Here is a 57671-nt window from a genome sequence, read left to right as displayed (position 1 = left end):
GTGCGAGGCGGGTCGCCAGGTACTCGGCGCCGCCGACCGGGGTGGACTTCGGGTCCAGCTTGGAGCCGAGGGTGGCGTCGCGGCCCGTGGGCGGCTCGAGGTTGCCGTGGAAGTCGTTGAAGGAGAGCAGTTGGACGTCGACGGTGTCGGGCTGCTTCGGGGTGGCGGGGACGCCGTCGGTCAGGGCGCCGGGGCGGACCGACAGCAGATGGAACTTGGTGACGCTGCCGTTGAAGCCGAAGTTGTCGTCGGCGACGAGGACGAGGGTGCGGGAGCCGTCGGGGAGGGTCGGGCCCCAGGTGACGCCCTCGACGTTGTCGGCGTCGGTGCCGGAGAGGGTGAAGTCGTAGAGCAACTTCTTCGGCATGGGCCGCTCCGTGCCGGACAGCTTCGGCTCGCCGCGTACGTCCGTCGCGCCGCGGGTGGTCGTCCAGTACAGGCGGATCGCGAAGCCCACGCCGGAGGCGAAGGAGCGTTCGACGGTGAGGTAGTCGGTCTTGTTGATCGCGAGGATCTCGGAGACACCCCGGTCGGCCGCGTACGTGCCGACCGGGGCCGGCAGCGGGGCGGTGGGGGCGGCGGATATCGGGTCGACCTCGTAGACGTGCTCGGCCTCGGGCCTGCCGGTGCGGCGGTCCATGACCAGCAGGCGGGAGGGGCTCTTCGCGGTCAGTCCGGCCGCCGGGCCGTCCTGGACGAGCGCGTTCTCGGTGATCGTGACGGCCTTGCGGCCGTCCGGGGAGAGCGTCAGCCCTTCCAGGGCCTGGTTGTTGCGGACACCGGCGGTGAGGGTGCCCGACTCCGAGCGGACGGGGGCGTAGGCCTTCGGCAGCGGCAGGTCGCGGACGTACGCGCCGGCCGTGGACGTCTCGCGGACGAACGCCGGCTGGCCGGAGGCGGAGGCGCCCTCGCTCGTCCACAGCAGGCCCTTGCCGCCGGGGTTCCAGCGGATCGCCTCCGGGTCGACGGCCTTGGCGGCGAAGGGTTCGCCGGTGGTGTCGTCGAGGACGGTGAGCGCGTCGAGGGTGGGCTTGTCGGTGGCGAACTTCTCTCCCTTCAGGGGGAGTTGGAGGGAGTAGAAGCGGGCCTTGCCGTTCTCGGAGCGGTCGTCGCTGAGGGCGGCGTACGTGTGCGACTTCGGGTCGTAGTCGATGCCGGAGAGGCCCCCGAAGGGCATGCCGAGCTCGGTGGTTCCGGCGGGGACGGTGAGGGTGTCGAGGAGGGTGATGCCGTTCTGGGTCTTCTTGGGGGTGCCGTCCGCTTCGGGGGCGGCGTCGGCGGCGAGACCGTTGGTGAGGGCGAGGCCGCCGAGGAGGGCGGAGGTGGTGAGGGCGGCGAGGGCGGCGCGTCTGCGTCTGCCGACGAGCCGTCTGTGTCTGGGCATGGGTGTTCCCTTCCGGGGAGGGTGGGGGTTCGATGTGTTGCGTCGCGGGGTGCGGGTCCGGTGGGGGCTGGTCGCGCGGTTCCCCGCGCCCCTGAAAGGCCTACGGCCGTTTCGGGGCGAAAAAGCAGGGGCGCAGCCCCGCTTTTCCAGGGGCGCGGGGAACCGCGCGACCAGCCACCCACTTGGCAGCAGACGGCATCAGAGGGATGCCGGGGCCACCTGCCCCGCGCCTCGGCGCTTCCTGCGCCAGGCGTACACGGCCAGCGCGACCAGCGTCATGGCGTACGGGATGGTCGACACCAGTTGCGGGGGGACGTCGAGGGTGCCGAGCTGGACCGCCAGGGCCTCGGCCGCGCCGAAGCCGAGGGCGGCGAGGAAGACGCCCCAGGGGCGCAGGCCACCGAGGAAGACCGCGGCGAGGGCGATGAAGCCGCGGCCGGCGGTCATGTCCCGGACGAAGAAGGACACGTACCCCATGCTGAGGAACACCCCGGCGAGGCCGGCCAGCGCGCCGCTGAGGGCGAGACCGGCGTACTGCACGCGCCGTACCGCGATGCCGACGGAGGCGGCGGCGTCCGGCATCTCGCCGACCGCGCGGAGGTGGAAGCCGAAGCGGGTGCGGTAGAAGAGCCAGGCGACGAAGGGTGCCGCGAGGAAGGCCAGCCAGGTCAGCATGTTCTGCCCGCTCAGTACGTCACCCACGACCGGGATGTCCTCGATGCCGGGCAGGGTGACCGTGGGCAGGGTGCCGCTCTTCAGGCCCGACGTGCCGCCCTTGTCGCCGAGGAGGGTGAAGACGGCGTAGGCGGTGCCGCCGGAGGCGAGCAGGTTGAGGCCGATGCCCGCGATGATCGCGTCGGCGCCCAGTTCGAGACGGAGCGCGGCGAGGAGGAGGCCGAGGAGGACGGCCACCGTCACGCCGGCCAGGGCGCCGGCCGCGACCGAGCCGCTGTAGCCGGCGACCAGCGCGCCCGTGCAGGCGGCGCTCAGCATCTGGCCCTCCAGGGCGATGTTGCTGATGCCGGCGCGTTCGGCGACGAGTCCGCCCATGGCGGCGAGCAGATAGGGGGTCGCCACGCGCAGCACGGCCGCGAGGAAGGCACTGCTGAGGACGACGTCGACGACGGAACTCATCGGGCGGCCCCCTCGCCGTGCGGAGCGTTCGCCGGTCGGCGGGCGAGACGGCGTTTGAGGAGGTTGGGCAGGGCCTGGGCGGTGACCAGGAGGACGATGACCGCCTGGATCACGACCACGATCTCCGTGCCCACGTCCGTCTGCTGTTCCATGATGTCTCCCCCGGCACGCAGGTAGGAGTAGAAGAGGCCGGCGACCACGACGACCAGCGGGTTGTTCCGGGCGAGCAGCGCCACCACGATCCCCTCGAAGGCGAGGCTCCCGGCGAGCCCGGGTTCGAGGCGCCCGTACACGCCCTGCACGAGGTGCGCTCCGGCCAGGCCCGCGACGGCCCCGCCGATCACGAAGCTCCACTCGATGGCGCGAGGGACGCGGATACCGCCGTACTCGGCGAAGTGCGGATTGGACCCGGTCATCCGGATGCGGTAGCCGAGCGGGGTACGGGTGACGAGCAGCCACAGGGCGACGGCGGTGAGCAGCATCAGGAGGAAGCCGACGTTGGCGCGGCCGAAGGGGACGCCGAGCCATTCGGTGAGCGGGGTGAGCGCGGAGTCCGGCTGGATGCGCTCCGAGTGGACGGCGCTGCTGCCGGGCTCCTTCAACGGGCCGTTCACCAGGTAGTCGTAGACGCGGACGACGATGGCGTTGAGCATCAGCGTCGCGACGATCTCGTTGGCGCCGAGCCGTGCCTTCATCGAGCCGGGTACGAAGCCCATGCCGGCCCCGGCCGCCGCGGCGGCGACCAGCGGGACGATCACCGCGGCGACGGGCGGCAGCGGCAGGAGGATCGCGACCATGGCCGCCGCGAGCGCGCCCGCGTACAGCTGGCTCTCGGCGCCCAGACTGATCTGGCGGGCCCGGAAGGGAATGGCCACCGACAGACCCAGCAGGGTGAGCGTGGTGGCGTCCTCCAGCCAGCGGCCGACGCGGAAGGAGCGCTCCAACGGGCCGGTGAGCAGAGCCTCGTAGGCGGCGACCGGGTCCTTGCCGGTGGCGAGCATCACGAGGAAGCCGATGACGAGGGCGGCCAGAATCGTCGCCAGGGTCATGCTGAGGTCGACGGCGAGGCCGCGGCGCCGGGTGGCCCGGTACTCCCGGCGGTCCTCGCTCTCGATGAGTGTGCCGGTCACGAGGCCGCCGCCTTTCCGGAGCGGCCGGAGCCGGAGTCGTCGGAGCCTGGGCCTGGGGCTGGGCCTGGGCCTGGGCCTGGGCCTGGGCCTGGGTCGGAGTCGGGGCCGTTGTCGTCCAGTCCGGCTTTCAGCCGTTCCGGCGCGTGGTGTTCGACGCCGAGCATGTACAGGCCGACCCGCTTCTCCGTGAGGCCCGTCGTGTCGTCGAAGCGGCCGACGAGCCGGCCGTCCTTGAGGACGAGCAACCGGTCGGAGAGGGCGAGGAGTTCGGTGAGGTCGGCGGAGATGAGGAGGACCGCGGCGCCCTCGTCGCGGGCGGCGACGAGACGTTCGTACATGAAGCGCATCGCGCCGATGTCCACGCCCCGGGTGACCTGGGCGGCGATCAACAGCCGTGGCCCGGCGGAGAGTTCGCGGGCGACGACGACCTTCTGCAGATTGCCGCCCGACAGCGCGCGCACGGGGACGGACGGGTCGGGGGTACGGATGGCGTAGTCCGCGACCAGGCGTTCGGCGTGGGCGCGTACGCCGGCCGGGCTGAGGACGCCCCGGCGGGCGAGGGGCGGGCGGTCGTGCCGGTCGACGACGAGGTTGTCGGCGATGGACTCGTCCAGCGCGGCCCCGTCGTGGAGGCGATCCTCGGGGACGTATCCGATGCCGGCCCGGCGGTGTCCCGCGACGTCCAGCCCGGCGGTGTCGGTGTCGCCGACCCGTACCGTCCCCGTGCTCGGTCGCCGCAACCCGGCGAGGATCTCGGCGAGTTCGGTCTGGCCGTTGCCCTCGATCCCGGCCACGCCGACGATCTCACCGGCGGCGACGTCGAAGTCGAGGCCGTGCAGGGACTGCCCGGTCGGCGCGGAGTAACCCAGGTCCCGCACCCGCAGCGTGGTCCCGGCGCGCCGGGCGGGGGCCCGGTCCACGTCGAGGGACATCTCGCGGCCGACCATCATCGCGGCGAGTTCACGCTCGGAGGTGTCGGCCGTGGCGACGGTCCCGACGAGGGCGCCGGCCCGCATCACGCTCACCCGGTCGCTGATCTCCCGCACCTCGCGCAGCTTGTGGGAGATGAACAGCACGGTCATCCCGCCGTCGCGCAGGCGTCGCACGGCGGCGAAGAGGTCCTCCGACTCCTGCGGGGTGAGGACGGCGGTCGGCTCGTCCAGGATCAGGATCCGGGCGCGGCGGTGGAGGGCCTTGAGGATCTCGGCGCGCTGGCGCATGCCGACCGAGACCTCGTCGATACGGGCCAGCGGATCGACGGCGAGACCGGCCTCCTCGGCGAGCCGGGCGGTGGCCTCGACGGCCGCCCCGGCGTCGACCAGGCCCCGCCGGCCCGGCTCGACGCCGAGGACGACGTTCTGGGCGACGGTGAAGGACGGCACCAGCATCAGGTTCTGGTGGACCATGCCCACGCCGAGCGCGATCGCGGCCGCCGGACCGCGCAGCACGCGGGGCCGGCCACCGATCAGGATCTCGCCGGAGGTGGGCTGCTCCAGGCCGTAGAGCAGCTTCATCAGCGTGGACTTGCCAGCGCCGTTCTCGCCGACGACCGCGCGGATCTCACCGGCCGGTACGTCGAGGTCGACGCCCCGGACCGCGCGGACGCCGTTGGCGTAGGTCTTGGTGACCGCGCGGGTGGCGACGGCGGGCCCGGCCGGGTCCCATGACTCGTTCATCTCAAGGCCGTTCGGGGTGGGTACGGGGGTCAGAAGGCGCTGGGGACCGTGAGGGAACCGGACTTCACGCGGTCGGCCGCCTCCTGGAGCTCGGTGCGGATCTTCTCCGGCACGATCTCCTGGAAGTGGGCGTCGTCGACGTAGCCGACCGCGTCCTCGGCGAGACCGACGCTCTGCACGGCGCCGTACTTTACGGCGTCCTTCTTGTCGTCCTCGGCGGCCTGGTAGAGGGCGTTGCCGACGTTCTTGAGGATCGACGTGACGACGGTGTTCTTCTGGGCGTTGTCCGTGAGGGTCTGGTACTGGTCGGAGTCGACGCCGAAGGTGTAGCGGCCGGCGCTCGCGGCCGACTCGAAGGTGCCGAGTCCGGAGAGGCCGGCGACCGGCCAGACGAGGGCGGCGCCCTGCCCGTACATCGCGGTGGAGATCTCCTTGCCCTTCGCCGGGTCACCGAAGGGCTTGTCGCCGCCGACGTACTGGGTGAGGACGTCGGAGTTCTTGCCGCCGGCCGCCTTGAATCCGGCCTTGAATCCGACGATGAAGTCCTCGATGACGGGGATCTTCACGCCGCCGACGACTCCGACCTTGTTCAGGGATTCGGCGCCCTTGAGGGCTTTCTCGGCGACGAGCTTCTCGGCGAGGAATCCGGCCAGATATCCGCCCTCGTTCTGCTTGAAGGTCACCGAGTAGACGTTCTCGCACTTGTTGGAACAGCCGTTCTTGCCGGTGTAGTCGACAGCGGAGTCGAACACCCAGAACTTCTTGTCCGGGTACTGCGGGGCGAGTTCACCGATGTAGTCGGTGACGTCGAAGGTGCCGGCCGCGAGGATGTCGTAGTCGTCGGCGGCCGCCGCGTCCTCGAATCCCGGCTCCCACTTGGTGCGGTCCGAGCCGAGCTCCACCACCTTCAGCTCGTAGCCGAGCTTGCTCTCGGCCCGCTTCAGGCCCTCGTAGGCGGAGTCGAAGAACGACTTGTCGCCGAGGCCGCCATTGACCACCAATTTGATCCTGGGCTTTCCGGAGGAGGCCGCCCCGGAATCGTCCGACCCCGTTCCGCCGCACGCGCTCAGCACGAGCATTCCCGCCACCGCGACGGCGGCTCCCGGTCCGTAACTTCTCATCGTCGTCGACCTCCTGATCATTTTCCCTGCTTTCCCGGTCTTCTGACTTCGGCGCTCTGCCGGCTGCTCCTCAGTCCTCTGTCCTCGTTGACAGCGACAGTAGGAAGTGCAAAACGTTTTGGCTACGCCGAACGGTTTCTGTTTGATTTCTTCCAGGGGAATTTCAGCCGTCGGCCGACAGTGCGGCCGCGGCGATGCGGACGGCCCGGTCGAACCCGGTTTCCCGGTCCGCGGCGGACAGGGCCTCACCGGTGCGGACGTGGTCCGACACGGTCAGCACGGCGAGCGCCTCACGGCCCTCCGCCGCGGCCACGGCGTACAGCCCGGCCGCCTCCATCTCTACGGCGAGGGTGCCCCGGCGTTCGAGGGCGTCGAGGACCGCGGGACGGTCGAGGTAGAAATGGTCGCTGGAGAACACCGGCCCGATGTGCACGGCCGGGCGCCGAGGGCCGCTCGGTGCGCCCGGTGCCTCGGCGTCGGCGGCGTCGACGGCCGCGCGCAGCGGCCGGTAGGACGCGGCGAGGGACAGGGTCACCCCGTCCACCAGGAGACGGCTGACGCTGGAGTCGGTGTGCGCGGCGGAGGCGATGACGACGTCCCGGAGGGCGACCGAGGTGGGCAGCGCGCCCGCCGTGCCGACCCGGACGATCCGGCGGACCCCGTAGTGCCGGAACAGCTCCGTCGCGTAGATCGACATCGACGGGATGCCCATGCCGGAGGCGAGCACCGACATCGGCACGCCCCGGTACGTGCCGGTGTACCCGAGGATGCCGCGCACCTCGGTGACCAGCCGCGCGTCGTCCAACACGGTCTCGGCGATCCGCCGGGCCCGCCGCGGGTCCCCGGGCATCAGCACGAGGGGGGCGAAGTCGCCGGGGGCGGCGGAGATGTGGGGCGTACCGGCGGACACGGGAGCGTCGGCGGCGGAGGCGGCTGCGGCCGCCGGCCCGGGCGCGGACTTCGCGGTGTCTTCCGTGGTGCCCTCGGCGGCGTCGGCCGTGGCCGTCACAGGTCCTCCCCCGCGAGCCAGTGGACGAGGTGGTCCCACAGGTCGGCGTATCCGTCCCAGGCCAGGAACGGGGGTGGGGCCCAGTGCGGGGCGACGTCGGAGGTGAACGCGGCCGAGCGGCCCCTGCCGTGGTCGCCGACGGCCAGCAGCGGATGCCCGGCGCATTCGGCGAGCAGCGCGGCGTCCTGTCGTACGGCCACCTCGTTGAGGCCGAGCAGGGCCGGCCAGGTCCGGTCGAGTCCGGCGACCACCGGGTGTCGGCCCACCACCTCGGGGACGGCCCCGGCCGGCAGCTCCACCCGGTCGTCGCGGTCGAGCATCGTCACCGGCAGGGCGGCGGCCAGCGGCGTACGCCCCCAGCGCGCACGGGCGTCGATACCGCTGAAGGTCAGATAGCCGCCGATCATCAGCACACCTCCGCCCCGCTCGACGAAGTCCCGCACCAGCTCCGAGCGGTCGGGCGCGGGCTCGGACCGGTTGAACGTCTCCGGCGGCAGTTGGAAGCTGTTCGCGCCGACATCGCTGATGACCACCACGTCGAACGCGTCGAAGCCGTCGGCGGTGTCCGGGACCCGGGTCGGTATCTCGTGCGCGGGCACGTACGTCACCTCGTGGCCGCGTGAGCGCAGCGCGTCGAGGAAGACGCCGCCGCCCTCGGTGTACTCGGCGGTGTGGAAGGCGTCGAAGCCCTTCTGATGGACCGTGTACGTGAACCAGGACTCGCCGACGACGAGGACTCGGGGCATGGGCGAACCGCCTTTCTCTCAGGGGGGTTTCGGGGCGCGGGGACATGGCCGCGTGGCGCGGCGGTGCTGACGTGGGGCGTGGTTCAGCGGGCGGCGGGCGGCGCCGTGCTCGCCCGTACCTTCAGCTCCACGGGGAGGGTGTGCCGGGACGCGGGCGGGACCTCGCCCCGGGAGACGTACTGGAGGAGTTGCGCGGTGGCCGTGCGCCCGACGTCGTAGGCGGGCTGGTGGACGGTGGTCAGCGGCGGGTTGATCAACGAGGCGGCCCGGATGTCGTCGAAGCCGACGACGGAGAGGTCCTCCGGCACGGACAGCCCGGCCTCCCGCAGCGCGGCGAGCGCGCCGAACGCCATCAGGTCGTTGGCCGCGAACACGGCCGTGCGGTCCGCGAGCCCGCCGTCGTCGAGCAGTTCGGCGACCAGCCGGTAGCCGGACTCCTCCTTGAAGTCGCCCGTCCGCTCGACGACGTCGCCGTGGAAGGCCTGGCGGAAGCCGTGCGCGCGGGCCGCCCCGCTGCGCAGGTCGCGGGGGCCGGTCAGCATCAGCGCCCGGCGGTGGCCGAGCGCCCGCAGATGCTCACCGACCAGCCGCCCGCCCGCCTCGTGGTCGGCGCTGGCGATGAGCGCCCCGTGCAGGCCCTCCACCTCCTCGTCGGCGAGCGCGATCGGGAACTTGCCCATCAGCGCCTCCAGCCGCCTCCGGGACGGGGGCGACCCGGAGGCGTACACCATGCCGTCGATGAACCGGCTGCGGATCATGCCGAGGTAGCGGTCCTCGCGGTCGGCGTCGAACTCGGTGTTGCACAGGATCAGCCCGTACCCGAGGTCGTGGGCGGCGTCCTCGGCGCCCTTGGCCAGCTCGGCGAAGAAGGTGTTGCTGATGTCCGGGATCAGCAGGCCGATCACGGAGGTGGCGCCGGCCTGGAGGCTGCGGGCCAGCGACGCCGGCACGTACCCCAGCCGGTTCACGACGCTCCGCACCCGGGCGGCGGTCTGTTCGTTGACGGGCCGGTTCCCGCTCAGCACGTGCGAGACGGTGGTGGGGCTGACCCCAGCCGCCGCCGCCACGTCCTTGATGGAGGCCGCCCGGCGCACGGCGGAGCGCTCGTGGGCGGTGTCACGGGTCAGGTCACGGGTCATAGTGCTGCACCGCTCTCCCGTGGGAGGTGTCGAGGATCCGGGCCACGCGCGCGTCGACGTCCGCGAGCAGCGCGGGCTCGTCGACGGTGAGGAGCCGTCCGTCGCGCATCAGCACCCGCCCGTCGACGACCACCGTGCGGACGTCGGCGGCGCGGGCGCTGTAGACGAGGGCGGCCCGCGGGTCGTGCAGCGGCCGGCAGTGCGGGCCGGACAGATCGGTGAGGACGATGTCAGCGCGCATGCCCGGCTCCAGCGCGCCGATCCGGTCCTGGAGCCCCAGGGCCCTGGCTCCGCCGCGCACGGCCATGCGCAGGGTGTCGGACACCGTCATCCAGGTCGCGTCCCGCACCGCCTGCTTCTGCGTGAGCGCGACCAGCCGCAGCGCCTCCCACACGTCCAGGGTGTTGTGTCCGGCGGCCCCGTCCGTGCCGACGGCCACCGTGATCCCGGCGGCCGACAGGTCGCGGACCGGCGTCAGCGGGGACAGCGCGTGCTTCAGATACACCTTGGGGCAGCAGGCCACGGCGGTCCGGTCCGCGTACTCGGCGAGCAGCGGCAGGTCCTGCTCGACGATCCCGCAGCCGTGGGCGATCAGGGCGCCCGCGTCCAGGACCCCGGTGTCGTGCAGCACACGCACCGGGGTGATCCCACGCCGCTCCAGGCTGGACTCCGTCTGCTCCAGGTGCTCGGCGGCGTGGATGTGCGTCCGCACCCCGAGCCGCCGGGCGTGGTCGGCCAGGGTCCGCAGATCCCGGTCGTCGACGGTGTACGGGGCGTGCGGCCCGAGCGAGACGGTCACCCGACCGCCGGCCCCGCCGTGCCAGGTCTCGGCGAAGGCGACGCCTGCCTCCAGCGCCGACGGGCCGCCGCTGCTGAAGTAGGTGGGCGCGATGTCGGCGCGCAGCCCCGCCTCGGCCACCGCGCCGGCGATCTCCTCGGGGAAGAAGTAGTGGTCCGCGAAGGTGGTGACGCCCGACCGGATCATCTCCGCGCACGCCAGCAGGGCGCCGGCCCGCACGTCCTCGGGGGTCAGATTGGACTCCATCGGCCAGACGCGGTCGTTGAACCATCCCTCGACCGTGACGTCCTCGGCCGCGCCCCGCATCAGCACCATCGGGCTGTGCGTGTGCGCGTTCACCAGCCCGGGCAGGGCGAGCAGCCCCCGGCCGTCGACCACCTCCGTGCCCGGCTCCTCCGGCCCTTCCGCCCGCGTCGGCCGTACGTCCACGATGACGCCGTCCGCCACCACGATGTCCCGCCCGGGCAGGACGTCGCACTCCCCCTCCACCGGCACGCGCAGCACGTCACAGCCCCGCACCAGGAGGCGGTGGCGGGGGACGGAAGGGGACGTGTCGTCGTTCATGCGGCACAAGGTAGATATCCAAAACGTTTTGCACAACAAGGAGACGCTTCGGATATCGGAACGGCTTGGGGGTGGGCCGGGGGCATGGGAGCCGGGGGCGGGGAGCCGGGGAGGCCGGGGGCCTGGGCTGTCGGGGTCTGGGCTGCCGGGGGGGCCGGGCGGCTGGAGGGCGGGGCGCTGGATGGCACGGGCCTGGGGGCGGACAGCCGTGGGCCAGGGGGCCGGGGGGCGGAGACAGGGCGGAGTGCCGGAGGGCAGGGGGCGGAGGGCACGGGCCTGAGGGGGGAAGGCCGTGGGCCAGGGGCCGAGGTCCGGAGACTGGGCGGCCGGAGGGCCGGGGAATGCGGGCCGGGAGCCGGAGGGCCGGGGAATGCGGGCCGGGAACCAGAAGGCCACGGACTGCGGGGGGCCGGGGACTGGGGGCCGGGGGCCGGAGCCCGGAACTGCGGGCCAGGAGCCGGAGGGCCCGGAACTGCGGGCCAGGAGCCGGAGGGCCCGGAGCTGCGGGCCGGGGGCCGGAGGGGGCTGGGGGCGTCGTGGGCGGTGGCGTCCCGCGGCCCGGGTGGGGCGCGGGACGCCTCTCGGGTTACGGCAGTTGGGACTGCACCTGGGCGGAGATCAGCTCCAGGTGGTCCAGGTCGTCGAGGTCGAGGACCTGGAGGTAGACGCGCTGGGAGCCGATGGCCCCGTAGCGGCCGAGCTTGTCGACGACCTCGGCCGGGGAGCCGGCGAGGCCGTTGGCCTTGAGCTCGTCGACCTCACGGCCGATCGCGGCGGCGCGCCGGGCGACCTCGGCGTCGTCCTTGCCCACGCAGACGACCAGGGCGTTGGAGTACACGAGGTCGTCGCCCTTGCGGCCGGCCTCCTCGGCGGCCGCACGGACCCGGCCGAACTGGCGCTCGCTGTCCTCGATCGACGCGAACGGCATGTTGAACTCGTCGGCGTACCGCGCGGCGAGCCGCGGGGTACGGACCGCGCCGTGACCGCCGATGAGGACCGGCACCTTGGCCTGCGCGGGCTTGGGCAGCGCGGGCGAGTCGGTCAGCTGGTAGTGGGTGCCCTCGTACGAGAACGTCTTGCCGACCTCGGTGGCCCACAGACCGGTGACGATGGCCAGCTGCTCCTCCAGACGCCCGAACTTCTCCTTGGGGAACGGGATGCCGTACGCCTTGTGCTCCTCCTCGAACCAACCCGCGCCCAGCCCGAGTTCGACGCGACCGCCGGACATCTGGTCGATCTGCGCGACCTGGATGGCGAGCACACCCGGCAGGCGGAAGGTTCCTGCAGTCATCAGGGTGCCGAGGCGGATGCGCTTGGTCTCGCGGGCGAGTCCGGCCAGGGTGATCCACGCGTCGGTGGGGCCCGGCAGACCGTCCGACGAACCCATGCGCAGATAGTGGTCGGAGCGGAAGAACGCGTCGAAGCCGAGGTCCTCGGTGGCCTTGGCGACGGTGAGGAGGGTGTCGTAGGTCGCCCCCTGCTGGGGCTCGGTGAAGATGCGAAGATCCATGCCTCCATCCTGCACGCTCGACCCTCGGTCAACGGCATCGGTCCCACCGGTGCCTTGGGGCCACGGTCGGGTGAAAATCCGTCAACCCGGCGCCCGGGACGGGCGGGGTCAGTGACCGGCCGGAACGGTGATCGTTGCTCGGGAGGAGCCGGACCGCCCGGCACCCGTCGCCGGCGGCCGCTGCCGGGGCGCCCGCACCACGTGCCCCCTCGGGGGGCGAGGGCCGAGGAGGCCGTCACATGTCCCAGGAAGCCGTGCCGGAGCAGGCTGCCGTGCCTGCGCAGCCGAAGGGTCTGCTCCAGCAGATGGAGGAGCTGATGGCTGCCCTGAACGCGGACCTGTCCCAGCTCGACGCGGAGTTCTCCGCGCCGCGTGCCGCTGCCGCGGAGGAGAGCGAACCCGCCTGAGCCGGGGCTCTCCGAGCCACGAACCCCGACGCCCGGCCTCGCCTTCCCGGCCGGGCGTTCGCCCTGTCCGGGGGCCGCGCCCTCTTCGACTCCCCTTCGGCTTCCTGAGATGAGTAGTTGTTCGACTGCGGGTGGGTGGGGGCTGGTCGCGCAGTTCCCCGCGCCCCTTAAAAAACAGGGGGCGCCCCATCCTTCGTGCCTGTGGGAAGGCTCGCGAGCGACCACGAACCGTTCGCGGCCCAACGGCTCACCCCGCCGCCGCGTCTCTCTCCGACAGCACCTGGTCTCTCACCGCCAGGCGCCGCAGCATCTCCAGCACCCGGTCCCGCGCCTCGTCCGCCGCGTCGATCGCCTCCATGCACTGCCAGTACGTCGCCTCGTCGTCCGCCCCGCTCGCCAGGCCCACGAGCGCGATACCGACCTCGCCCAGCAGACCCCCGAGCCGCAGCAGCGACTCGTGGGCGTCGCCCAACTCGGTGAGCTGGGCGGCACGTAAATCGCCCACGCCGAGCGGCGGGGCGCCGAGTATGCCGCAGCCGCTGCCGGCCAGCTCGGTCAACCCCAGTGCCTCACCGCGCAGTTCGGGAGGTCCCGAGACCGCGAGGCGGCTCCCGATCGCCTGGGCGAGGGCATAGGACTGCCACGCCTCCGCCATGATCTGAGGTCCCTCGACGCTGCCCGCCAGAGCACGCCTGCTCGCGAAGATGAGCCGCACCGCATCCATGCGCTGCCCCCGACTTTTCTCCGACGCGCTCTCACACGTCCGCCCGAACTCCTGCCTGTTCATTACCCACAGTGAGGGTCGCTGAGACAGAAAGCCAGAGGAAGCCCGAAATCTGTGGATAACAAGTCGGCTGTGGACAACTTTTTAACTCCGGAGAGTGACAACCGGACGGAGGCGCTCAGCGTCGAGGGTGCTCAGGGCCGCCCCGGCGCCGGGAATCTCCGTTCGTTGCGGTCGATCTTCGCATCCAGCGCTGACAACGGGTCGATCCCCAACACCTCGCAGAGCTGGAGCAGATAGGCGAGCACGTCGGCCACCTCGTCCGTGACGCGGTGGGCGGTCTCCGGGTCCGACATCACGCGCGCCGACTCCTCCGGGGTCAACCACTGGAAGATCTCGACGAGTTCGGACGCCTCGACGCTCAGCGCGGAGACCAGGTTCTTGGGGGTGTGGTACGCCTGCCAGTCGCGGGCCGCGGCGAACTCGGCGAGCCGCCGCTGCAACGCCGCCACATCCGGCTTCCGCCCGGACCCAGGACCCGGCGCGGCTCCGGGGCCGGGGCCGGGCTCTTGCACGGCTTCGGATTCAGGCCCGCGCCCCGCTTCGGATTCAGGACCATGCCCCGCTTCGGATTCACGATCTTTCACGGTTCAGGTCTACCACCGTCACCCCCTCCACCCCGGCGGCCCAGGAGGCGTCGCTCACCGCGCCGACGAGCCGGATGTGGCCGCGCTCGCACATCCGGGCCGCCAGTCGCACCAACTCCCCCGCCTGCCGGGGGTCGAGGCCCCGGTCGAAGCCGTCGGCGAGGACCGTGAGCGTCTGGAGGGCCGCCGGCACCTCCGCGGCCTGGTCGACCTCCAGCACGCCGGGACCGGTGAACAGCACGAGCGCCAGCGCGAGGTACCGCAACTCGCCGTCCCCGAGCAGGCCCAGGGCCGTCCGCACCCCGTTCCCCCGGTCCAGCACGGCCCGTACCGCACCGTCCCCCAACGGCTCGGCGAGCAGATCGAGGACCGGTCCCGCGCAGCCGTCGCGTACGGCACCGACGAGCAGCGCGTGCCGCCGGCCGCACTCCGCCCGCGTACGCCACAGCACGTCGGCGAGGTTGTCGCAGCCCCGGAGCAGCCGTCCGGAGCCGAGCGGCACGGCGGCGCGCATGCGGCCGGGGCGGGGATCGCAGGCGTAGACCGAGCGGAGGGCCACGACCATCTGCTCGGCGGCGGCGAGGACCCGGCGCTGTCCGTCCGTCTTGCCTGCCACGCGGAGCGGGAGCAGCGCGGTGCCGAGGCGGTCGTCGGGCAGGGGCCCGCGGGTGACCGGCGAGGAGCCGGCCGTGTGCCAGGCGGCCTGGACCACGGGGCGGCTCGGGTCGACGAGCGCCGTCTCCAGCAGGGTGAGCCCACCGCAGGTCAACCGCTCGCCCACGACACGGAGTTCGGGCTCGGCCTGGATGGCGACGTCGAGGTGCACGGGTCCTTCGGGGCCGTCGGCCGTGCAGCCGATGCGGAAGCCCCGGCGCCGCTGGGCGTCGGGGCGGGCCCGTTCGGGGACGCAGCCCGGCGGGTCGGGGAAGGCCTCGTCGAGGCGGGCGCCGCCACCGAGTCCGGCCAGTGCCTCGTACGCCCTGAGCGCGGTGGTCTTGCCGCTGCCGCTGCGTCCGGCGAGGAGGGTCAGCGGGCCGAGCGGGAGGAAGACGTTCCGGTGCCCGGCGAAGGCGGAGAGCCGGAGTTCGGTGACGCTCGGCCGCTCCGGACGCGCCCCGGGGTCCGCTGCGGGCACCACCGGCGACAGGGATGACACGGTCATATGCGGACACTAGGGTCCCGCCCCGCAGACAAACCGTTCCGCCGAGTGGATCTTCCTACGATCGGGGGAGCGCCCCGCCCGGCACGAGGGCGCCCGGCCCGCACGAGGGCGCCCGGCCCGCAGGGGCGCGCCCTGCGCCCCAGGCGCGCCCCGCACCACCGAGCACGCCGTGCGTCACACCCCGGGAATCCCCGCGCCCTCCATCAGCCCCCGCACCTCGGTTCCCGGTGGCGTGAGAAGGAACACGTTCCGGTCGACCCGATGCATTCCGGAAGCCAGGCCGAAGACCACACCCGTACTGAAGTCGAGCACCCGCTTGGCGGTGTCGGTCTCCGCGCCCGACAGGTCCAATAGCACCGGAACGCCCGCCATCAGCGTCTCCGCCACCTCGCGGGCGTCCGCGAAGACGTTGACGCGCAGCACCACGAAGCGGCGCCGGGCCTCGGTCTCGGCTTCCGGTATGGTCCGGTGGCCGACCGCGGACGGCCAGGCGTCCCGGCCCCGCAGCGGCACGACCTGGGCGAGCCCCTCCCACTGTTCGTCGGTGACATCGTGGCTGTTCACCCTGTTCACCGGCCTTCCCCCTGGCTCGCACTGAATGACTGCATCAGCCAATTCTTACGCATGGTCACCCGTTCGGCCCAACAGCGACACGGACCGCGACACGTGCGGTCCGGAGGACGACCGGAACCCGCCCTCACAGCCCCTTGCGCGGGCCTGTGTGGCGGGCGTAACGCCTCATGATCGGATCATGTGACACAGGCGTAACGGGCAATTCGTACGATCGAGCCTGCCGGGCGGCGATCCGGAAGCTGAGCGGAAGCCGACCGGCTGCCGTATCGAAGGGTGACCGACTGCCGTATCGGACGGCAACCGGCTGCCGTATCGCGCGGCAACCGGCTGCCGCGCCGGGCAGCGCCGACCGCCGCACCGACAGCCACAGCGACAGTTACAGCGACAGCGGCCGCGCCCGGTGGACCGACCGGACGACCGCACGGACGACCGACCGGAGACCCCGGACGCCGACAGAGAGGGGCCGCCCGTGGCCGCGCAGGGCCCGCAGAGCACCACCACCCAGGTGCGGACCGTGTGCTCGTACTGCGGTGTCGGCTGCGGCATGCTCCTGGACGTCGGGATGGGGCCCGACGGCCGCCGCACGGTCCTGAAGGTGTCCGGCGACAAGTCCCACCCGGCGAACTTCGGCCGCCTCTGCACCAAGGGCGCGACCACCGCCGACCTGCTCGCCGCGCCCGGCCGCCTCACCACCGCCCTCGTCCGGGACGACCGGGGCGACGAACCGGTCCCCGCGCCCGTCTCCGACGCGATCAGCGAGACCGCCCGCCGGCTGCGCGCGATCATCGACGAGCACGGGCCCGACGCGTTCGCCTTCTACGTCTCCGGCCAGATGAGCCTGGAGGCCCAGTACCTCGCGAACAAGCTGGCCAAGGGCTTCATCCGGACCAACCAGATCGAGTCCAACTCCCGGCTGTGCATGGCGAGCGCCGGCACCGGCTACAAGCTGTCGCTGGGCGCCGACGGCCCGCCCGGCTCCTACGAGGACCTCGACAAGGCGGACGTCTTCCTCGTCATCGGCTCGAACATGGCGGACTGCCACCCGATCCTGTTCCTGCGGATGATGGACCGGGTCAAGGCGGGCGCGAAACTGATCGTCGTCGACCCGCGCCGCACGGCGACGGCGGAGAAGGCCGATCTGTTCCTGCGGATACGCCCGGGGACCGACCTCGCCCTCCTCAACGGCCTGCTGCACCTGCTGCACGCCGACGGGCACACCGACCCGGACTTCATCGCCGCCCACACCGAGGGCTGGGAGGCGATGCCCGACTTCCTCGCCGACTACGCGCCGGACGCCGTCGCCGAGATCACCGGCATCCCGGCGGACGACATCCGCGCGGCCGCCCGGCTGATCGGCGAGGCCGCCGAGTGGACGAGCTGCTGGACCATGGGGCTCAACCAGTCCACGCACGGCACCTGGAACACCAACGCGCTCGTCAATCTGCACCTGGCGACCGGCGCGATCTGCCGCCCCGGCAGCGGCCCGTTCTCGCTCACCGGCCAGCCCAACGCGATGGGCGGGCGCGAGATGGGCTACATGGGGCCGGGGCTGCCCGGTCAGCGGTCCGTGCTCGTGGCCGAGGAGCGGGCGTTCGTCGAGGAACTGTGGGAACTGGCGCCGGACTCCCTGCGCGCGGACGGCGTCGGCAAGGGCACCGTCGAGATGTTCCAGAAGATGGCCGACGGGGAGATCAAGGCCTGCTGGATCATCTGCACCAACCCGGTCGCCTCGGTCGCCAACCGCAGGACCGTCATCGAGGGGCTGGAGGCCGCGGAGTTCGTCGTCACCCAGGACGTCTTCGCGGACACCGAGACCAACGCGTACGCCGACGTCGTACTGCCCGGTGCGCTGTGGACCGAGTCCGAGGGCGTGCTCATCAACAGCGAGCGCAACCTCACGCTGGCCGCGGCCGCCGCCGACCCGCCCGGCGAGGCGATGGCCGACTGGCGGATCATCGCGGCCGTCGCCCGGGAGATGGGCTTCGAGAAGGGGTTCTCGTACGACAGCGCCGAGCAGGTCTTCGAGGAGATCAAGCGGGCGTGGAACCCGAAGACCGGGTGGGATCTGCGGGGCGTGACGTACGACCGGCTGCGGTCGGGGTCCGTGCAGTGGCCCGCGGCTGCGGAGGACGGGCCGGCACGCAACCCGATCCGCTACGTGGTGGCGAACGGGGACGCGAGCGCGACCGATGACGGGGGCGCGAGCGATGACGGCGCGGCGGGCGTCGACGCCGGGGCGGGCCGGGGGCTGCTCTTCCCGACGGCCAGTGGCCGGGCCGTGTTCCATGCCCGACCGCACCTGCCGCCGGCCGAGATGCCGGACGACGACTACCCGTTCGTGCTCAACACCGGGCGGTTGCAGCACCAGTGGCACACGCTGACGAAGACGGGCAGGGTCGCCAAGCTCAACAAGCTGAACCCCGGGCCGTTCGTGGAGGTGCATCCGGGGGACGCGCGCGAACTGGGCGTCCAGGACGGTGACTCGGTGGAGGTCGCCTCGCGGCGGGGGCGCGCCGTCCTCCCGGCGGTGGTCTCGGACCGGGTGATGCCCGGGTGCGTGTTCGCGCCGTTCCACTGGAACGACCTGTTCGGGGAGTACCTCAGCATCAACGCGGTGACGAGCGACGCGGTGGATCCGCTGTCGTTCCAGCCGGAGTTGAAGGTGTGCGCGGTCTCCCTGGCGAAGGTGGCGGCACCGGCGAGGGTCCCGGCGCCGGCCGGCATCGAACCAGCGGGGGCGTCCGTGCCGGCGCACACCCCGACAGCGGTTCCCGCACCGACGGCGGGCTCCCTACCGGCGGCGGTGACCGGGCCGGCGGGGGTGGCCGTGCCGGCTCCCGTCGCGCCGGGCGCCAACCCGTTCGGCCTCGAACCCTCCCCACCGCCCGTCCTCTCCGCCCAGGAGCGGCAGTACCTCACGGGGTTCCTCGCCGGGCTCGGGTCCGGTGTGCAGGGGGTGCCCGTGCTGCCGGCGGACGCGCCGTTCGCGCCCGAGCACGCGGTGTGGGTGAACGGCGTGCTCGCCGGGATGTACTCGCGGTCGGCGGCACCGGCCGCGCCGCCCGCCCCCGTCGCACCGGCGGGACGTGAGGTCGTCGTGCTGTGGGCCTCGCAGACCGGGACGGCGGAGGAGTTCGCCATGGCGGCCGCCGAGCATCTGGGGGCGGCGGGGCACCGGGCGACGCTCGTCGGGATGGACGAGGCCGCCCCGGACCGACTGCCGCGCGGCGCCGACCTGTTGCTGATCACCAGCACCTTCGGGGACGGCGACGCGCCCGACAACGGCTCCGGGTTCTGGGACGCGCTGTCCCGGCAGGAGGCCCCCCGCCTGGACGGGGTGCGCTACGCCGTGCTGGCCTTCGGGGACTCCTCGTACGACGACTTCTGCGGCCACGGCCGCCGACTGGACGCCCGGCTCGACGAGTTGGGCGCGGTACGGCTGGCCCCGCGTACGGACTGCGAGCCGGACTACGAACCGTCGGCGGACGCCTGGCTGGGCCAGGTCATCACCGCGCTCGGCACGGGCGCGGACGGGGGCGACCGCGAAGGCGGGCTCACGACCTCGGCCACGACGACACCGGGCTCCCCCACCCTCACCGCTCCCCCGGCCACCGCCGCGCCCCCGTCCGCACCCCTCGCCCCCCGCTCCGCGAGGCCCGCGACCGCCGCCGCCCGGCTGGTCGGCAACCGGCTGCTCAGCCTGCCCGGGGCAGGCAAGGAGGTGCGCCGGTTCACCTTCGACACCAGCGGGACGGGACTGTCCTACGAGGCGGGCGACGCGCTCGGCGTGCGGCCGGTCAACTCCCTCGACCTGGTCGCGGAGTGGCTGGCGGTGACCGGTCTGGACGGCTCGACCCCCGTGACCGTGGACGGACTGGGCGAGCTGCCCTTCGCCGAGGCGCTGCACCGGCACCTCGACATCACCCGGATCACATCGGACCTGCTCCGTTTCGTCGCCGAACGCACCCGGGACAACCGGGAGTTGAAAAAGCTCATGCGTCCGGACAACAAGGACGGGCTGGCCAAGTGGTCCTGGGGACGACAGGCCGTCGACGTGGTCACCGAGTTCGCCGTGCCGGCCTCCGCCCAGGAGTGGGCCGGCGTCTTCAGGAAGCTCCAGCCCCGCCTGTACTCGATCTCGTCGAGCCCGCTCGTCGACCCGCAGCACATTTCGCTGACGGTGTCGGTCGTGCGGTACGAGAACCTGCGCGGGCGCCCGCGCGGCGGGGTCTGCTCCCCCTTCCTCGCGGACGGCGAGGCGGACCTGGAGGTGCCGGTCTTCGTCCAGCGCTCGCCGCACTTCCGGCCGCCGGCCGACCCGGTCACCCCCATGATCATGGTCGGCCCCGGCACCGGCGTCGCGCCCTTCATCGGCTTCCTCCAGGAACGGCGGGCCCTCGGCCACCGGGCACCCAACTGGCTGTTCTTCGGGGAACAGCACCGGGCGACGGACTTCTACTACCAGGACGAGCTGACGGAGCTTCAGGAGTCGGGCGTGCTCAGCAGGTTGGACACCGCCTTCTCCCGTGACCAGCGCGCCAAGGTCTACGTCCAGGACCGGATGCGCGAGCACGGACCCGAGCTGTGGCACTGGCTGCGGGACGGCGCCCGTTTCTACGTGTGCGGCGACGCCTCCCGGATGGCGAAGGACGTCGACCGGGCCCTGCGGGACATCGCGGTCACCCACGGCGCGATGACCGAGGACGAGGCGGCCGCGTACGTGAAGCAGCTGGCCACGGAGAAGCGGTACGTGCGGGACGTGTACTGAGCGGGTGCCGGTTCGGCGCGCCGCCCGGCGGTACGGCGCGTCCTGGCGGCTCGGCGGAATCCTGTGCCCTGGCGCTCAGATCCAGCCCTGCTGCCACGCGTGGTGCGCCGCCGCGTGCCGGGTGGGGGCGCCCAGCTTGGACATCGCGGCCGAGAGGTAGTTGCGGACCGTGCCCTGGGCGAGGTGGACCTCGACGGCGATCTCGGCGACCGAGGCGCCGGTGCGGGCCGCGCGCAGCACCTGCAGTTCGCGGTCGCTGAGCGGGCAGTCGTCCTCGGTGAGGGCGGACGCGGCGATGTCGGGGTCGACGTAGCGGCGTCCGGCGGCCACATCGCGGATGATCTCCGCCAGCCGGGCGGCCGGGGTGGTCTTGGGCACGAAGCCGCGCACCCCGGCGGAGAGCGCCCGACGCAGCACCGCCGGGCGGGCGTGCCGGGTCACCAGCACGACGCGGGTGGGCAGTTCGGCCCCGATCTCCTCGGCGGCGCGCAGCCCGTCCGTCGGCGGCATCTCCAGGTCGAGCACCGCGATGTCCGGGCGGAACTCTCGGGCCAGCCGCACCGCCTCGGTGGACGTGGCGGCCTCGGCGACGACCGTCAGATCGTCCTCCAGCGCCAGCAGGGCGGCCAGGGCGCTCCTGAGAAGGTCCTCGTCATCGGCGATGAGCAGCCGGATCACCGCGCCGCTCCCTTCGTCCGGTCACACGAATCCCGGGCGCCCGGGTCACCCGTGGGGTCGTGTGCGTCCCGTACGCGCGGCCCGCTCGCGCCATCGCCCGCGTCCCGTACGCGCGGCTGGCTCGCGCCGTCGTCCGCGTCCCATGCACGCGACCCGCTCCGCTCGCTCCCGGGGCCGAGCGGCAGGGAGGCCGTCACCTCGAAGCGGTCGCCGTCGAGGTGCCACGTCAACTCGCCCTGGGCCGCCCGTAGTCGCTCGTCGAGCGCGGTGAGCCCCGTACCGTCCGTGTCGGCGGGTTGTCCGTCGGCGCCGTCGTTGGTCATGCGCAGCCGGACCCGGCCGTCGACGACACGGCAGTCGACCTCGGCGTACCGGGCCCGGCTGTGGCGCAGCACGTTGGTGGTGGCCTCCCGCATGACCAGCCCGAGGAGATGCCGTCCGGTGTCGGTCAGGCCGGCCGGGAGGGAGGCGGGTTCGAGGGCCGTGCGGGCGTCGATGCCGGCGGCGGCCAGCACCTTGCCGGCGTTGGCGATCTCGTCGTCGAGCGTCGTACGGCGGTAGCCCCGCACCACGGCCCGGGTGTCCCGCAGGGCGTCCGCCGACAGCTGCCGTACCTCGCGCATCTCGGCGGCGGCCCGCGCCGGGTCCCGCTCCACCAGCCTGGCGGCCAACTCGCTCTTCAACGCGATGACTTGGAGGTGGTGGCCCTGGATGTCGTGCAGCTCGGCGGCGAACCGGAGTCGTTCGTCCTTGACCGCCGACTCGGCCTCCAGCCGACGCGCCCGGTCCAGTCGTCCGGCGATGTTCCACGCCCACAGCGGGCCCAGCACCATCCACACGGTGAAGGCGACGAGCCCGGCCGGGAAGAGCGCGGCGTGCGCCAACTCCCCGTCCCCCGCGGCCAGACTGACCGCACCGCCCGGCACCAGGGCGAGCAGCACCGCGCCGACGATCAGCGTCCGGCGGTGACGCGGGCCGAGGTGGGCCGCGCAGATCGCCACGGTCACGGCGGGCGCGACCGCCCACAGCTCGTAGTCGCGCCGGGCCAGAGGCAGCACCGCGAGCACGACCATGGCGGCGACCGAGACCGCCGTCCAGGCCCTCGGCAGCCGTGCGGGAGGTGCGCCGTCGACGGCGGCCGGAGGCGTCAGCCGCCCTCCCAGCAGCACCGCGCTCGCCACCACGTCGACGACGAGGGCCACGGCGACGGGGACGCGGACCCGGACGGGCACATCCGGGTCCAGGAGCCATTCGCCGTAGAACAGCACCAGGAGACACACGCTGGTCCCCGGCACGGTCCACCAGGTGAAACGACGAAAGCTGGTCAGCCCCGCCCCGTGCTCGCCGCCCGCCCCCTCACGCATCCGGCCATTGTCGCAGCCAGGGCCCCCGGGACCAGGGCGATCGCACAAACAGTCGGACCGAACCGACCCCACGTCGTCGCACCGACCTCGCAGCGTCGAGCCGCTCCGCATGACAGATGTCATGCCGAGACGTGACACCCCCACACAAGCACGTGCGCATACGGCACTACTGACGCCCCCTCTCCCCCAGCAGGCTGGCAGCAGTACGCCACCGCGGCCTTCCTCCCCCCGTCCTCATTCCTCCTCACCCCTCGGGAGAACAGCCATGTCCGCCACGCCTTCCTCCAGCGCCTGCGCGGAGCGGAGCCCGGTCCGGGCGCTCTCGCGCCGCTGGCCCACGATGCTCGCTCTCGCGCTGACGGTCCCGGGCCTGATCCTGAGCGCGTCGGCCGAGCCGACGCCCGCCGAATCCGCCGCGACGGTCGACGCCTACGCCGAGTTCCTGCCGTTGCTGCCCCTGCTGTACGTGGTCGTCCACCAGATCGGAACGCCCCGGGTGACCTGGCCGGTGCTCGCGGCGGGCGCGTCGTTCGCGTTCGCCCTCCAGGCCCTGGACCTCGTCTCACCGGCCGGCGTCATGCTGGGCACCGCGCTGGCGGTGCTGCTGTGGGGCGCGGCCCGACACGCGATCCGGAACACGCCCCGTAGCGCCCCCCGAAGCACGGCCGGAGCGACTCCGCACAGCACACCGGTCTTCGCGGTCCAGGCCGCCGGGACGGTCGTGTTCGGGGCGCTTGCCGTCACCGGGCTGATCCTGGACGCGGACCTGGGGCGCTATCTGATCGCGGCCGGCTGGTTCTGCCACGGCGTATGGGACTTGGCCCATCTGCGGACGCGCCGACTCCGGGGCGTCGTGGCACCCACCTTCGCCGAATGGTGTGCCGTCGTGGACGTGGTGGTCGCCGTCGAGCTGCTGTTCCTCGCCTGACGGACGACTTTGCCATCTCTTTACAACGCGTTCCCTCGCTGTCTCGTCTCTCCGCTCGGTACGTGAAGCCGCCGCAGGCCGGGCAACCGGCCGGGCGGCGGCCCACGGAACCTCCACGCAGCCGTCCCCCCGCCTACCCCGGCCGGGAGGGCGGCCCGCCCGACCCGACCAGAGAGAGCGACCCATGCGCCGAACCGTCCTGAGTGCCACGGCACTCGCCTTCACCGCCGTGCTGGCGACCGCGCTGCCCGCGTTCGCCGACGACACGACTCCGACCGCCGTACCGAAGGAGGCCTCCCAGGCGCCGACCCCGGCCCCGTCCGCCCCCGCCACGGACCACCCGGCGGAGACCGAGCCCACCAAGGGCACGGACGCCACCGACGCGAGCCCGGTGCCGAGCCAGGTCTCCGTCGTCCCCAGCGGAGCTCCCGACACCGGTACGGCGCCGAAGTCCGAGGGGTCCGGCAGCGCGGTGCTGGCGGGCACGGGCGCCACCGCGCTGCTCCTCGGCGGCGGCGCGGCCGTCGTTCTCGTGCGCCGCAAGCGGGCGAACGAGGCGTGACACCGCTCTCCAGGCGCGCCTTCGCCGTAGCGGCGGCGGCCTCACTGCTGGTGGGCTGCGACGACAGCCGCACCGGCCGCGCCACGACCGCGCCTCCCGAGGACGACGCGACCCCGCCGTCCTCACCGTCCTCGCCCTCGAACGGTGGCGCCGTGCGCCCCCTGGCCCGCTCCGTCCCGGTGCGGCTGCTGATCCCTGCCATCGGGGTCGACACCCCGGTCATCCGACTGGGGCTCGCCCCGGACGGCACGGTGGAGGTGCCGCCGATCACGGAACACGACAGGGCGGGCTGGTACGAGCACTCGCCGACGCCCGGTCGCACGGGTCCGTCGGTGATCCTGGGTCATGTCACGGTCGGGCGCCACGGAGACGGCGTCTTCCGCGAACTCGCCCGGCTGCGGCGGGGCGAGCGGATCGAGGCGCGCCTGGAGAACGGCACGACGGCGGAGTTCACCGTCGACTCCGTACGAACGATCGCCAAGGCCGACTTCCCGGTGGACGAGGTCTACGGCAACGTGAACCGTCCCGCGCTGCGTCTCATCACCTGCGGCGGCCCACGCACGGGCGAGGAGTACCGGGACAACGTGATCGTCTTCGCGACGCTGAGCGCAGCGAGCGCACCGAGCACACCGAGTTCGACGGTTCGGTGACCCACACCCCGCCCGCCCCCGCCCCCCTGCCGCTTGTCGCACCATCACGACCATGGAGAGCGTTGAAACGGTCCCGTGAGAAGGCCGCGTCCGAGTTGTTCGCCGCCCTCTACCCACGCCTCGCCGGCTGGTGCCGTCGGCTGGTCGACGACGACGAGACGGCCCACGAGATCGCGTCGGAGGCGTTCACCCGGCTCTGGGCCCGGTGGACGTCCGTGGCGGAGCCGCACGGCTTCCTCTACGTGACCGCGGCCAACCTCGTGCGGGACCACTGGCGCAAGCTCGAACGCGAGCGCAAGGCGATGCACCGGGCCACCGCCGAGGTCGCGGTGCTCCCGCCGTACGACCACGCCGAGCAGTCCGACCCCTCGGTCCGGCTGCTCGTGCAGTCGCTGCCGGAACGGCTGCGTGTGCCGATCCTGCTGCACTACTACGCTGACATGCCGATCCGGGAGGTGTCCGTGCTGACCGGACGCAAGGAAGGAACCGTCAAGGCCGACCTCCACGCGGCCCGCGAACTGCTCCGCGCCCATCTGAGGAGAAGCCTTGATCACACGCCCTGACGAGGGCCCGGACTTCGAGCCCGACGACCCGCTCACCGTCCTTCTGCGTCCCCCGACCGACCGGCTCGGTCCACCGCCGGGCCGCTACGAGTCGATCCGCCGCGGCGCCGCCCGCCGCCGTTTGGTCCGGGCCGCGGCCGGTGCCGGTGCCGCCGCGACCTGCGCGGTCGTCGCCCTCCTCGTCCTCCCGGCGCACCTCGGTGGGGACCGGGCCCCCGCGCCCCCCTCGGTCCCTCTGGCCCCGGCCCCCGCGACCAGCACCTCCCCGACTCCGCAGCCGTCCCGCACTTCTGACAGCCCGTCACCCGCCGAGAACCCCGCGAGTCCGGTGCCCTCGGACCCGCCCACCGAGAGCGGCACCGACACCACCGCCCCCTCGGCGACCCCGACCCAGGCCGCCCAGCCCTCGGCCCTGGACGGCACCCCCGGCCCGCCCTGACACGTGACCTTCGCCACGAAACCCCTTAGTAGAACAGTAGAAAACGCCCCTTCGCCCGACACGACGAACGTTCCCTGGGTACGGTCGTGGCAGCAGATCCAGAACGGTCGGTGACGGAGTCCCCCATGCAGGTAAGTCGGCGCGTACGCGCGGGTGGCACGCTGGGCCGTCTGCTGCTCGTCGCCGTGCTCGCCCTCGGCGTCTTCGCGATGCACAGCACGGGGCACCCCGGCGAGTCCACGCACACCATGGGCACCGTCTCCCACACGACGGCGACCTCACACACGACGGCGACCTCACACACGAGGGCGACGCCGGACACGCGTACGACCGGTGCGGAACCGCGGTCCTCGCACGCGCCGGCCCCGACCATGGACACGCAGTCCCTCTGCGTGGCGATCCTGCTCGGCACGTGGGTGCTCACCGCCCTCCTCAAGTCGGCGTTCACCCGCCGCCACGAGGAGGGGGCGGACCTTCTCTTCCGGGCCGCCACGACCGCGCGCCCCCGCCCGCCACCACGCGGGCCCGATCTCACACGTCTGTCAGTTCTCCGGCTGTAGGCCGAACCGCCCACGCGGGCGCGCGTCCTGCGCGGACCCGCGGCTTCGCCTGCTCACGAACAGCCCGAGAACGCACACCACGAGGTGAATCGACACCATGACCGCACCCACGCGCACCCCGCGCCGGAAGCACCTCCGCCGCGCCACCGCCACCGCCGGCCTCGTCGCCGTCGGCGCCCTGCTCCTCACCGCCTGCGGCGACGACATGAACGGCATGGACCACGGCAGCGGCAAGAGCTCGGCGTCCGCGTCCGCAGACGCCGGAGCCGACGACTTCGTCGACGCGGACGTCACCTTCGCGCAGATGATGATCCCGCATCACGAACAGGCCCTGGAGATGGCCGAACTCGCCGACGGCCGGGCGTCCGACGCGGAACTCAAGGACATCGCCGAGCAGATCGAGAAGGCCCAGGACCCGGAGATCGAGACGATGAAGGGGTGGCTGCGGTCCTGGGACCGGCCGACCGCCGCCGAGTCCATGCCCGGCATGAGTCACGGAGGTGACGACGGCATGATGTCCGACACGGACATGCGGCGGCTCAAGGGCCTGAAGGGCACCGAGTTCGACAAGCTGTTCGCCCAGCTGATGATCGAGCACCACAACGGCGCCATCAGCATGGCCGAGGACGAGCGGAAGAACGGCAGGAACGGTGCCGCCGTGAAGATGGCAGGCGACATCGTGAAGAGCCAGACCGCCGAGGTCGAGCAGCTCGACGACATCCTCGACCGACTCTGAACACCCCCGGCGCGGGCCGACGGACGGCCCGCGCCGGGCCCACACGCGACCGGCCCCGCGGCTGCCGAGGAGTCGTGACCGGCGAGAAGTCGTGACCGGCGAGGAGTCGTCACCGGCGAGCCATCTACTATGCCCCTGCGTATACGCGTGCGCGTCGACAGCCGGAAGGAGCCAGGGCCATGCGACGGCTGGGGGAACTGGAAGCGGAGATCATGGACCGCCTCTGGACGTGGAACCGTCCGGCGACGGTGCGCGAGGTCGTCGACGATCTCAACAAGACCCGCCCGCTCGCCTACACCACGGTGATGACCGTCACCAACATCCTCTACAACAAAGGCTGGTTGCTCCGGGGCAAGCAGGGCCGCGCCTGGCTCTACACCCCCGTGCGCAGCCGTGAGGCGTACGCCGCCGCGCTGATGGAGGACGGGCTGGACGCGAGCAAGGACCGGCCGGCCGCACTGGTCCACTTCGTCGAGAACATGACGGAGGAGGAGCAGGCCGCGCTGCGCAAGGCCCTGCGCGCGGTGGGACGGCAGGCGAAGTCGTGAACGCGGCTCCTCTCCTGCTCGGTTACACGGTGACGGTGGGCTTCGCCGCCCCTCCCCTGCTGCTGCGTGCCGCCTGGCCGCACCGGGCGCCCGCCCTGGCCCTGGCCGTCTGGCACACCCTGACGCTCTCCTTCGCCCTCGGGGCCGCCCTGACCGCGTACCACCTGCTCATGCCCACCGAGCACACCCACGCGGGACTCCTCGGCCTGCTGCACTCCTGCGGACTGGACCTGGGCGCGAGCGGACCCGGCCACGACACCGCGGGCCGCCTCGCCGTCGCCGTTCCCACGGCCCTCGGGGCGGCCCTCGCGGGAAGCTTCGCCTTCCATGTCGTACGGGCCCGTCGCGCGCGGGCCCGGCACCGGGAGGCGGTGGATCTGGTCGGCCGCCGCTCCGCACGGCTGGGCGCCACCGTCCTGCCGTACGACGTGCCCGCCGCCTACTGCCTGCCCGGCCGCCGCCCGAGGATCGTGATCAGCGACGCGGCCGTACGGCAGCTGGCTCCTGAGCAACTCGCGGCGGTCCTGGCGCACGAACGGGCGCACATCGCGGGCCGCCACCATCTGGTGATCGCCGCCGCCGCGGCGTTCCTGTCGGTCTTCCCGCTGCTCCCCCTGGCCCGCCACGCCCGCGCCGAGACGGCGCTCCTGCTGGAGATGGTCGCCGACGACCGTGCCCTGCGCGTCCACTCCGACGGGGCGCTGGCGAGCGCGATGTACGAGATGGCGGCGGCCCGGACGCCGAGGGGCGCGTTCGCGGCGGGCGGCCCGGCGGTGCTGATCCGGATCCGGCGGGTGCTGGGGCCACGTCGTCCGCCGCACCGCGTGTTCTGGGGTTCCGTCGCCGCCGTGACCGCCACCGTTCCGCTGCTGCCGCTCCTCGTCGCCTGCCCGCTCGGCGCCGTCTGAGGTCGCCGCCGTCCGACACCGCCGGCCGACGCCGGCGTCAGACGGTCATCATCAGCAGCATCGTCGCCATCGAACCGCCCATGCCGATGTGACCGGCCAGGCGCGCGTTCGGCACGGACAGCACGGCCGGGGTACGGGTCGCTCGACGGTGGCGGGCCTGGGCGACCGACCCGGCGGACGATCCGCCCGTCTCCCGCATCCGGGCACGTACGGCCAGGGCGACGGACACCAGGAAGTAGGCGGCCAGGACCCAGAAGGCGACCCGCCACAGGAGCGCGGAGCCCGAGGTCGCGGCGGCCTCGGCGACACCGTGGGCAGCACCCATGGCCTCCGTCCCACCGGCGCCCCCGTGGCCGTGGCCGTGGCCACCGGCCAGGGCGAGCGTAGGTCCCGAGGCGGCGCCCGGCATGGCCAGGGTCATCACCACCATGGCGGCGCTGCCGATCACGAGGTGGGCGCCGTGCCGCGCCTGCCGCACACCGCCGCCTACGGCATGCCGTACGGACCGGGCCACGCCCCCGAGACAGAGCAGTCCGAACACGGCCGCCCACCAGACGCCGTACGTGCCGTACAGGGTCGCGGTCGGCGGCGCCGCCATGACGGCCATCCCCCCGCCCATGACCACCTCGGCCCCCGCCTCGAACCGGCTCCAGCCTCTGACCAGCGCCAGTCGCACGAGGTTCCCGACGGCCACCCCGGCTCCCAGCAGCACCAGCGTCCAGCCAAGAAGGTGTCCAGCCACGTCCGCCACCTCTCACGGCACCCGGAGATCCGGGCTCACCGATCGTCGACCACTACGTACCTGCTTAGTACGCAGAGGCGGCTCGTCCGACTCAGAAGGCTGAACGACGCCGCACAGAGAACCACCCCAGGCACTTGGCCACACCCCTCGCCATATACCCCCTAGGGGTATACTCTGGCCGAGCGCTCGACGACGGGCCACCATGGACGAGAAGGGATGAAAGAGTCATGGACCACAGAGGCCACACGGAGCACGGGGAACACACCGAGCACAAAGACCACGCCGACCACACGGCGAACGGGGCCCACACCGCGTCCTGGGCCACGGCGGCGAAGGCGACCCTGCACTGCCTCACCGGGTGCGCCATCGGCGAGATCCTGGGCATGGTCATCGGCACGGCGCTGGGTTGGGCCAACGTGCCGACCATGGCCCTGGCCATCACGCTGGCGTTCCTCTTCGGCTACTCGTTCACCCTGTTCGCGGTGCGACGGGCCGGGCTGGGCCTCAAGAGCGCGATCAAGGTGGCCCTGGCCGCCGACACCGTCTCGATCGCCGTCATGGAACTGGTCGACAACGGCATCATCGCCCTCACCCCCGGCGCGATGGACGCCCACCTCGACGACGCCCTCTTCTGGTCGGCCCTCCTCGGCGGCTTCGCCATCGCCTTCCTCATCACCACACCGGTCAACAAGTGGATGATCGGCCGAGGCAAGGGCCACGCCGTGGTGCACGCGTACCACTGACGACGGGCGTGGAGACGCACCCCTCGCTGGAGATCACCGCGCGCGAACTGCCGGGCAACAAGCGGTTTGCGTCTGCCTCTCCCTCATCGCCCAGATCGGCGAGCAGATCGAAGCCGTTGGTCCGTCAGGATCGGAGACACGGACGGGACTCGGCGGCGCGGGCGGGACTGGCGGCGCGGGGGCCCGGGCGTGCCGTGGCACGGCACGCGGCACGGCCGCCGGCGGGCATCCTCGGCGGCCGTACGCTCACGTCGTCGTTCAGCACTCACCACGCCAGGAGGCCTGCTTGAAGACGACGCCGGGCACGAAGTTCCACTTGTAGTCGCCGGGGCCCGGGTTGTAGTGGAGGCAGTCACTGAACGTGCCGCCGTTGTAGGTCCACGTGAGCTGGATGTGGTCGCCGCCGGGGAAGGGCGTGCCGTTGTTGAAGACGGACCGGCCGCTGACGCTGCCGGACCAGTTGCCCTGGCTCTCCACGAGCAGTGAACCGGTCTGGTCCGGGCCGGAGTAGATGCAGAAGGCTCCTCGGTCGCAGCCGGGCGGGTTCGGTTCGGCGGACGCGGTGGGTGCCGCGATGGCGACGACGGCCAGGGCGGTGGAGGCGGACAGAGTCGCGATGGTGCGCTTGCGCATCGGGTTCTTCCCCCTAGTTCGGGTCCTGTTGCTTCGTTGCCCCCTCACTGTGGGCGACGGCGGTACAGCCGGAGCGCAGTGCCGGTTCAGTCCTGGTTCAGCCCACCGGCCGCGTTCACCGATGGGGCGCCGCGCTCGGATCCGCCTCCTCGACGGCGCGTAGTTCGGCGTACTCCCGAGTGCCGTAGAGCTGGAAGGTCAGCAGTGCCTCCCGGCGCAGCGCACGGGCGGCCGGCCGGTCGCCGAGGGCTTCGTGGAGGCGGGACAGGTCGCGCAGGGTGCGGGCGCGGAAGACCGGGTGCCCCAGCCGCGTCCAGAGGTCCAGTGCCTGTCGAAGACAGGCCGACGCGTGGTCCACGCGCCCCCGCGCCAGGTGCAGTTCGCCGAGGGTGCGCAGCATCAGCGCCTCGCCGAACCCGTCGTCCAGTTCCCGGCACACCCGAAGCGCGCCGAGCAGCTCGGGCAGCTCCGCGTCGTCGGGCCTCAGCCGGAGGCGGACCTTGGCCAACGCCTGGACGGCGTACGCCTCCATCAGCCGGTCACCGGCCGACCGCAGGAGGTCCAGGGCCTGCGAGCACAGTTTCTCCGCGCGCACCAGATCGCCTTCCGCACGGTGCACCAGGCCGATCGCCCGCAGCGTCAGCCCCTCGCCGCGCCGACTGCCGATCGACCGGTGGATCGTGAGTGCCTTGCGCAGGTGGGCCGTCGCCTCGGCGAAATCCCCCTTCTCCCGGAGAATGCACCCGAGGTCGTAGCGGGCGCCCGCCGCCCCCGCGGCGTCTCCGAGTTCCTCGAAGGCGGGCAGCGCCTGTTCCAGGCAGGCCGTCGCCTCGGCGAAGTCGCCCTGCTCCCTGCCCACGGCGGCGATCCCGGCCAGCGCCGTGGCCCGACCGCCGATGTCGCCCAGCCGCTCGAACCCGGCCAACGCGTCGCGGAAGTAGTGCTTGGCCTCGGCGAACCGGTCCTGTTCGTAACGCAGTTGGCCGAGTCCGGTGAGCATGACGGCTTCCCCGCGCGGGTTTCCCGCACGGCGGACGGCGGCGAGGGCGGCTTCGTGGGTGCGCTGCCACTCGTCGAACTGGTTGTTCACCCGGAACGACGCCTGGACGAGCGCCGAGGCCAGGTCGCACGCCTCCTCGTGGAGATCGAGGCGCGCGGCCAGCACCACCCCGGCCACCAGCGAACGGTGCTCGGCCTGGAGCCACGCTCGCGGAGCGGCCAACAGCCGCGCTCCGAGGGCCGTGTCGGAGTCCTCGGCCGTCCGAGGTACGAGATGCGCCACCCCGGTCGGGTCGAGGTCCCCGGCCCGGCGGGTGAGCGCGAGCCAGGTACGCAGCAGCCGTGACAGTGCGGCGGACCGGTCCCGCGGCGTGTCCTCAAGGTCGGCGCGTTCCCTGGCGTAGAGCCGGACGAGATCGTGGAAGCGGTACCGTACGCGGCCGGTGCCGTCCGCCCCCAACGGCTCCAGCAGATGCGCGTCCGCCAGCCGGTCGACCAGGCGCTCCGCGTCGGGCACGTCGATCCCCGCCAGCGGTGCGGCCACCCAGGGCGCCAGATCCGGTGATTCGAGCAGGCCTAGTCTGCGGAAGACCAGTCGTTCCGACGCCGGCAGCGCGCGATAGCTGACCTCGATCCCGGCGCGTACGTCCAGGTCTCCGCAGGCCATCTCGTCGAGCCGTACGTGTTCGTCGCGGAGCCGCTCCGCCAGCGCGCCCAGCGGCCAGGCGCCGCGCGTTCCGAGCCGGGATCCGGCGATACGGAGGGCCAGCGGGAGCCCACCGGCCAACTGGGCGATCTCGGCCGCCGCCTCGGGCTCCGCGGCCGTCCGTTCACGGCCGGCGAGCCGGGCCAGCAGTTCCACGGCGTCGTCGGGGTTCAACACGTCCAGGGCCACGCGCTCGGCAGGGTCCAGTCCGTGCAGGGCCTTGCGGCTGCTGATCAGCACGGCGCTCCCGCTTCCCGCGCCCGGCAGCAGGTGCCGCACCTGCTCCTCACCACCGGCATCGTCGAGCACCACGAGCACCCGCAGACCGGACAGCACGGTACGGAACGCCGCGGCCCGTTCGGGCAACGTGGGAGGGATCTGCCCCGGCCCGACGCCCAGCGCGCGCAGGAAGGCCGCGAGGACCTCGGCGGGGTCGGCCGACCGGGCCGGATCCCCACCGCCCAGTCCGGCATGCAGTTGCCCGTCCGGGAAGGCCACCGCGACCCGGTGGGCGACGCGCAGCGCCAGTGCCGTCTTGCCGACACCGGCCATCCCGTGCACGACACAGACCCGGCTGTGCTCCCCGCCGGCTCGCAGTGCGGACACCAGGCGGGCGGTTTCCGCGTCACGGCCGGTCAGCCACCGCGGCGCGGAGGGAAGCTGCACGGGGGCCTGTGCCCCGCCCCGCTCGCGTCTCCTCCGCGACTCCCACCGTGCGGGCCGTGCGTGCTCCTCACCGACGGCCGCGCTGTCGGCGGGCTCGTCGGCCGCCAACAGCCGGGCGTGGACGGCCCGGAGCTCAGGCCCGGGTTCGATGCCCAACTCGGTCCGCAGAAGATGACGCCCGTCCCGGTACACGGCCAGCGCCTCCGCCCGACGTCCGCAACGGTCCAGGGTGGTGATGAGCAGAGCCCGCAATCGCTCCCGAAGGGGATGCTCGGCCACCAACCCGGTGAGGTCCCCCACCAGTTCGGCTCCGCCGCCCAGCGCGAGCCGGGCGTCGAGCACGCGTTCCACGGTGGCCAGCCGTATCTCCTCGAGCCGCGCTGCCTCCGCACGCAGCGCCGGGGTGGTCGGGGCGCCGAGCGCGGGACCCCGCCAGAGCCCCAGCGCCTGATCGAAGAGGTCCGCGGCGCGGCCGTGTTCACCCCGTGACGCTTCCGAGTGCCCCTGCTCCAGCAGGGCCTGGAACAGCTGAAGGTCCAGCTGTCCGTCCTCCGGCTCGAACACATAGCCACGTGGCCGGGTCGTGATCAGCTCGCGGGTGTCCGTCCTGTGCAGCACCTGTCTCAGCTTGAGGACGTACCCCTGCACCAGTTTCGCCGCCGACGCCGGCGGCTGGTCCCCCCACACGGCGTCGACCAGCCGGTCGACCGACACCAGTTTTCCGGCGTCCACGAGCCCGGCGGTCAGCAGCGCGGTCGGCTTCCGCGGGAACGGCGGGAGCCTCTGCCCCCGAAACCAGACCTCGACGGGCCCCAGCACCCGGAACTCCACCTGTCCCCCTGGGCTCCCGCTCACCGTGGCCCACCGGTCGTGCAGGCCGTCGCTCGAAGCCCTCGCTCTCCACGATGCTCGTGCCACTCACCCGACACCAGACGCACACCGGCCAGGCCCCAGAATTGGCCGAACGCCACCGACCGCCGAACAGGTCCCCCGCCCCACACCCCCGACCAGCCGTAGCCCGGCGTCGAGAGCGACCGCGCGCCGATGGCGCCGAGACAGTTGACAAGTCGAGGGCGGGGAGACGGTGCCGCCGGTCAGCCGGCCGTCCGGGCGGCCTGTTGGGCTGCGGTGGGGTGGGGCAGCGGGATCTTCTGCGCGAGATTGTCACCCTCGACATCGAGGTCGGGAAGCAGGCGGTCCAGCCGGGCGGGAATCCACCAGGCCTTCTCCTGGGCGAGTGCCATGGTGGCCGGGATGAAGGTCATGCGGATGACGAAGGCGTCGATGAGGATGCCTGCGGCCAGTGCGAAGCCAGCCTGTTTGATCATGGGTTGGGCGTTGAAGACGAAGCCGGCGAAGACGGAGACCATGATGGTGGCCGCCGCCAGGACGACGGAGCCGGCCCGGGCGAACCCGCTGACGGTGGCGCTGACGGCGGTGGCACCGTGGACGTGCGCTTCGCGTATGGAGGTCACCAGGAACATCTGGTAGTCCATGGCCAGCCCGTAGAGGACGCCGGTGATGATGATGGGGAGCAGGCTCACGACCGGTGCGGTGGCGTCGAGTCCGATCAGGCTCTGCAGCCAGCCCCATTGGAAGACCGCCGTGGTGATGCCGAAGGTGGCGGCGATGCTCAGCAGGAAGCCGAGGGTGGCCATCACCGGGACCATGAGGGAGCGGAAGACCAGGAGCAGGACGATGAGGGAGAGCCCGAGGACCGTGGCCACGTAGAGCGGCAGGACGTCGGCGAGCCGGTCGGAGACGTCGATCGCCAGGGCGGTGAAACCGGCGATGCCGATGTCGGCGTCACGGGTCGCACGGATCTGCGCGCTCTTGTCCCGTACGGCGGTGACGAGGTCCTTGGTGGCGTCGTCGTTCGGGCCGCTGCCGGGGATCAGGCTGAGGATGGCGGTGGTGCCGGCCTGGTTCATGCCGGCCAGGGAGACCGATGTGGCGCCCTTGACGCCGCGCAGGTCCGAGGTCACCGCGGCGAGAGTCGCGGGGGTGAGGGGCTGTCCGTCCGTGGTGGAATCGACGGCGATCAGGAGGGGGCCGTTGTAGCCGGGCCCGTACGCGTCGCTGACCAGGTCGTAGCTGCGCCGCTGCCCGGTGTCGGTGTTGTAGCTCGCGCCGGAGGGCAGGCCCAGTTTCATGCCGGCGGCCGGCACCGCCAGAATCGCGGGGATCAGGATCGACGCCGCGAGGGCGGCGTACCTGTGCCGGACCAAAAAGGCTCCCCAGCGGGCGGTCCCTGTGTGCTCGGCGCCTCCTGTCCGCTCCTGTTCCCTTCGCCGGGTGCGGGCGGGGCAGATGCGTCCTTTGACCAGGCCCAGGAGGGCGGGCAGCAGGGTCAGGGCGAGCAGGACGGCGATCGCGATCGTGCCGGCCGCGACGAGGGCCATGGTGCTGAGCAGCGTGATGCCGATGACCAGGAGCCCCGCCAGAGCGATGATGACGGTGCTGCCGGCGAAGAAGACCGCGCTCCCGGCGGTGCCGAGCGCACGGCCGGTCGCTTCATGGGGGTCCATGCCCTGGTCGAGGATCAGCCGGCGTTCCCGGTTGACGATGAACAGTGCGTAGTCGATGCCGACGGCCAGCCCCAGCATCAGCGCCAGCACCGCTGCGAGTGAGTGGATCTCGAAGACGGTGGAGAGGGTGAAGGCGCCGCCGACTCCCACCGTGACCCCGGCCAGGGCGATGATCAGGGGCAGACCCGCCGCGATGACCGATCCCAGGGTGATCAGCAGGACGACGGCCGCCACGACGACGCCGACGATCTCCCCGACGCCGACGATGTCGGGGATCTCCATCATGGCCGCCGACGGCAGGACTTCCAGGTCTCCGGGTGCGGCCTGCTTCTCGGCGGCCCGGATGGTGCTGTCGATCGTCCCGGCGGGAAGCTCGAAGGTCTGCTGGTCGAACTGGAACTGCATCAGTGCCGTTGAGCCGTCGGCGGAGACGACGACTCCCGGCACCGGCTGACCACCCTGCAGCAAGGGGACGGGGGGCTTGCCGGAGGACGGCTTTCCAGCGGCTTGGGCAACCGCCGCCTGAGCCCGCAGCAGTGGACTGTTCGCGCCCTTGGCGACTTCCTGGGCCAGCACTTCCCTCGCGTCGATGACGTGGTCGTGGCGGTAGACGGCGTCGACGGCGGCCATCAGGGCGGACCGCGCCTTCTCGTCGTCGATCCGGGCACCCTTCGGAGCGGTGAAGAGCAGCATGCCCTGGCCGCCGGACGCCTCCGGCAGGGAGGTGGCCAAGCCGTCGATGACCTGCTGGGACGGGGTGCCGTCGATGCGGACCTCGTTGCTGAGCTTGACCGGATGGGTCACGAGCAGAAGGACGACCGCCGCCAGCACCGCCAACCATCCTCCGATGACGTACCACGGCTTGCCGTAGGCGAACTTCCCCAGCCGATACAGCAGAACGGACATGGCTCTCTCCCTCTCGTTCAGGCGACCTGACGAGCCAGGCCGCATCGCGAAGTGAGAGGGTACTATCAAAACGAGAGTGGACTATCGATACGGTAGGATGCTATCGAAGCGGCTCATCCGAGATCAGGGAAGTCACAGATGGCAACGACGGACGGCCGCGTGCCCCGGCGCAGGGTCGACGCCCGCTCCAGCAGGGAGCGCATCACCGCCGCGGGACGGACGGTCCTGGGCAGAGGCGAAGCCTCTCTGGAGCAGATCGCGGCAGAAGCCGGCGTGGGCATCGCCACGCTCTACCGCCACTTCCCGAATCGTGAGGCCATCGTCCGGGCCGTCCTCGAGGACATCCTCGAAACCGACCTTCTCCCTCTCGTCGAGCGAGCCGCCGACTCCCCGCACACACGCCAGGCCCTTCAGGACATCGCCACGCATCTGCTCGACCTCATCACCGAGGAGCGGGGCCTGGTCCCCTTCGCCGGCAACTTCGCCGACGTCGCGGTGGACGTCCTCCAGCGCTTCAGCGCCTCGCTCCACCCGCTCCTGGTGCGCGCCCAGCAAGCCGGCGAGATCCGCGCCGACCTGACCGCCGAGGACATCCCCCACTTCCTCGTCATGGCGGTCGCCGGCCTCGCACTCCCCGGCACCACACCCTCGCTGCGCGCCCGCTTCATCGCCCTCCTCTTCGACTCACTCAACCCCTCCAACGCCACGCCCCTGCCCCCACTGCTCGCCGGCAACGACGACCTACGCGCCTCGGTCGGCAACGTCGCACGCACCTGACCCCTCGGTTGCAGGACGTCCTCTCGGCACCCCAGCTACTGCTGAGACCCCGGACGCCCGGCGGAGCGTCACTCCGATTGAACCGCATTAGGAAACGATGTAGTGTCGTTTCCTCAAGCATCCGAGAGAGCGAGCCGATGAGCGCAACGAACACCCGCCCCCCGGGTCGGCCCATGAGTGCGGAGCGGGAGCGGGTGCTGCTGGACGCCGCACTCGAGGTTCTCGGCTCCGTCGGCTACGACAAGCTGACCGTGGTGGCCGTGTGCGAGCTGGCGGGGGCCAGCACCAAGACCGCCTACCGGCGCTGGGCGAACAAGGACGAGCTGCTCGTCGCGGCACTGCGTCGCGCCGTCGAGCGAGAGGTCGACGGCGTACCGGCTCTGATCCGCGAGGGCGATCTGCGGGAAGCACTGATCGCGAACCTGGAGGCGCAGGCGGACTCCTACCGCGCCTCCGCCAACCTCGTGATCGGACTGCTGGTGGCCTCGCGCGTCGACGGCGATCTCGGTGCCATGGCCCGCCGGGTCATCAGGCAGCACGAGACCGCGTACTGCGAAGTGCTGCTCCAGGACGCCGTCGCGCGTGGCGAGGCGCGTCCCGATGTCGATCCCGAGTTCGTGGCCGACCTCGCACGTTCGTTCTTCCTGCACGAGCTTCTCGTCCGCGACGAGCCCCCGGGTCGCGAACGCATTCGCACCTTCGTGGACCAGGTCCTGGTGCCGCTGTGCGCCACCCGCGAAGCCTGACACTCCCTTCCCCGCTCCCCCGCACACGCCAGGCATGCGGTCGGCATGCCTTCGCGAACAGATAAGAGGTACGACGTTGTCCGACGACTACAGCGCCAAGTACACCGAGATCGACCACTCGGTCGCCCCGGTGACACTGGAGGACGAGAAGAGTCACTTCGAGGCCCTCGCGCTGCCCTCGGCGCAGACCGACATCTGGGAGGAGACCGCTCTGGGAGTGGTCGCGGAGTCGGGCGATCACGACGTCCTGCTGTGGGCGGCCGGGTACGCGCTGTTCGGAAACGGCAAGGGCGTCTGGGGTCCCGGGGCGTCTGCCGAGCGTGAGGTGCAGCTCATCGTCGTGCCCAAGTCCCAGCGGGGCACGATGACCGACAACGACTTCGTGCGGGTCGGCTGGACGCCGACCGAGCGTCTCCGCGGCGAGCAGCTCGTCATCACGGAAGGAAGTGACGAGGTCACCTGGGACTTCGACGGCCTGCGTTTTGTCGCCCAACCACCGCGGTGGCGTCTGGAAGGGGCCGCGGGCGACGCGGAGTTCGACCTCACCTACCGGACGAAGGGCACCCCGCTGTGGAACTGGGGTCCGTTCTCCGAGGCGGACAAGCAGGACCGCGCCGGCTACGACGTGTTCGTCGGGGTCGACGGCACCATCCGCACCCCGGCGCACGAGCTCGAGCTGACCAACGGCTATGGCGTGCGCGAGCACATCATCACCGGGCAGTCGAACGACCCGATCGCCAACCTGCCCGCGCCGAACTGGATGTGGTGGCTCTACACCATCAAGGACGACGTCAAAATCAACTTCTTCCAGCCCCGCGACGGACTGCGGCTCGGCTTCGTCAAGTTCGCCGACCAGCAGGTGAACGTCGCGCCCGGACGCGGTGACATGGACTTCGCAGTCACCGAGAAGTGGGAGGACCCTCGCACCGGAATGAACCTGCCGGTCAAGTGGCGGCTGGCGATGGCGAACGACGGAGTCGAGGTGGATGTCGAGATAGCCGCCCACGGTCGCGCGTACAGCCACTGGCCGACCGCGAACGGCACGCGCATGTACTGCTACCTGCTGTCCACGATGACCGGCACTGTCGACCTCCCGGACGGGCGAACGATCGGACTCGACAACCACCTCACCGTCAACTCGTTCTGCCGTACGATCCTCACCGCACGGGAGACGAGCCAGGGCGCACGCGGCGACATGGTCTGACCAGGCGTTCAGCTGCGCAGGTCAGAGCCCTTTCGCCGCAGGCTCCAAATCGCCACGCGGCCCGTCGTGGCCGTCACGGACGCGTCCGGGCGAGATCCGGGCGGCGCGATGCGTACGGGCCGACCCGGTGGACCGGTGACGTGGCTGAACCTCAGGGACTGCTCGTCGCCGAGTTTCACCTCGTGCTGCACATAGGCGTCCGGCCCCCGGACACCTGTCGGGCTGTGGCTCAGGCGTCAATGATGACGGGGATGATGAGGGGCTTGCGGCGGTGAGTGCGGAACGCCCAGTTCGCCACGGCGCGGGCCAGGAGCTGTTCGAGTTGGCGCGCGTCCCCGACGCCTTCCTCGGCTGCGGTGGCCAGGGTCTTCTCGATGACGGGGATGACCGGCTCGAAGGTGGTGTCGTCGTGGACGAAGCCGCGGGCCAGGAAGTCGGGGGCCTCGGCGAGGGCGCCGGTGTCCGCGTCGACGATCGCCACCACCGTGACCACGCCTTCCTCTGCGAGGGTGAGGCGGTCCTTGAGGGACGCTTCGGTGGCGCCGCCGACTTCCATGCCGTCGACGTAGACGTTGCCGGCGGGGACCTTGCCTGTGATGGAGGCGCGCCCTTCGACCAGGTCGACGACGACGCCGTCCTCGGCGATGACGACCCGGTCGGGGTCGACGCCGGTGCGGATGGCGAGGTCGGCGTTGGCCCGCAGGTGGCGCCACTCGCCGTGGACAGGCATGACGTTGCGGGGCTTGACGATGTTGTAGCAGTAGACGAGTTCGCCGGCGCTGGCGTGCCCGGAGACATGCACCTTTGCGTTGCCCTTGTGGACCACGTGCGCGCCCCACCGGGTGAGCCCGTTGATCACCCGGTAGATGGCGTTCTCGTTGCCGGGGATGAGGGAGCTGGCGAGCAGGACGGTGTCGCCCTTGCCGATGCGGATCTGATGGTCGCGGGTGGCCATCCGCGACAGCGCGGCCATCGGTTCGCCCTGGGAGCCGGTGCACACCAGGGCGATCCTGTGGTCCGGGAGCTTCTCCAGCTCCTTCGTGCTCACGACCAGCCCGGACGGGACCTTCAGATAGCCCAGGTCACGGGCGATGCCCATGTTGCGGACCATCGACCGACCGACAAAGGCGACCTTGCGCCCGTGCTGGTGGGCGGCGTCCAGGACCTGCTGGATGCGGTGCACGTGGCTGGCGAAGCTGGAGACGATGACCCGGCGCGGCGCGGTGCGCATCACTTGCTCGATCGCCGGGTTCAACTCACGCTCGGACGTGGTGAAGCCGGGCACCTCGGCATTGGTGGAGTCGGTGAGGAACAGGTCCACGCCCTCCTCACCGAGACGGGCGAAGGCCCGCAGATCGGTGATGCGGTCGTCGAGGGGGAACTGGTCCATCTTGAAGTCACCGGTGTGCAGCACCATCCCGGCGCCGGTGCGGATCGCGACCGCAAGGCTGTCCGGGATGGAGTGGTTGACCGCGACGAACTCGCAGTCGTAGGGCCCGAAGCCGCGCCGGTCGCCCTCGCGCACGCGCACCGTGCGCGGACGCATGCCGTGTTCCTTGAGCTTGGCCTCCAGGAACGCCAGCGTCAGCTTGGAGCCGACGACGGGAATGTCGGAGCGCTCGCGCAGCAGGTACGGCACGCCGCCGATATGGTCCTCGTGCCCGTGGGTCAGCACCACGGCCACGATGTCGTCCAGCCGGTCCCGGATCGAGGTGAAGTCCGGCAGGATCACGTCGACGCCGGGCTGGGTCTCCTCGGGGAAGAGCACGCCGCAGTCGACGATGAGCAGTTTGCCGGCGTACTCGAAGACGGTCATGTTGCGACCGATCTCGCCGAGGCCGCCCAGGGCGACGACCCGCAGCCCTCCCTCGGGAAGGGGCGGGGCGGCTTTCAGCTCGGGGTGCGGATGACTCATACCTCGACGCTACCGGAGAGTGGGGCGTGGTGATCCATTACTTGTGCGATCTCTTCCTCTCGCTGCCCTGTGGTGCGGCACCGGGGGAGCCGTGTGCGCCCGTCTTGCCCGGTAGTCCCACCACCAGGCCCACCCGGACGGGCCGGTGCATAGAATCCGGTCCCATGCCGAAGCCTGACGAGCTGATCATTGACATCGCCGCCCGTGTGGAGTCCGGGCGGAGCAATCGGATGTCCCTGACCGTGGTGACCGGTGGTGCTGTCATCACCGGTCGACTGGCGCCCGAAGCCGTGTGGAGGCAGAGGGTGTCGGAGGTTCTGACAGACTCCACCGACCTGGGCGAGTTCTCCTCTGTCTTCGACGCCCCTGCGCAGAAGGACGGGCCGCCCACGCATCTGCACTTTCATGTCGCCCGGATCTTGCAGGGCACGGTGGGGATCCCGGAGACGGGAGGGATGTACCGCGTCGCGATCGAGGACGTGAATGCCTGGACCGTAGGCGACTTCAGCTACTCCGACCACTGACCCACTGACCCGTTTCGCCGCTTCGAGAGCGGCACGGCACGCAGCGGGGGCCCTGTCGGCGCGCGCCGACAGGGCCCCCAACACCGCTCTGTTCGGCTCGTGCCTGTCCCGTCGGTCAGACGGACAGGGGGGTGCCGAGCATGGTGGAAGCCTGCTGCAACGGGTTCTCGACGCGCGCGGGTACGACCTCGGGGAGGGCGCGACAGGTGAAGCCGAGCCGGGACATGGCCCGGAGGACTTCGCCGGCGCTGAAATCGCGGCGGTCCTGGCGGGTGATGGCCTGGCCGACCTGCTTGACGGGATAGTGACGTCGTCCGATGATCACAAACTCGCCGGTGACCGGTTCGGGCTTGACGCCCTTCATCGATTCCAGCACGCCGCTCTTGGTCAGGTCGAACGGAAAGCGGGCGATGACACAGCGCATGATGCCTCACAGGGGGAAGGAGAGACGGGGCCGACGGCCATGAAGCGGTTCAGCGGGTCGGGGCGAGGACGCCCACAGCGCTGCCGTGTTCGTCGACCACGGGCAGGGCCCCGAGCCGGCGACAGCGCATCACCCGCTCGGCTTCGGCCCTCGTGGTCAGCGGCGAGGCAAAAGGCCCGATGACGTCGGCGATGTCACGCAGGCGGATCATGTCCGTGTATCCGGAGCCGTCACGAACGGCCGTGAGCCTGGCCCGGGTGACCAGGCCGGTGCACAGACCGTCCTCGTCGCAGACGACCAGGTGCCCCGTACGGGCGGCGGCCATCACGGACAGTGCGACCTCGACGGTCATGTCCTCCCAGACCTGCGGTCCGGCCGCTTCCATGGCGTCGGCCACCGTGCCGTGCGCGGGGTGGGCGCCAGCCGGGCGGCTCTGCACGTGTACCAGCGTCAAAGGGTGCCTCCTGAGGAGAGTTGGGTCGGCTTCCTGAGAACGGAGGGCCTATGCGGCCGCCCCGGGCGTGGACTGCCGTACGGACGCGCGCCGGGGTGCCGAGGCGGAGCTGCGCCGGCCGCGTGAAGTGGCGCTGCGCTTCTTGGGGCGTTCGACCACCGGCGCCGTGATGACGACCGGGATGCCGGAGGGGGCCTGGGCGCCGGTGATGCGTTGCAGGGCCTCCTCGCCGACGCGGACCTGGGTGGTCTGCGGGACGATGCCGGCCGCTGCCATGAGGCGGGTCATGCCGCGGCGCTGGTTCGGGGTGACCAGGGTGACGACGCTGCCGGACTCCCCTGCACGGGCGGTCCTGCCGCCGCGGTGAAGGTAGTCCTTGTGGTCGGTCGGCGGGTCGACGTTGACGACAAGGTCGAGGTTGTCGACGTGAATGCCGCGCGCCGCGACGTTGGTCGCGACCAGCACGTTGACGTGCCCCGTCTTGAACTGCGTCAGCGTACGGGTGCGCTGGGGCTGCGACTTCCCGCCGTGCAGGGCGGCGGCCCGTACCCCGCTGTTCAGGAGATGCTCGGTGAGGCGGTCGACGGCGTGCTTGGTGTCGAGGAACATGATCACGCGGCCGTCGCGTGCGGCGATCTCGGTGGTGGCCGTGTGCTTGTCGGCGCCGTGGACATGCAGCACGTGGTGCTCCATCGTCGTGACCGCGCCGACCGACGGGTCGACGGAGTGCACGACGGGATCGCTCAGGTAGCGCCGCACGAGCAGGTCGACGTTACGATCGAGGGTCGCGGAGAACAGCATGCGCTGACCCTCGGGACGGACCTGGTCGAGCAGGGCGGTGACCTGCGGCATGAAGCCCATGTCGGCCATCTGGTCGGCCTCGTCGAGGACGGTGATGTGGACCTGGCCCAGCCGGCAGTCGCCGCGGTCGATGAGGTCCTTGAGACGTCCCGGTGTGGCGACGACGACCTCGGCGCCACCGCGCAGCGCGCTCGCCTGCCTGCCGATCGGCATCCCGCCCACCACGGTCGCCAGCCGCAGCTTCAGGGAGCGGGCGTACGGGGCCAGCGCGTCGGTGACCTGCTGCGCCAGCTCACGCGTCGGTACGAGGATCAGCCCCAGCGGCTGCCTGGCCTCGGCGCGCCGCCCGGCCGTACGGGCCAGCAGCGCCAGCCCGAAGGCGAGGGTCTTGCCGGAGCCGGTGCGGCCACGGCCGAGGACGTCACGGCCGGCGAGGGAGTTCGGCAGCGTCGCGGCCTGGATCGGGAACGGCACGGTCACGCCTTGCGTACCGAGCGCGGCCAGCAGCTCCCGGGGCATGTCGAGATCGGCGAAGCCCTCCACGGCGGGAAGCGCGGGGGTGATCGTCTTGGGGAGGGCGAACTCCCCTCGGAGCCTGGCGGGTCGGCGGCCGTAATCACCGGAGCGGCTCGGCCCGCCGGACCGGCGCGGGGTCGACGAGCCGATGCGGCTGCCTCCCCTTCCTGAGTCGGCACTGCCGTTACGGGTGCGGGTGAAGCGGTCGTTCGTGCGTGTGCGGTTCATGCGGAACCTTCCTCGATGCGGCACATATCAAGGAATTCCCGCAGCAATGAGCAGCACGGAGAATCGCAAGAAGGGCCGGTCATACGCGATAGCGGATCTGGCCGACGAAAATCCGTGCGGGCGCAGGCGCTGAAATGAGTGGCGCAATGTGGGAGTCAACATTCGGGGCGTCCACTGCGATGCCCCGAAGGGGAATCCGTGCACTGAGCCAACGGATTCCTGGTCGTCGTCCACAGGTGAAACAACTGCGGAAATGCGAGCAGCTGGGGCCCGCACCCCGAAGGATGCGGGCCCCAGCTACGAAGTGCGCGCCAGTGTCAGGCGAGAACGATGTTCTCGGCCGTCGGGCCCTTCTGGCCCTGCGCGATGTCGAAGGTCACCTTCTGGCCCTCCAGCAGCTCGCGGTAGCCCTGGGCGGCGATGTTCGAGTAGTGGGCGAACACGTCGGGGCCGCCACCATCCTGCTCGATGAAGCCGAAGCCCTTTTCCGCGTTGAACCACTTCACGGTACCAGCAGCCATGTCATTTCTCCTTTGGGGCAGTGCATCGGGATCCGCACAGCGCGGACACCATGTCGCCGCGATGATCACCCCGCCCGGAAAAGGACCGGAAATGCAAAAGTGCTTCCCAGGGGCACAGAAGCCGACCGGAGAGCACTTGAAGTTTCGGGAACCACAACTGCAACTGAGATCGACAGTAGCACACCGCAGAGGCATGTGCGCGATGAAAATCCCAGTTCAATTGTGCGGCAGAGAATCTGTCTGCATGTTCCGTTGAAATCTCAGTCTGCGGGCACAGATATTGATGCAGCCGGAGCGCAACGTTTCGGGAAGCATGGGGCGCCACAAACTTACGGACCTGTGCACCGATCTTCGGACCGGCCGGAGCGTCCAACGAGCCTCTGGCACGCCATGGAGGGTCGGCGAACTGGACGAGGTGATAGGGGCCGGGCTGGGCCCGCGAGATCCCCCAGCCGCGTCGGTCGAATCGGACCGTCGCCTGCCCGGGCGGCAGATGACCGATCACGTCGTTCAAGTGACGGCGGAGCCGCCCCAGTAGTGACGTGGACAACGGGATCAAGTGGTTGAGGGCTCTCCGCCGCGGATGCGCAACCGGAGTGGCTCAGCGCAGTGTCTGGGCGGCGTACAGGGCCCCGAGGGCTGTGGCGAGGGCGCCGAGGAGCAGGCGTAGGGCTCGTTCGGGAAGGCGGGGTTGGAGGCGTGCGCCGAGGTAGCCGCCGAGCAGTCCTCCGATGCCGCAGGCCAGGCCGAGCCACCAGTTCGGGGCGATGTCTCCGGAACTCGCCAGCGACAGGAGTGCGTAGGCGGCCGCGCCGACGAGGGAGGTGGCGAACGTCGCGGCGAGCGCGGCGGGGGCCACGCGTGCGACGGGCAGGCCGCGCGCGGCGAGCACCGGCCCGAGAAGAGAGCCGCCGCCGATGCCGTACATGCCGCCGATCACTCCGACCGCCAAGGCGAGGACGGTGAGGGTGCATGGGGCCAACTCGCCCGCGGGCGGCTGCCGGAGATGGCGAGCCGGAGTGAGAGCGCGCAGGCAGAGCCACAGGCCGAGCGGAAGCAGCAGGACGGCGATCAGCAGCCGGAACACATTCGGGCCGGGGAAGGCAAAGACGCGAACGGCGGCGCCGACGACGACGCCGGGCAGCGTGCCCAGCACCAAGCGGCGGGCGAGGTCGCCGCGCAGGGCGCCGTCGCGGCGGTAGCGCCACAGGGCGCCAGGGCCGGCGACCACGTTGTACAGCAGGTTGGTCGGGGTCACCGCCGGACTGGGCACGCCGAAGACGCTCAACTGGACGGGGAGAAGGAATACGGCACCGGACACGCCGGCGGGCGCGGTCACCGTTGCGATCAGCAGGCCGGCGGCCAGCCCTCCCGCCAACGTCCAGTCCACCCGTGCCCCCGTTTCGCCGCCCGGTCAGTATCGGCGGCTCGGCCGCCGTGGGGGTGGGCTGCAACGAGATGTTCATGAGCGACAGGAGCAGCCGGGCCCGAAGTCGGACGCGTCCGCACCTGGTTCGCGGGGACAGCCGTGCGTGCGGCGGTAGGAGGGCTGCGTCTGGCTATGGCGCGGCAGGTGATGCGCTGAGCCCAGGACTTGCACCCATCACGCGGTACATGCCGATCGAGTCGTGTGCGGCGGTGTCTGTGAAGCCGTACTTCTCGTAGAGGAAGCGGGCGGGGCCGTCGGCGATCAGCGAGACGTATGCGGTGGCGGGTGCCCGGCGCTCCAGTTCCTCGGTGAGGGCAGCCATGATGCGTTGGCCGAGGCCGCGACCCTGGTGTGCGGGGTGGACGCAGACGTCGACGATCTGGAACGCGGTACCGCCGTCACCGATGACGCGGCCCATGCCGATGGGCTCTCCTTCGTGGTGAACGACCACGCCGTGCCAGGTGTTGGGCAGGGCGAGTGCGACCGCCTCCGGGGCCTTGTCCGAAAGGCCGGCGTCGGTGCGCAGGCGGCGGAAGACCTCGACGGTGGGTACGCCCACGCTCAGCTCGTACGGGTCGTATGAGTCGTAGGGGTCGTACGGCTCGTTCAAGTCGTCCACTCCGATCGTGTGTGTTGCGCCTGATGGCATGCCGTGGTGCTCGTGCCGTTGATCAGTGGCCTGATTCGGCGTGGTTGCCATGGTCGCTGAGTTGTGCGTCGAACCAGTCGTGCAGGGCGTCGACCAAAGCGGGCTCTTCGGTCTCATGGATGAGGGTGGCGCCGTCGGGCCGGTCCCGGTAGCGCACCTCGATGCGTTCGTAGCCGTCCTCCAGTTCTGTCAGACCCGGCATGCGCCTGCCGTTTGGATCAGGCCGTGGGACGGCGGCGAGCGCGGAGCCGGTAGACGCCCTTGACGGCGTAGACGGCAGCCATGAGCGCGAAACCGGCGATGGTGAGCCAGAACCAGAATTCCGCCACGGCGAGGCTCAGCAGCAGGCCGCCGAGGAGCAGCGCGGAGCTGACGACGTCCAGCAGATCTAGGCGAGCCTCAAAGCGCACCGACGAATCGGATCCGCGCAGTCGGCGGATGACGGGAACGAGGCCGAGAGCCTGCAAGACGAGCAGGTGAACGTCCAACTGCGTGACAACGTCGACGAACGACGGCGGACGAGCCTAGGGTCAGCGGACTATCAGCGCAAGTGTGAAGTGCACCAGCCCAAGGCCGAGCGCCCACCCAGGTTGCTCAGGGGGGCGCCGAGGCGCACGCGTGCGCGATCGGTCGGCACACCCACCGCCGTGGCTGCCAGTCGTCGGCTGAGGATCAAACACTCCCGGCGCAGCTCCGCGACTGACCTGCCCGCAAGCCGCCTGACACTCCATCAGAACGAGCGTCATTTCAGCGTCAAGATATCGCCCACAACGCCCATACCGCACATAATGTGCACGCACAAAACCGCAGTTCAGGCGCCCTTCCCGACCGGCTCAAGGATCGCCACGCACTCCACATGATGCGTCATCGGGAAGGTGTGCAGTTTGCCCCTTGTCAGGAAACATAAAGGTCAGAGGCGGTTTCGAGGCGAAATCCAAGCCCCTCAGAGAGCCTCGTGCGTCATACGTGCGTCACCGCCACGGGCGGTCGTCAGAGGCGCACGGATCCCGATCGACACTCTGGCCACAGCCTACGCGGTGGCAGGCCGCACCGCCGGGCTTCGCGAGTTGCCACTTTCCCCGCTCGAAGCACTGCAGAATCGAGGACTAACGCCAACAGCCCCCTGACCGGCAGGTGCCAGATCAAGGGGGCTTGGGGGGGGCAGCTGGGGTCGCGGGCGCAAGGAGAAGCAGCAGGTTACCCGGCCACTGCGCGGGTGGATCCACCACCACACACCCTTGACCCGGATGCATCCTCGGCCGCCCTCGGCTCGTGCGGGACCAAGCGGTCGCCGGCAGAAGCACCTAGACGTTCACTTCACTACTGCGAAGGTCGGCGTCGGAGACCGCCGCCTACAACTGCCTTTGCGGTCGGCACGATCAACTGGGATTCCAGTCGAGTCCATGCACCCAAGACAGCCTGGTGAGAGTCCGGAGCCAGATGGGCGTATCGCTGAGTCGTGTGGTGGCTCTCGTGACCGAGGAGGTGCTGAACCTCGTACAGGGAGACGCCCTGCTGCACCAACCACGACGCGCACGTATGCCGCATCGAGTGAGGCGGATAGTGCGGAACCGGCCGCAGTTTCCCGTCCTGGTTAACATATTTCGCCTCATCGACAGCGGGCCACCACGTCTGTCGACGCCAGTTGCCGTCGACAAGCAACCGCCCGGCGCGCCCCTTCGTAACAGTGGTAAAGACCACCCCATCAGGATCACGACCGCGCATATGCCTGGACATCGCTTCAAGTACGTGGTCCGGAATTGGCACTTCGCGCCGACTCTTCGAACTCTTCGGATACTCCTTTATCCCCGATGTCGTATTGACCTCAACAACGAAGAGACGCGAGCGAAGCCAGTCAATCCGATGCCCGTGCAGGCCCGAAAGTTCTCCCCATCGCAGACCGGTATAGAAACCCAATAGAGCCATTGTCTGCCACGGTGGCGACAGCCTATCGAGGACCGCCTGAGCCTGAGCTTGCGTGAACCACTGAGGAGGCTTGACGACCTCTGGAGGGAGTTCGATGCGCCGACACGGAGTAACCGCGATCAAATCCTCATCGACCGCATCGCGCATCATCGTAGACAGCAAGTTGTAAGCTCGCCGGATTGCTGATGCACCCTTACCATCAACGACTAGCTTGCGAACCCAAGTCTGCACGTCCATGCGTGCCATCTCACGCAATTCCCAGTCGGCCCAGTGGGGCATGACATGCGTGCGGATCGTGGAAGCGTCCCCGCTCAAGGTCCGCGGCTCGACGACACGGGCCTCCCACCACCGGTCGTGCCATTCATGAAACTTAATCTTTCCGGCGCGTGGATCACGAACCGCACTGCGAGCAAGCTGCTCTTCGAGTTTCGCTCCCCACGAACGAGCCTGTGTCTTCAGGGGGAACGTTTCCGTGATTCGCTCACCGGCACGATTTCGGACCGTGGCCTGCCATTTACCAGACGGCAGCTTGCGTACGTAGGGCATTAAACCTTTCCACCGATTAAAGGAATGACAGCAATGACTCGGGGTATGAGCTCTACAAAGCCGACTGGGTGGTCTTCGATAGGGCCATGCGGCGCTCGATCAGGGCCTCTATCTCGCGTCCAGGAATCCGAACACGGGATCTTTCGACTCCGGTGCGCATGTCGACAACAGTCAGCTCGCCGGCCTCGATATATCGGTAAACGGATCGCCGACTGACATCGAGCATTTCAGCGACGCTCCGAACGGAATGCAGTTTGTCGCACACGCGTGACGACCTCCGGACTATCGCCGCCAACATGGCGGGCACGGGCAGGACCATGTCCGCACCGAATCCACCGCCAAGCAGCCGGTGAGGACGACATCAACTGTCCGGAGAAACCCCGGTTTCGGTAACCGGGGATCGTCTGCTAGGTATCGCTCTGTGCGACGGGGAGATACCCGCGCACCGCGTCAGTCTCAGACAGAAGGCCAGCAGGCATACCGCTACGGGCGGGAGTCACGTCGTCCGTTACGAGCATCCACAACTCGTCGCCCATGAGTCGGTGGAGGTTGCGGACCACGAGCGCGGCCGGAGGACCAACGCCCCAAGAGGATGGGAGCAGTGAAGCGGGCCGATCGGATTGCAGGATTCGACAGGTGGACTTCCTTGGGGCTGTGTTCTGTCACGGGACCGAGTAGCGCGGGCTGTGGGCTCAGGGCAGCCAGCCGTCTGCCGGTTGACCCCAAGGCCCACACCCCTTCGCTGACCTAGGCGTTTTCTAGGTCGTTGTACGTTGACATGATCCCCGCGGAGGTTCCAGTCCGTTGGGGCTGTTTCTCGTCTGCCATGAGCTGAAGGCGTCGGCTGGCACTCGCTCCCTGCTCAGCGCTGCCCGCTGGTGTCTGGCCGTGACCGGGTTCAGTCCGCTCGATGGAGTTCGGCGCGTACTGCGACATGCTGACGACACCGAACGGCCAGCCCACTACGGGCGATGCCCGCCTGGCGGAGATCCTTGGCCGGTACCGCATCGACAGCATCGTCGACCGGTTCATCCGCCGAGCGGAACCCGAACTGTGCGCCTGTGCACAGGGGCGACAGAGTCCCGGTCGCGGAGGCAAGGTCGGACGGTGCGCCTCGCCCGGCACTAGCCCAGGGCTCCAGACCCTGCTGCACCACCTCGCCGAAGGCGACGCATGGGACAACCGCTATCGGTAGCCCGTCGACGAGAAGACCGTCACCGCCGCCACGAAGCCCCTCAGAGCAACCACGGCACAGTCAAGCCGATCCCGCTGACGAAGCTTGACCCCGTGCCCAGCCCTCGGCCACTGCGCACAGTTGGCCGGGCCTCGGTCACGGAACACCGAACACCGACGCGCAGGGGATCGGGATTCGGGAGCCAGACTATGGTGAGGCCGGTTGCGGTGGCGGCGCGACGGCGTCACCGCAGAATGACGGAAGGCAGGAGTTGACAGGTGGCAGATGCTGACCGGCTGCCGTTGCCGCTCAAAGCGGACGCGCGGCATTGGATGACGGTCGCACCGCAGCGCAGGGTTCTCGGTGTGGTGCACAACATCACGTCAGCCACCCGGCTCCTGGACCTTCTTGCGCTCTTCGACGGCGACGAGCGGATTCAGGTTGTCTTCTCCTGCACAGATTCCTCCGCACTGGACGGAGGCGTGTCCGATTTCTTGCTCCGCCGGGGAATGCTCACGATTCCTTGGCAGGTCGCCGTCGCGGAGAATTTCGACCTCGCTCTCGCTACAAATCGGGGCGGAGGCTTGCACCAGCTTCGATTTCCGCTGATTGGCACACCCCATGGGGCTGGCTATAATAAATACTTGAGCCGGGAGCCGGGAGCCGGGAGCCGGGAGCCGGGAGCCGGGAGCCGGGAGCCGGGAGCCGGGAGCCGGGAGCCGGGAGCCGGGAGCCGGGAGCCGGGAGCCGGGAGCCTTCGGACTCACGGAGGAGTGGCTCCTGCACGATGGGGACGTTGTCCCATCAGCGATCGTCCTGTCCCACAAGGAGCAGCTCGATCGGCTTGCGGTCAGCTGTCCACAGGCGTTGCCCATGGCCGTTGTGGCCGGCGACCCGTGTATCGACCAACTGCGCTCCAGCCTCCCCTTCCGCGAGACCTACCGTCAGGCGTTCGGGCTGTTGCCGGGCCAGCAGCTCGTAGTCGTGTCCTCGACGTGGGGAAGTGGTTCGGTGCTCGGCTCACCGCGCGCCGACGTTCTCCGTCGAGTTTTGGCCGAGCTTTCCGCTGAAGAATTCCGCGTGCTCGCGGCTATACACCCGAATTCCTGGCATGGCCATGGCTCGTGGCAGCTGCACAGCTGGTTGGCTCCGTTTTTGGATTCCGGGCTTCTCTTGCCGGTTCCGGAAAGCGACACATGGAAGGCGGCCCTCTGCGCGGCTGATTTTCTTCTGGGAGACCATGGCTCCTTGACCATGTATGGAGTTGCGTTGGGAATTCCCTGCATTCTCGGCGCCTTCGACGAATCGAAGGTGGCACCGGGATCCCCCATGGCCAGGCTCGGCCGGATACTGCCCCGCCTGTCCGCCGATCGCCCCCTGCTGCGCCAGATCGCCGCCTTGGACGGGCAGAGGGACGATCCGGAGCTCCGGGCGGTCGGGGAGACCGTCACGTCGGAACCGGGCCGCTCTGCCGAGTTGCTGCGCCGGTTGTTCTACACCTGGCTGCGGCTGGACGAACCCGGCCATCCCGCGTCCGTGTCCGCGATACCCGTACCGTCCCAGTCCTCCGGCCCGGGCGCCCGCCGCGTTCCTCATGAGGCGCCCATGTTCGTCACCGTTGCCGTGGCGGACAGCGGCACTGGGGCAGCTGACGGTGAAGTGATCGTCCGCCGCTATCCCGCGGCGCGGCAGAACGGCCATGGCCCGCACATCGCCTCGGCTCATCTGGCCGCCGACCGGGACGACCCTGACCGCCGATGGCCGCGTACCGCCGACGTGCTGCTGGTTCCGCGCGGGCGCACGGCGGCCCGTCCGGAGGACGACCCGTGGTGCGCCTGGGCCGCGGAGTCCTCCGGCTGCGGGCTGTTCGCCGCGGAAACGGAGGAGGGCGGGTGCCTGGCGCTGCTTCCGGACGGCGCTCGTGTGCGGGTGAGCTGGCGGGAGCGTCCCGCCTGGGCGACCTTCGCTCTGGCGGCGTCGGCGTTCTACGCGTGGACGGTGCGCGAGGGCGCTGCGGGGACGGCCCGTGCCCGCCCGACACGGTCGGAGCGGATGGTCGTGCGGGCCGGCGACCTGCCCGACCCGGGACTGCTCGACCTGGACTACGTCTGAGCCCACGTCGGTGGCGGCCTGTGCACCGCCGGCCCCTACTCCTGCTCGCCGCCCTCCCGCTCCAGGCGGTGCCGTGCGTCATCCTCGTGAATGCTGTGTTCCTCCGCGTAGAGCGCGCGGGCGGAGGTCCAGTCTTCGACGGCGGCCTCCCTCTCTCCCAACTGCGTGCGGACGTCTCCGCGCAGCAGAAGAGCCTGCGCGGCGTAGTAGGCCGAGCCCACGCCGGTCATGCCGTCCACCGCCAGGTCCAGTGCCTCGACGGCTTCGCGCAATCGCCCGCAGGCACGGCGGTTCTCGGCGAGACGCAGCCGGGCCTTGGCCATGTTGAAGCGGTCCGGTCCGTCCGGAAGGCCCTCGAACTCCTCGACCGCGCGCAGAAGTTCACCTTCTGCGGCGTCGTAACGCTCGAGCGCCGTGTACGTACCGCCCAGGTGCAGAGCGAGGAGAGCCTTGCCACGGGGATGGTCGATCCCCTCCAGCGCGGCTTGGGCACGGCTGAACAGATCGATCGCGTGCTCGGGGCGCTTGAGCTTGCGTTCGAACAGTCCCAGTCCTTCCAGGACGCTGGACTCTGTGCGACGTTCGCCCTCGCTCCGGCCAGGCACACCAGGGTTCACCAGGCTCAAAGCCTGTTCGAAGTACTCCCGGGCCAGCCGCGGATCGCCCTCCTCCACGTTCCAGCGTTCGAGGTGGGCGAAGCCCACCTCGTAGGACGCACGGGCCACCGCCATAGTGTCACCGGTCTCCAGCGCCGAGGCCAGACCGATCTCGGCCGCCTCGATCCACTGGGTGTGGCGCCCGGTACGGAGGCAGAAGGTCCGGATGGCCTGGCTCAGGCGCCACGCCTCCAGATGAAGCTCCGCCTTGGCGGCCGACCGCACGGCGGCGAAGATGCCGGCCTCGCGTCGAGCCAGCTCGCGCAGAGCCTCGCTCTGCTGGCGCTCGTCGGCTGCCGTGTCCGCCGGGAAGGCGTTCATGGGGTTGTAGAGCCAGCGCGTCGACAGCGTCTGCTCACCCCGCTCAGTGATCCGCAGGAAATGATGGGCGCTCCGCCGCCGCACCGCCGTGCGTTCGCTTTCCGTCTCGTCGCGCTCCGCGACGGTCGACGCGTGATCGTGGACGAGGATGTGCATCCGGTAGGTGTCGAGACCGCGGCGCTCGACCAGACTGCCCGAAATCAGGGCGCTCAGCGCGGCACGTACCTCCGACGGCTCCCAGTCCGGTACGAGCGCGAACACAGTGTCTAGCTGGAAATCCTCACACATCAGCAACCCCAGGCGGCGATAGAGCTGCGCCGTCCGCACGGCCATGCGCCCGTAGGCCAGTTCGAGCGCTTCCGGCAGGGGATTCGGATCGTCCACGTCGAGCAACTCCTGTCGTGCGGCGCGGTCGGCGAGCCGGGCACCGATGTCCTCCACAACGCCGGGGACGGGCGCCTTTAGATGTCCGGCGATCAGCCGCAGCGCCAGCGGCAGGCCGCCCAGGTGCCGGACGATCGGTTCGAGCTTGGCCGGATCCTCGGTGGTACAGCTCACCTTGACCAGCAGTTCCAGAGCGTGCTCGTCCCGCAGCGCCGGAACCGGGAGCAGAAGGAACTCCAGGAAGGCCGTCAGGTCGTGCGGTGCCTCCTGCCCCGTCATGAGGACGACGCCGTACGGCTGGTCGGTCAGCAGCTCACGCACCTGACGGGTCGTCGTGACATTCTCCAGCAGGAAGACCACCGACCGCTCACGCAGTTCGTGACGCACCCGCCGCGCCTTGCCCGGGACGTCGGCCGGACGCTCGTCCCTCGGCACGTCGAGCTCGTCCAGCCAGCGCTCCAGCACCACCGCCGGGTCGACCATCCGCCCATCCCGCAGCCCAAGGTCGGCCTGGAGGAACGCCCCGACGAGGACGTCCCGGTGCGAGTGGATCCACTGTCGCGCCGTACTGCGCTTCCCCACCCCTCGTACACCGCTGAGAAACACAGACGTCACGGTCCCGGACGCACGGCACACGCGCCAGTGACTGTCCATCTCCCTGAACAGTGCGGTGTGGTTGACGTAGTGGAGAAGAGCCGAGGACGCCTCGGCGGGCGTCGCCCTCGTCAGAGCCTCTCCGACAAGCTCGCGCGCCTCCCGCACGGCGTCCGGACGTTCGGCGAACACTTCCAGCACCCGACTCGACAACTCGCCCGTGATCTCGTCCACCGTGTCCTCGTCGCCGGCCTCCCGCGCCTCCAGCGTCTGGCGACGAGCTTGCTCCAGTTCGTCGTCAACCGCCGTCTCGTCGGCTCCGTCACGGGCGAACAGCGCCACCAACCGGCCCTTGCCCCAGGTCCAGGCGTCCTGCACGGCGTTCCCCACCAGGCTGCTGATCACGATGCTCCCGAGAGCGACGATCTCCGGGTCCACTGCACTCCCCACGAACGATCTGAAACTGTTGTCTCCTCACCGTAGGGATCACACGTGCGCGTCCGCAGGCGTTCGAAACAACCTGGCACGTGCGGATTCGCGTACGACTCCCCAGCTACAGATATCTGGCCGACGGAGCGCGGACCTGCGGTCGCGAGTATCCGCCACACAAGCCTCACTTGACGTCACGGAGCAGCGCGAGCACCTGCGGGTTCATACCATCCGCTACCGCAATGCCCCTCCACACGCCGCGTGATGATCGCCCCTCAAGCTGAACCGTACTCACCAGGTTCACCAATCTCCGACTTGGGCACTCCGAACCCTGCGTTCCTCGAACACTTTGTGCTAAATCTGGTTCTGGTTGGTTGCATGGAACTGTTCCATACGATTCCCTGGAGCAGCATGGGACGAGAAGAGTCGTTCAAGCCTGAGGTTCTTCGGCAGCTACGGGAACTTGGGGGAGTGAGCCGTCGCGCGCTCGCCGACGCTGTAGGCGTCACTCAGCGGACTGTCGCCTACTGGGAGAGCGGTCAGCGCAAGCCGGAAGCCCGCCAGCTGCCCGCTCTGATGAGCTTCTTCAAGGTCGATGTTCACTACCTCACGAGCCGTCCCAGGGGAAGTACGACTCTCCGCGATCTTCGACGGGAAGCCGGGTTCAGCAGTGCTGACCACGCGGCGCAGGCCGTGTCCAACAAGAAGGTCATGCGTGGCATCAGCTTCGACGGAACCAAGCTGCTCCGCCTTGAACGCGGCCTGCCGGTACGCGGCGTAGCCTGCTCCACGCCCGAGCAAGCCGGCCGCCTGGCCAAGGCCCTCGCCTTGGTGTACAAGCTCCCCGAGCACGTGGTCGTTGATGCATGGCGCAGAACCCGGCCTGACGAGCCCGCCCCGGTACTGCCGAAGCCGGGCCCCCGCCCGGAACGCTCCGCCCTCATGGAAACGTGGAACGGTCTCAATGACCGCCAGCGGATCTACCTGGAAGCCTGCTTCCTCCAAGACACAGAAGAACAGCGGGCAGAGCGCAAGCGCCACGCGCACAGCGGTCAGCGTCGCCCCGCTGCCGAGTGGCGGAAGATGACGCTCGCCCTCTACGCCCCGCCGGAGATCACCGGCTACAGCCGTCTTCAGGAACGTCTCCGCGACCACGGGGTCCATGACCCCGGCACCGGCCCGTCCATTGCGGCGCTGAATCGGCGCGGCCTGATCACCGTGCACCACGACACCGTCACGATCCCCGGAGCCGGGCGGGTCAAGCGGAGTCGGGTCGAGATGACCAAGCGGGGCAGAGCGGTTGCCCGCGCCGGCCTCGGCGTTTCCCGTAGCCAAAGCACTCTCGCCCCGATGATGTCGGTGTGGTTGTGGCGCACGCTGGTGCGCGTTGCCTATGCCAGTCAGCACGGCGGCGATTACGACCTGGTCGGCCGGGCTCGCCTGCACTTGACGGTCAAAACCGGTCCTGGCCAGGAGGCACCCTCTCGGGGCTACCTCGAACACAGACTCCCCGAGGGAGCAACCTGGGGGCGGCACGCCTGGTATCCCTCAGCCTCCGGCTGGAGACACATCGCCGACTACCTCTCCCAGTACCGCGAGCTGTATCCGACGGTTCCCACCGACGGCCTCGAAGACCTCATCCCGCCGCAGTACCGGACCCCGACTGTCAGTGGTGGCTCGTAGGCTGCCCGCATGTCCGAGCACGGCGAAGCACACACTGATCAGTGGCAGTTCGACGAGACAGTCCTGCGGGCCGCCAGCGCGTTTGTACTGTGCGAGGAGGCCCGCTACAACGACGGTCTCTCCTCCGGGCAGCGCGTCGAGAAACTGATGGAGGCCCAGGGAGTGATCATGGCGACGGTCGGCCCCGGCCACCGCGTCACCTTCCGGGACCTTCTCGATCGTCTTTCCGGGGACCTGGCCGGGAGCCTCGTCGGTATCTTCCCCGAAGAGGCACTCACCGGCCCCCTGCGTAACCTCCGCTTCCTCGACAGTGTGGGCGTGTCCACTCAGGAGGGCTGCGACCTGCTCTGGGAAGCCGCGGAGATCTTCAAGATCGCCGACAAGAAGCAGCGACGCGGGGAGAGGTTCACTCACTTCGAGCTCGAGAGTGAGTTCGGCCAGGAGCAAGTATTCAAAGCCATTAAGGGCGGCCTCTACGAGCGGCACCGCCGGAACATCATCGAATACCCAGTCTGCGACAAGGAACAGTTGGAGGAACTCGGATTCCCTCCTGCCGTGGCTCAGGTCTTCTATCAGGACATCCCCTCTTACTGCCTCTACAAGCGGCAGTGGTGGTTCGGATGTCCCGCCTGCGCCTATCCCATGCAGGTGATTCCGCACGGCGACGGCAGGACCTACGCCGTCAGGTGCCTCTACCCCTGGCACCAAGACACCGGAGCCCGCTTCAGCTTCACTGCCACCCGCGACCAGGTCCCTGTCCTCCATGCCGAGGACCGCATCTACATCCCCAGCAAAGCCGAGATGCCGCTTTATACGGGAGCCTCGCGTGAAACCCCAAGGGCCCGGCCTGCTGAGGGATACCGTGCGCTGGTGCGACGTGTCTGGCGCAGCACCTGCATCCCCGGCCTCCCGGAACTCAGGCTTGCCGATGTCCTCAAAGAAGCCGCTGCAGGGACCCGGTTGACGGTCAAGGTCTGGCCCGACAACGACCGCGTCGACATCGAGGTCGAAGACGGTGGCACCGTCGTCTTCTCCATCGACGTCAAGGACTACACCTGGTCCGGATCCCTGGCCAAGAAGCTCATCGAGGACCGCGGCGACAAGGGCGGAGCCACCTGGCTCGTAGTGCCCGACCACCGCCGCCAGCAGGTCGACTACCTCACATCCGTCATTCACCGTGAACGAATTGACATGACGGCCATGGCCGCGTCCGACTTCCTGGCCCTGTTCACCAACCGCCTGAAGGAGTACATGTGAGCAGCGGACGCTCCCCCGAGCAGGACGCCCTCCTCGCCGCGTTCGCCCT

Annotated in this window: 53 protein-coding genes (2 of these 53 only partly in view); 21 read left to right on the top strand and 32 right to left on the bottom strand. The window is 70.5% G+C overall.

The window, feature by feature from the left end:
- The 10 genes from L3078_RS34790 to L3078_RS34745 all read right to left on the bottom strand — a co-directional run.
- Positions 1-1384: the 5' end (the start) of an esterase-like activity of phytase family protein gene (locus L3078_RS34790; protein WP_239757891.1), read on the bottom strand. The gene continues 1481 nt to the left of window position 1, outside the view; only the first 1384 of its 2865 coding nucleotides appear in the window; it begins with the start codon at positions 1382-1384; the stop codon falls past the left edge of the window.
- A gap of 198 nt (positions 1385-1582) precedes the next feature.
- Complete coding sequence (locus L3078_RS34785) at positions 1583-2518, bottom strand: ABC transporter permease (RefSeq protein WP_239757890.1); 936 nt, start codon at positions 2516-2518, stop codon at positions 1583-1585.
- Entirely contained in the window at positions 2515-3648 is a 1134-nt protein-coding gene (locus tag L3078_RS34780; protein WP_239757889.1) for an ABC transporter permease, read from the bottom strand. Before L3078_RS34780 ends, L3078_RS34785 begins: the two co-directional genes overlap by 4 nt.
- A complete protein-coding gene (locus L3078_RS34775) occupies positions 3645-5324 on the bottom strand; it encodes an ABC transporter ATP-binding protein (protein WP_239757888.1) in 1680 nt (559 codons plus the stop codon). The genes L3078_RS34780 and L3078_RS34775 overlap by 4 nt, the downstream gene beginning before the upstream one ends.
- Positions 5325-5353: 29 nt before the next feature.
- Positions 5354-6445, bottom strand: a complete 1092-nt coding sequence (locus tag L3078_RS34770) for a BMP family lipoprotein (protein ID WP_239757887.1) — start codon at positions 6443-6445, stop codon at positions 5354-5356.
- 163 nt (positions 6446-6608) lie between these two features.
- Complete coding sequence (deoD, locus tag L3078_RS34765) at positions 6609-7454, bottom strand: purine-nucleoside phosphorylase (protein WP_239757886.1); 846 nt, start codon at positions 7452-7454, stop codon at positions 6609-6611.
- Positions 7451-8200 (bottom strand): glutamine amidotransferase, encoded by a 750-nt coding sequence (locus L3078_RS34760; RefSeq protein ID WP_239757885.1) that lies wholly within the window; start codon positions 8198-8200, stop codon positions 7451-7453. The genes deoD and L3078_RS34760 overlap by 4 nt, the downstream gene beginning before the upstream one ends.
- Before the next feature lie 83 nt (positions 8201-8283).
- The gene (locus L3078_RS34755) at positions 8284-9339 is read right to left on the bottom strand and encodes a LacI family DNA-binding transcriptional regulator (RefSeq protein ID WP_239757884.1); all 1056 of its coding nucleotides are present in this window, start codon (positions 9337-9339) and stop codon (positions 8284-8286) included.
- On the bottom strand, positions 9329-10702 hold the full coding sequence (locus L3078_RS34750) for an amidohydrolase (RefSeq protein WP_239757883.1): 1374 nt from the start codon (positions 10700-10702) through the stop codon (positions 9329-9331). The genes L3078_RS34755 and L3078_RS34750 overlap by 11 nt, the downstream gene beginning before the upstream one ends.
- Positions 10703-11288: 586 nt before the next feature.
- Positions 11289-12212: an LLM class F420-dependent oxidoreductase gene (locus L3078_RS34745; RefSeq protein ID WP_239757882.1), complete on the bottom strand. Its 924-nt coding sequence runs from the start codon at positions 12210-12212 to the stop codon at positions 11289-11291.
- Positions 12213-12451: 239 nt separating this feature from the next.
- Here L3078_RS34745 and L3078_RS34740 point away from each other — a divergent pair, with 239 nt between their 5' ends.
- Positions 12452-12619 carry a hypothetical protein gene (locus tag L3078_RS34740; protein ID WP_177261818.1) on the top strand — a complete coding sequence of 56 codons (168 nt, stop codon included), beginning with the start codon at positions 12452-12454 and terminating at the stop codon, positions 12617-12619.
- A 247-nt stretch (positions 12620-12866) separates the two neighbouring features.
- Here the strand turns inward: L3078_RS34740 and L3078_RS34735 are convergent, their stop codons facing one another.
- The 4 genes from L3078_RS34735 to L3078_RS34720 all read right to left on the bottom strand — a co-directional run bounded on the left by L3078_RS34735 (position 12867) and on the right by L3078_RS34720 (position 15716).
- Complete coding sequence (locus L3078_RS34735; RefSeq protein WP_033525220.1) at positions 12867-13343, bottom strand: DUF6099 family protein; 477 nt, start codon at positions 13341-13343, stop codon at positions 12867-12869.
- A gap of 194 nt (positions 13344-13537) precedes the next feature.
- Positions 13538-13918 (bottom strand): nucleotide pyrophosphohydrolase, encoded by a 381-nt coding sequence (locus L3078_RS34730; protein ID WP_420864136.1) that lies wholly within the window; start codon positions 13916-13918, stop codon positions 13538-13540.
- Positions 13919-13976: 58 nt separating this feature from the next.
- Positions 13977-15152, bottom strand: a complete 1176-nt coding sequence (locus L3078_RS34725; RefSeq protein WP_239757880.1) for an AAA family ATPase — start codon at positions 15150-15152, stop codon at positions 13977-13979.
- Between the two features lie 174 nt (positions 15153-15326).
- A complete protein-coding gene (locus tag L3078_RS34720) occupies positions 15327-15716 on the bottom strand; it encodes a cell division protein SepF (protein ID WP_239757879.1) in 390 nt (129 codons plus the stop codon).
- A gap of 478 nt (positions 15717-16194) precedes the next feature.
- On the opposite strand from L3078_RS34720, the gene L3078_RS34715 reads away from it, so the two are divergent.
- Positions 16195-20493 (top strand): bifunctional nitrate reductase/sulfite reductase flavoprotein subunit alpha, encoded by a 4299-nt coding sequence (locus tag L3078_RS34715; RefSeq protein ID WP_239757878.1) that lies wholly within the window; start codon positions 16195-16197, stop codon positions 20491-20493.
- Between the two features lie 75 nt (positions 20494-20568).
- Here the strand turns inward: L3078_RS34715 and L3078_RS34710 are convergent, their stop codons facing one another.
- Together L3078_RS34710 and L3078_RS34705 are read right to left on the bottom strand one after the other, a co-directional pair.
- Positions 20569-21171: a response regulator transcription factor gene (locus L3078_RS34710; RefSeq protein WP_239757877.1), complete on the bottom strand. Its 603-nt coding sequence runs from the start codon at positions 21169-21171 to the stop codon at positions 20569-20571.
- Positions 21168-22535 (bottom strand): sensor histidine kinase, encoded by a 1368-nt coding sequence (locus tag L3078_RS34705; protein ID WP_239757876.1) that lies wholly within the window; start codon positions 22533-22535, stop codon positions 21168-21170. The genes L3078_RS34710 and L3078_RS34705 overlap by 4 nt, the downstream gene beginning before the upstream one ends.
- A 265-nt stretch (positions 22536-22800) precedes the next feature.
- On the opposite strand from L3078_RS34705, the gene L3078_RS34700 reads away from it, so the two are divergent.
- From L3078_RS34700 to L3078_RS34660, 9 genes are all read left to right on the top strand, one after another.
- Positions 22801-23463 (top strand): DUF6010 family protein, encoded by a 663-nt coding sequence (locus L3078_RS34700; protein ID WP_239757875.1) that lies wholly within the window; start codon positions 22801-22803, stop codon positions 23461-23463.
- 184 nt (positions 23464-23647) lie between these two features.
- Positions 23648-24025: a Tat pathway signal sequence domain protein gene (locus tag L3078_RS34695; RefSeq protein ID WP_239757874.1), complete on the top strand. Its 378-nt coding sequence runs from the start codon at positions 23648-23650 to the stop codon at positions 24023-24025.
- Positions 24022-24675, top strand: a complete 654-nt coding sequence (locus L3078_RS34690) for a class F sortase (RefSeq protein WP_239757873.1) — start codon at positions 24022-24024, stop codon at positions 24673-24675. Before L3078_RS34695 ends, L3078_RS34690 begins: the two co-directional genes overlap by 4 nt.
- Positions 24676-24737: 62 nt before the next feature.
- Positions 24738-25238 carry an RNA polymerase sigma factor gene (locus L3078_RS34685; protein ID WP_239757872.1) on the top strand — a complete coding sequence of 167 codons (501 nt, stop codon included), beginning with the start codon at positions 24738-24740 and terminating at the stop codon, positions 25236-25238.
- Positions 25222-25677, top strand: coding sequence for a hypothetical protein (locus L3078_RS34680; protein ID WP_239757871.1), 456 nt, complete (start codon positions 25222-25224; stop codon positions 25675-25677). Before L3078_RS34685 ends, L3078_RS34680 begins: the two co-directional genes overlap by 17 nt.
- A gap of 125 nt (positions 25678-25802) precedes the next feature.
- Entirely contained in the window at positions 25803-26237 is a 435-nt protein-coding gene (locus tag L3078_RS34675; RefSeq protein WP_239757870.1) for a DUF6153 family protein, read from the top strand.
- A gap of 97 nt (positions 26238-26334) precedes the next feature.
- Positions 26335-26973: a DUF305 domain-containing protein gene (locus L3078_RS34670; RefSeq protein ID WP_239757869.1), complete on the top strand. Its 639-nt coding sequence runs from the start codon at positions 26335-26337 to the stop codon at positions 26971-26973.
- Between the two features lie 179 nt (positions 26974-27152).
- Positions 27153-27521 (top strand): BlaI/MecI/CopY family transcriptional regulator, encoded by a 369-nt coding sequence (locus tag L3078_RS34665; RefSeq protein ID WP_239757868.1) that lies wholly within the window; start codon positions 27153-27155, stop codon positions 27519-27521.
- Positions 27518-28429: a M56 family metallopeptidase gene (locus L3078_RS34660; RefSeq protein WP_239757867.1), complete on the top strand. Its 912-nt coding sequence runs from the start codon at positions 27518-27520 to the stop codon at positions 28427-28429. Before L3078_RS34665 ends, L3078_RS34660 begins: the two co-directional genes overlap by 4 nt.
- Positions 28430-28466: 37 nt before the next feature.
- On the opposite strand, the gene L3078_RS34655 is transcribed toward L3078_RS34660, so the two are convergent.
- Positions 28467-29171, bottom strand: a complete 705-nt coding sequence (locus L3078_RS34655) for a DUF5134 domain-containing protein (protein ID WP_239757866.1) — start codon at positions 29169-29171, stop codon at positions 28467-28469.
- 227 nt (positions 29172-29398) lie between these two features.
- On the opposite strand from L3078_RS34655, the gene L3078_RS34650 reads away from it, so the two are divergent.
- Complete coding sequence (locus L3078_RS34650) at positions 29399-29914, top strand: DUF4396 domain-containing protein (protein WP_239757865.1); 516 nt, start codon at positions 29399-29401, stop codon at positions 29912-29914.
- Between the two features lie 258 nt (positions 29915-30172).
- Here the strand turns inward: L3078_RS34650 and L3078_RS34645 are convergent, their stop codons facing one another.
- The 3 genes from L3078_RS34645 to L3078_RS34635 all read right to left on the bottom strand — a co-directional run bounded on the left by L3078_RS34645 (position 30173) and on the right by L3078_RS34635 (position 36352).
- Positions 30173-30547: a peptidase inhibitor family I36 protein gene (locus L3078_RS34645; protein ID WP_239757864.1), complete on the bottom strand. Its 375-nt coding sequence runs from the start codon at positions 30545-30547 to the stop codon at positions 30173-30175.
- Between the two features lie 115 nt (positions 30548-30662).
- A complete protein-coding gene (locus tag L3078_RS34640) occupies positions 30663-33773 on the bottom strand; it encodes an AfsR/SARP family transcriptional regulator (protein WP_239757863.1) in 3111 nt (1036 codons plus the stop codon).
- Positions 33774-34012: 239 nt separating this feature from the next.
- Positions 34013-36352, bottom strand: a complete 2340-nt coding sequence (locus L3078_RS34635) for an MMPL family transporter (RefSeq protein WP_239757862.1) — start codon at positions 36350-36352, stop codon at positions 34013-34015.
- A gap of 138 nt (positions 36353-36490) precedes the next feature.
- On the opposite strand from L3078_RS34635, the gene L3078_RS34630 reads away from it, so the two are divergent.
- The 3 genes from L3078_RS34630 to L3078_RS34620 all read left to right on the top strand — a co-directional run bounded on the left by L3078_RS34630 (position 36491) and on the right by L3078_RS34620 (position 39079).
- Positions 36491-37129 carry a TetR/AcrR family transcriptional regulator gene (locus L3078_RS34630; protein WP_239757861.1) on the top strand — a complete coding sequence of 213 codons (639 nt, stop codon included), beginning with the start codon at positions 36491-36493 and terminating at the stop codon, positions 37127-37129.
- Between the two features lie 173 nt (positions 37130-37302).
- Positions 37303-37875: a TetR/AcrR family transcriptional regulator gene (locus L3078_RS34625; RefSeq protein WP_239757860.1), complete on the top strand. Its 573-nt coding sequence runs from the start codon at positions 37303-37305 to the stop codon at positions 37873-37875.
- Positions 37876-37951: 76 nt separating this feature from the next.
- A complete protein-coding gene (locus tag L3078_RS34620; RefSeq protein ID WP_239757859.1) occupies positions 37952-39079 on the top strand; it encodes a lipocalin family protein in 1128 nt (375 codons plus the stop codon).
- A gap of 229 nt (positions 39080-39308) precedes the next feature.
- On the opposite strand, the gene L3078_RS34615 is transcribed toward L3078_RS34620, so the two are convergent.
- Positions 39309-40994, bottom strand: coding sequence for a ribonuclease J (locus tag L3078_RS34615; protein ID WP_239757858.1), 1686 nt, complete (start codon positions 40992-40994; stop codon positions 39309-39311).
- Between the two features lie 164 nt (positions 40995-41158).
- On the opposite strand from L3078_RS34615, the gene L3078_RS34610 reads away from it, so the two are divergent.
- Complete coding sequence (locus tag L3078_RS34610; protein ID WP_239757857.1) at positions 41159-41518, top strand: hypothetical protein; 360 nt, start codon at positions 41159-41161, stop codon at positions 41516-41518.
- Between the two features lie 115 nt (positions 41519-41633).
- Here L3078_RS34610 and L3078_RS34605 read toward each other — a convergent pair whose 3' ends face one another.
- The 10 genes from L3078_RS34605 to L3078_RS34560 all read right to left on the bottom strand — a co-directional run bounded on the left by L3078_RS34605 (position 41634) and on the right by L3078_RS34560 (position 49310).
- Positions 41634-41942 carry an SCO5918 family protein gene (locus L3078_RS34605; RefSeq protein ID WP_239757856.1) on the bottom strand — a complete coding sequence of 103 codons (309 nt, stop codon included), beginning with the start codon at positions 41940-41942 and terminating at the stop codon, positions 41634-41636.
- A gap of 49 nt (positions 41943-41991) precedes the next feature.
- On the bottom strand, positions 41992-42396 hold the full coding sequence (locus L3078_RS34600) for a CBS domain-containing protein (protein WP_239757855.1): 405 nt from the start codon (positions 42394-42396) through the stop codon (positions 41992-41994).
- A 48-nt stretch (positions 42397-42444) separates the two neighbouring features.
- Positions 42445-43941, bottom strand: coding sequence for a DEAD/DEAH box helicase (locus L3078_RS34595; RefSeq protein ID WP_239757854.1), 1497 nt, complete (start codon positions 43939-43941; stop codon positions 42445-42447).
- Between the two features lie 317 nt (positions 43942-44258).
- A complete protein-coding gene (locus tag L3078_RS34590) occupies positions 44259-44462 on the bottom strand; it encodes a cold-shock protein (protein WP_239757853.1) in 204 nt (67 codons plus the stop codon).
- A 601-nt stretch (positions 44463-45063) separates the two neighbouring features.
- Positions 45064-45852, bottom strand: a complete 789-nt coding sequence (locus L3078_RS34585) for a TSUP family transporter (protein WP_239757852.1) — start codon at positions 45850-45852, stop codon at positions 45064-45066.
- 169 nt (positions 45853-46021) lie between these two features.
- Positions 46022-46501, bottom strand: a complete 480-nt coding sequence (locus tag L3078_RS34580; protein WP_239760578.1) for a GNAT family N-acetyltransferase — start codon at positions 46499-46501, stop codon at positions 46022-46024.
- Positions 46502-46562: 61 nt separating this feature from the next.
- Complete coding sequence (locus L3078_RS34575) at positions 46563-46742, bottom strand: hypothetical protein (protein ID WP_239757851.1); 180 nt, start codon at positions 46740-46742, stop codon at positions 46563-46565.
- Positions 46743-46758: 16 nt separating this feature from the next.
- Positions 46759-46950, bottom strand: coding sequence for a hypothetical protein (locus L3078_RS34570; protein WP_239757850.1), 192 nt, complete (start codon positions 46948-46950; stop codon positions 46759-46761).
- A 910-nt stretch (positions 46951-47860) separates the two neighbouring features.
- Positions 47861-49012, bottom strand: a complete 1152-nt coding sequence (locus L3078_RS34565) for a tyrosine-type recombinase/integrase (RefSeq protein WP_239757849.1) — start codon at positions 49010-49012, stop codon at positions 47861-47863.
- Between the two features lie 52 nt (positions 49013-49064).
- Positions 49065-49310, bottom strand: coding sequence for a helix-turn-helix domain-containing protein (locus L3078_RS34560; protein WP_275593235.1), 246 nt, complete (start codon positions 49308-49310; stop codon positions 49065-49067).
- A gap of 612 nt (positions 49311-49922) precedes the next feature.
- Between L3078_RS34560 and L3078_RS44810 the strand changes: the two genes are divergently transcribed.
- Positions 49923-50207, top strand: coding sequence for a hypothetical protein (locus tag L3078_RS44810; RefSeq protein ID WP_338059541.1), 285 nt, complete (start codon positions 49923-49925; stop codon positions 50205-50207).
- 1308 nt (positions 50208-51515) lie between these two features.
- Entirely contained in the window at positions 51516-52298 is a 783-nt protein-coding gene (locus tag L3078_RS34550; protein ID WP_239757848.1) for a hypothetical protein, read from the top strand.
- Between the two features lie 35 nt (positions 52299-52333).
- Here L3078_RS34550 and L3078_RS34545 read toward each other — a convergent pair whose 3' ends face one another.
- Entirely contained in the window at positions 52334-54703 is a 2370-nt protein-coding gene (locus L3078_RS34545; protein ID WP_239757847.1) for a tetratricopeptide repeat protein, read from the bottom strand.
- Positions 54704-55060: 357 nt separating this feature from the next.
- On the opposite strand from L3078_RS34545, the gene L3078_RS34540 reads away from it, so the two are divergent.
- The 3 genes in view from L3078_RS34540 to L3078_RS34530 are tightly spaced (at most 9 nt apart) and all read left to right on the top strand, a layout consistent with a single transcriptional unit that may run on beyond the window.
- On the top strand, positions 55061-56365 hold the full coding sequence (locus tag L3078_RS34540; RefSeq protein WP_239757846.1) for a helix-turn-helix domain-containing protein: 1305 nt from the start codon (positions 55061-55063) through the stop codon (positions 56363-56365).
- A gap of 9 nt (positions 56366-56374) precedes the next feature.
- Positions 56375-57622, top strand: coding sequence for a restriction endonuclease-related protein (locus L3078_RS34535; RefSeq protein WP_239757845.1), 1248 nt, complete (start codon positions 56375-56377; stop codon positions 57620-57622).
- A protein-coding gene (locus L3078_RS34530) for a hypothetical protein (RefSeq protein ID WP_239757844.1) crosses the window boundary here: on the top strand, positions 57619-57671 show its 5' end (the start). It continues 3259 nt past the right edge of the window; 53 of the gene's 3312 nt are visible here — the first part of the coding sequence; its start codon is at positions 57619-57621; the stop codon falls past the right edge of the window. The genes L3078_RS34535 and L3078_RS34530 overlap by 4 nt, the downstream gene beginning before the upstream one ends.

It is taken from the genome of Streptomyces deccanensis, assembly GCF_022385335.1.
Lineage (GTDB): Bacteria > Actinomycetota > Actinomycetes > Streptomycetales > Streptomycetaceae > Streptomyces > Streptomyces deccanensis.
Note: the sequence above shows the minus strand (reverse complement) of the source record. Positions and strands in the feature narration are given on the sequence as shown.

Bases quoted from the DNA above. Each gene is read 5' to 3' on its own strand.
- L3078_RS34785 (WP_239757890.1), bottom strand. From the start codon at position 2,518: ATGAGTTCCGTCGTCGACGTCGTCCTCAGCAGTGCCTTCCTCGCGGCC.
- L3078_RS34775 (WP_239757888.1), bottom strand. From the start codon at position 5,324: ATGAACGAGTCATGGGACCCGGCCGGGCCCGCCGTCGCCACCCGCGCG.
- L3078_RS34770 (WP_239757887.1), bottom strand. From the start codon at position 6,445: ATGAGAAGTTACGGACCGGGAGCCGCCGTCGCGGTGGCGGGAATGCTC.
- L3078_RS34760 (WP_239757885.1), bottom strand. From the start codon at position 8,200: ATGCCCCGAGTCCTCGTCGTCGGCGAGTCCTGGTTCACGTACACGGTC.
- L3078_RS34755 (WP_239757884.1), bottom strand. From the start codon at position 9,339: ATGACCCGTGACCTGACCCGTGACACCGCCCACGAGCGCTCCGCCGTG.
- L3078_RS34750 (WP_239757883.1), bottom strand. From the start codon at position 10,702: ATGAACGACGACACGTCCCCTTCCGTCCCCCGCCACCGCCTCCTGGTG.
- L3078_RS34745 (WP_239757882.1), bottom strand. From the start codon at position 12,212: ATGGATCTTCGCATCTTCACCGAGCCCCAGCAGGGGGCGACCTACGAC.
- L3078_RS34740 (WP_177261818.1), top strand. From the start codon at position 12,452: ATGTCCCAGGAAGCCGTGCCGGAGCAGGCTGCCGTGCCTGCGCAGCCG.
- L3078_RS34735 (WP_033525220.1), bottom strand. From the start codon at position 13,343: ATGGATGCGGTGCGGCTCATCTTCGCGAGCAGGCGTGCTCTGGCGGGC.
- L3078_RS34725 (WP_239757880.1), bottom strand. From the start codon at position 15,152: ATGACCGTGTCATCCCTGTCGCCGGTGGTGCCCGCAGCGGACCCCGGG.
- L3078_RS34705 (WP_239757876.1), bottom strand. From the start codon at position 22,535: ATGCGTGAGGGGGCGGGCGGCGAGCACGGGGCGGGGCTGACCAGCTTT.
- L3078_RS34700 (WP_239757875.1), top strand. From the start codon at position 22,801: ATGTCCGCCACGCCTTCCTCCAGCGCCTGCGCGGAGCGGAGCCCGGTC.
- L3078_RS34695 (WP_239757874.1), top strand. From the start codon at position 23,648: ATGCGCCGAACCGTCCTGAGTGCCACGGCACTCGCCTTCACCGCCGTG.
- L3078_RS34675 (WP_239757870.1), top strand. From the start codon at position 25,803: ATGCAGGTAAGTCGGCGCGTACGCGCGGGTGGCACGCTGGGCCGTCTG.
- L3078_RS34670 (WP_239757869.1), top strand. From the start codon at position 26,335: ATGACCGCACCCACGCGCACCCCGCGCCGGAAGCACCTCCGCCGCGCC.
- L3078_RS34665 (WP_239757868.1), top strand. From the start codon at position 27,153: ATGCGACGGCTGGGGGAACTGGAAGCGGAGATCATGGACCGCCTCTGG.
- L3078_RS34650 (WP_239757865.1), top strand. From the start codon at position 29,399: ATGGACCACAGAGGCCACACGGAGCACGGGGAACACACCGAGCACAAA.
- L3078_RS34645 (WP_239757864.1), bottom strand. From the start codon at position 30,547: ATGCGCAAGCGCACCATCGCGACTCTGTCCGCCTCCACCGCCCTGGCC.
- L3078_RS34635 (WP_239757862.1), bottom strand. From the start codon at position 36,352: ATGTCCGTTCTGCTGTATCGGCTGGGGAAGTTCGCCTACGGCAAGCCG.
- L3078_RS34630 (WP_239757861.1), top strand. From the start codon at position 36,491: ATGGCAACGACGGACGGCCGCGTGCCCCGGCGCAGGGTCGACGCCCGC.
- L3078_RS34625 (WP_239757860.1), top strand. From the start codon at position 37,303: ATGAGTGCGGAGCGGGAGCGGGTGCTGCTGGACGCCGCACTCGAGGTT.
- L3078_RS34615 (WP_239757858.1), bottom strand. From the start codon at position 40,994: ATGAGTCATCCGCACCCCGAGCTGAAAGCCGCCCCGCCCCTTCCCGAG.
- L3078_RS34610 (WP_239757857.1), top strand. From the start codon at position 41,159: ATGCCGAAGCCTGACGAGCTGATCATTGACATCGCCGCCCGTGTGGAG.
- L3078_RS34605 (WP_239757856.1), bottom strand. From the start codon at position 41,942: ATGCGCTGTGTCATCGCCCGCTTTCCGTTCGACCTGACCAAGAGCGGC.
- L3078_RS34595 (WP_239757854.1), bottom strand. From the start codon at position 43,941: ATGAACCGCACACGCACGAACGACCGCTTCACCCGCACCCGTAACGGC.
- L3078_RS34590 (WP_239757853.1), bottom strand. From the start codon at position 44,462: ATGGCTGCTGGTACCGTGAAGTGGTTCAACGCGGAAAAGGGCTTCGGC.
- L3078_RS34575 (WP_239757851.1), bottom strand. From the start codon at position 46,742: ATGCCGGGTCTGACAGAACTGGAGGACGGCTACGAACGCATCGAGGTG.
- L3078_RS34565 (WP_239757849.1), bottom strand. From the start codon at position 49,012: ATGCCCTACGTACGCAAGCTGCCGTCTGGTAAATGGCAGGCCACGGTC.
- L3078_RS34560 (WP_275593235.1), bottom strand. From the start codon at position 49,310: ATGTTGGCGGCGATAGTCCGGAGGTCGTCACGCGTGTGCGACAAACTG.
- L3078_RS44810 (WP_338059541.1), top strand. From the start codon at position 49,923: ATGGAGTTCGGCGCGTACTGCGACATGCTGACGACACCGAACGGCCAG.
- L3078_RS34550 (WP_239757848.1), top strand. From the start codon at position 51,516: ATGGCCAGGCTCGGCCGGATACTGCCCCGCCTGTCCGCCGATCGCCCC.
- L3078_RS34540 (WP_239757846.1), top strand. From the start codon at position 55,061: ATGGAACTGTTCCATACGATTCCCTGGAGCAGCATGGGACGAGAAGAG.
- L3078_RS34535 (WP_239757845.1), top strand. From the start codon at position 56,375: ATGTCCGAGCACGGCGAAGCACACACTGATCAGTGGCAGTTCGACGAG.